The organism is Carnobacterium gallinarum DSM 4847, assembly GCF_000744375.1.
Lineage (GTDB): Bacteria > Bacillota > Bacilli > Lactobacillales > Carnobacteriaceae > Carnobacterium > Carnobacterium gallinarum.
On the sequence record NZ_JQLU01000004.1, the window covers coordinates 403,699 to 447,546 of the forward strand.

Consider the following 43,848-nt stretch of genomic DNA (forward strand, 5'->3'; position numbering starts at 1 on the left):
ACAACAGACGTAACATTTTTGCAATTCGTGTTATATACTTTTTTCCATCAAAATTCATTTTTCTGGTTCCTTTCTATTCTAGTCCTATTTATATCATAACTTTTTTTTCGATAAATAAACAGAAAAATACTCTAAAAAAGCTAATTTTTCCTTTATTTTATTTCCCGTACCCTGCCCTATTTTAAAATAAGTCGATTTTATTGATAAATAAAAATTAATTTGGCTAATTTTTCCATTGATATCACACAATTCATTTTGAATAATTCATTTTTACAAAAACGGTACATTTCTCTTCAAAAACTTGGTATAATATAATTTAAGCATCGAATTACTAGGAGGAGTTAACTATGAGAAAAGTCTTAATCGTCGAAGATGATAATGATATTAATAAGCTGTTATCTGAATTTTTAATAGCTGAAGGTTATTTTGTAAGATCCGCATTTTCAGGAACAGAAGTTCAATTTTATACAGATCAAACACAATTTGATTTAATTCTTCTAGATTTAATGCTACCCGGAATAAATGGGGAAGAAATCATTCAAGTAATTAGAAGAAATGAACAAACCCCCATCATTGTGATTTCTGCTAAATCAGATAAAGAAACAAAAATTGAAGTATTAAAATCTGGAGCAGATGATTTTGTTACTAAACCATTTGATTTAGATATTCTTTTAGCAAGAATTGAAGCTACATTAAGACGTAGTGTTGCTCAGTCTTCTGAAACAATTTCTGAATTTACTCATAAAGGAATTCTTTTACAAACAGAAAGTCGCAAAGTTTACTTAAATAAACAACCATTAAAGCTAACAAATTTTGAATTTGATATTTTAGCTTTACTTCTTTCAAATCCTAAAAAAGTTTTCACGAAAAGCAATATTTTTGAAAGTGTTTGGCAAGAAGAATCTTTGGTCGGTGATGATGGCACAGTTAGTGTTCATATCAGTCATTTACGAACTAAATTTTCTAAAATCAGTCCCGATAATGCCTATATTGATACTGTCTGGGGAATTGGGTTCAAAATGAATGATGACTAGTTAGATAAAATCATTTATACTACTATCTAAACAGGAGGACTTTCTTTGGATGAATTAGTTTTAGCAACTTATGATTTAGCAAAATACTTTAAAAATGAATTAGTTGTAGATCATGTTTCTTTGACAATTAAACGTGGTGATATTTATGGTTTTGTTGGTCAAAATGGAGCTGGAAAAACAACGACTTTAGAAATGATTGCTGATTTAATTAAGCCAGATTTCGGTAACATTCAGCTATTTAATAGTTTGAACGAATCACAAAAAAGACGTGAAATGAAACGAATGGCGGTTCTAATTGGTGAACCCGTCTACTTTCCAAATCTAACAGCTAAGGAAAACTTAACTTTTTTTTGCTATCAACATGGAATTGCTGAAACCAATATGGTTGATCGAGCGTTGATAAAAATGGGGTTGGATCCATTTGATAAGAAAAAAGCATCCTCCTTTTCTTTAGGTATGAAACAACGGCTTGGCTTAGCTTATATCTTTATGCACCCGGCAGATTTCATTATTTTAGATGAACCAACAAATGGTCTAGATTCTTCAACTATTATTAGTTTACGTAATTTAATCTTGGAATTAAATCAAAAATATCAAGTTACTTTTTTGATTACTAGCCATCTGTTAGCTGAGCTTGAAACAATTGCAACTAAATATGGTTTTATTTATCGTGGGCGTCTAATTGAAGAAATTAATCAGCAAACACTAGTAGAAAAACTGCAACCACGAATTCACATTGTTCCTGCAGACATCGAAAAAGTGATTGTTTTACTAGAAACTTTGGTAGATTCAGCTGATTTTGAAGTTCTATCCTTGGGGAAAATCGTTGTAAAATCTGATAAAACCAACTTGGAGGAATTAAGTTTATTATTCTATAATGAACAGTTATATATTAAAGAAATCTATGAAGAAAAACCAACTTTGGAACATTATTTTAATCATCTTATGCAAGAAGAACAGAGAAAGGAGGAGTAACTTGTGTGGCTCCTAATTAAGTCTGATTTTTATCGTTATACACGAGGGAAAAAATGGATTGGATTATTAATTACTCTCTTTGTTATTTCATTAATCAGTATTATCAGTTACTATTACATGCCCGTTTTACTTGATTCTATATCTGATCCAAATGATCCTGCTTTAGATTCCCAAACCCTTGAAGAAAGTCAAGAAATTCGCCGTGAAATCAGAGAAGGTACGGTTCCAGTTTATTTGAAAGTTGCTGGTGGCAATACACTTTGGGTAGTCTTAGTTATTATTTTAGTTAGCGTAAACTTTTTAGTCACTGATTTCAAATCGTCTATCTTTAAGATTAGCTTTTCTTTTGGAATTTCTCGATGGCAAATTTATCTAGCTAAATATTTATTTGGTGTTTTAAGCATTCTCTTAATTTTAAGCTTTTATCATCTAACTTCATTAGTTCTTAGTTGCCTTCTTTTTAAAATTAAAGAATCTTTTTTCTATTATTTATTTAGAACTATCCAAGTGATCATCATTCAACTCCCCTTACTTTTAGCAGTTTTTGCAGTGTGTATGGGCTGGGTTTACTTGTTGAAAAGCAAGTTGAAAATCTATGGTGTTATTTTCATTGGTGCTCTGCTTTTACTACCCATTCAAATGAAGTTAGCAGAATACTTTCCAAAATCTATTAATGTTCTGGACCGGTTTAAAATCCTTTCAAATATTGGGAAAATTGGGAATTGGGAAAATCATTCTTTCGATTATTTTGCTTCAAATCTAATCGTATTTGTTTTCTACAGTTTAATTTTCTTAACAATTGGTTGGATTAGCTTTAAAAAATATGATGTTAGTTCTTAAAACTTCTAAAAGAAAGGTATACTAATGAATTATATTGTTATTTTTATTTTAGGAATAGTTATAGGTTCCGTAGTTTTTAGTTATTTTATGAGAAAACAAATCAATCAATTAAGCCTCTCTCTAAAAACAATTGCAACCCGCAGCACGAATGAACGTTTGCGCTTAACTTCTGGACAGAAAGAATTAGCCGAGTTGATTCGCCAAATTAATCAACAATTGGATAAAGAACAAGAGGCTCGTTTATTAATCGATGAAGAGGCGCTTTTATTGAAGCAAGCTATGACGAATATGTCCCATGATCTCAGAACCCCACTTACTTCAATTTTAGGTTATTTAAAATTAGCTGAAAAAAAAAATACCAGTTTGGAAGAACAACAACGTTATTTAGATGTTGTAAAAAGTAAAACCATTAATTTACAATATCTAATCGAGCAATTCTTTGAGCTATCACGGATTGAATCAAAGATTTTAGAAGTATCTACTGTACAGATTGAAGTTACAACGATTCTTCAAGATGTTTTAGCAAGCTATTATGAAGACTTTATCCAAAAACAGATTGTACCCAACATTAAGATTCCAGAGCATTTAGTCTGGGCTATTGGTGATACTGAAGCATTGCGACGTATCTTCAATAACCTTTTACAAAATATGTTAAAGCACAACGCATCTAGTGTTTTCATTTCTATAGAAGAAAATTTCAGTAAAGAAAAAGTTACGTTTATTCTTAAAAATCATGCAGATAATTTAAAACAAGAAGATATTTCGCAACTATTTAATCGCTTTTATACTGCAGATCGTATGCGCAGTGGACAAAATACCGGTTTAGGCCTAACGATTGTTAAAGAATTAGTTACAAAAATGAATGGTGAAATCTTCGCTAGTTTAGAGGAACAAAATTTAGTTATTCAAATTGATCTTTTAATGAAAAATAGTTATCCAATTCTAAAATAAAAAATCGTTCATGTAAAGGAACTAGGTTTGAATCACCTAGCCTTACCGAACGATTTTTATTTACTTAAAAAGCACCGCCGCCAGAACCACCACCAAAGCCACCTGATGAGCCACCACTAAAGCCGCCACCTGTTCCATCAGTGCTACTAGCATTAGATACTGCGCTACCCATTGCGTTGTTAAAGCTACTTTCAAAGCTAGTACTAATACTACTTCCCAAATTTGTTCCAAAAAATGGATTGTATAGATAATAAGAACCAACATACATTGTTGTCAACTCTTCTTGTGGAAATTGAAGAGCCAAAGCATTAATAACTTCTGTAGAAACATCCAAAGAAATAGCATAAACTAAAAAATGATCCCATAAAACTAATGATCCAACGTCTGCCATTTTTAAATTACTGACATCTTGAAGCATGGATTTAAACGCTTCCCACTCTCTAACTGCAGTTTCTCCTTTTAATGTTCGGATTGGAAAGAATCCAATCCATTGCACACCACTCATTATCAAAAGAATAAACATCGCCACAATTGCCCATGGATAGACGCCATTCATAATGTTCATTGCAATATTTCCACATACAAATAAGGCAAGCAATACTCCGTGATAAAAGAGTACGAAGTTTTTAGCTTTTTGATCAGTTTGTGAATAATAGCCTTTTTGATCAGCTGAAATTTTAACCATATCTTGCCATTTTTGATAGTTTTTCATAAATTTTTTAGCTTTTTTTTGATCTTTTTTTCCAAAATTTTCGATTTCATTTAAAGTAACCGATTCACCATTTCCTATATCATCAATTAGCCATTTTATTAAATAGGCTTCATGAGTGAGTAATATAATTTCTTTAGGATTTTTTATTTTCTGAATAAGATACGTTGTTTTAGATTTTGTTTTCCCTAATGTAGTTGTCAATGACATTTCAATTTCCTTAAGGGTTAGTTGTTTTTTACGTACTAAATCCATCAAAGTCGATGTAATCTCAACCGTTCTTGGTTTCTTATGTTTAGTTGCGCTATACATGACTGCTGGTGTGATGTCTTCGGGAATATCATAGAGATGTTCTGGAATGTGCAACTCCTTAAACAAATTTTTTGCTGCTACTTTACGACCATGGTAGGATCCCCAAATGGCCACTACTGCAAAAACCACTGTTAGAACAATTGCAAACCACATTGCATTTTGGCGTCTTTGATTCGCTTTTTCAGCTTCAACTTTTTCAGCCGCCATGATTTTTGCTAGTCTCTTTTCAGATTTTATATTAGAATTATTTTGAGTGATACTTATAGGAAAAACTAATCGTGCTTCTACAAAAGTATTACTTGGATTACTATCCATAGTAAGCAGTACCTTTTGATTGTCTTCCAAACTAATTTTCCCATTTAAACTTCCATGGGCCCACGCTCTTAATTTTCCATCCTCTACTTTTTTAGGGAGTTTAATAGTAACGCTGATATTGCGCAACACATCTTCCCATCCTGCTCCAATTATGCGTCTATTAAATTCAGCAGTATCCGCGTAGTTGGTGACTACATCTGGAATGGTATAACGATAAACTACAGTTTTTTTCTCATTATTTGCCTTTTGAAAGACTTTAATCTTTAGATAGTTGCCTTCCCTAGTCAGTTGGTAACTTCCTGTTTTGCCAGAATTATTTTCACTAAAAGGCTTGGATTCTTTACCTGTTGCATCTTTTATACTTACTTCTAAATTCGTAACATCTTTAATTCCCTTTAAATCTAGATTATAAAATACACCATTAAAATCCCCATCAAAATCATAAGTAATTGCTTCTTGAAAACGTCCGCTACCATCTTCTTGTAAATCAACATTGGCTTTATAGTCATCAATAACATAATCCCCCGCGGCAAATGCTATTGGCACCTTAAAAATAATCATTCCCAAAACAAGCACCAATAAACTCACTAAATATTTTTTCATTTTCCTTCCCCTCCTAATTTAGTTACTATAAACAAACAGTAGACAAAACCACTAACGTTTTGCCTACATTATTAATGATTTAAAAGCCAACCTGATTTAAAATATCTTCAATTAAGTTAGGATTAAATTTTTGCTCATTGAACATTTTAATCTCATAACCATAAGGAGCCTTTTTATCTTTTTTGTCCTCTCCAACATAAGGTGTTTCTAAAATCTTAGCTAGATCAGTTAACTTAGAATGATGAACAACACCATTTAGCGCATCAAATCCAATTGTACCAAAGCCAATATTAGCATGACGATCTTTGTGACTTCCTTGAGGGTTTTTAGAATCATTTACATGGATAACTTTTAAACGATCCAAACCAATAATTTTATCAAATTCTTCTAAAACACCATCAAAATCTTCACGAACATTATAGCCAGCATCATTGATATGACAAGTATCTAAAGTGACAGATAACTTTTCATTTAAGGTTACTCCTTCAATAATTTGAGCTAGTTCTTCAAATGTACGACCAATCTCTGTTCCTTTGCCAGCCATTGTTTCTAGGGCAATCTGAGCCGTTTGATCTTTAGTCAAAACTTCATTCAAACCTTTTATAATCTGAGCAATACCAGCGTCTGCTCCTGCTCCAACATGGGCTCCAGGATGCATTGTAATTTGTTTTGCTCCTAATGCTTGAGAACGAACAATCTCTTCACGTAAAAATTGCGTTGCAAAACCAAAATTCTCAGGCTTGATTGTATTTCCTAAGTTAATAATATACGGTGCATGAACAACAATATTTCCTAAATTGTGTTCCTGCATAAAAGCTTCACCTTCAGGAATATTCATGTCCTCAATTGCTTTACGACGTGTATTTTGTGGTGCTCCTGTATAAATCATAAATGTATTTGCTTGATAGCTAGCTGCTTCCTCTGCTGCTCCTAACAGCATTTTTTTCCCACTCATTGAAACGTGACTTCCGATTAAAACCATTCTCATTCGCCTCTTTCTCTTTTAACATGTTCCCTTCTAATTGTATGTGAAATTACCTAAAAGTACAAATAAATTATTGGCAAATTCAAAAATTAGCGCTACAATAAAGAAAATAATGGAAATGAGGTCTTCATTTGAATCAAACTATCGATACTATTTTAAACCATCGCAGTATTCGTAAATTTAAAGATACGGCTTTAGAAAAGGAACAAATTGAACTTTTAGTTCAAGCTGCGCAACACACATCTTCTAGTAATTTTTTACAAAATTATTCGATTATAGGTATAACTGATCAAAAAAAGAAAGCACAATTAGCAAAGATTGGCAATCAACCATATATTGCTGAGTCTGGGCATTTATTTGTAATGGTTGCAGATTTACATCGAAATGAAGCCATTGCTAAAGAATTCGAGAAGGATACCTCTGTTCTGCAATCTGCTGATCGCTATTTAGTTGCTCATACAGATGCAGTATTGGCCGCTCAAACCATTCTAATTGCGGCTGAAAGTATGGGATTAGGTGGCGTTTTTCTTGGAAGTTTGTTAAATAATGCCGCTGAAGTAATCTCAATTTTAGAATTGCCTACACATACCTTCCCAGTATTAGGTATCGCTGTTGGGTATCCTGATCAAGAACCACAATTAAAACCACGATTGCCTATGGAACAAATTTATCATGAAAATACCTATAACATTCAACCACAACCTGTTGATAGTTTAAAAGAATATGATGCAACTGTTAGTGAGTACTATGACTTACGAAATGCTAACACACGAATTGATACATTTACTAATCAAGCAGCTAAAAGTATGGATGCTAAAAATCCAACTCGCATGAGACTATTAGAATTTCTTCATCAACAAGATTTATTCAAATCCTAAAAAAATAACCCCTGCATCGCTTAATTATTGGCGATGTGAGGGTTATTTTTTATGCTGCTTCTAACTTACTTGCTTTTACTAGATTTTCTGAAACAACAGAAGTATCTGATAATAAATCACCGACATGTTGTTTTTGAGGTGTAAATAATAACACTAAATACAAGCCTTGAAATAAATTAAATCCTGCTATATTCACGCTTAATATATAACGACAAAAGCCTTCGCGAATAATAACTGTTCCCCAGCTTAATTTTTCCTCTTTAAAGCAAACTACTCGTAAGCCGAAAATCATTTTCCCAACTGTTTGTCCGTTGGTTAACTTTGTTATTAAGATAAAATACAGCAGATATACACCTAAGTGAGCTAATGAATAGTAACTAAAACTCCCAGTATCTTTTGGGAGCTGAAAAGCTGTGAACATATTGTTAACGGCCATTCTTCCGATACTTTGAATTACAACTAAATCCACTAAATACGCAAATAAACGCAACCAAAAACCCGCATAAAAATAATTAGGATAGCGATGAAATGGTCGCTTTTCCAAATCATCATTCACTTGCTTTTCTTGCCAATACTGACGTCTCATTTCAGGCGTAAGATGCTCAGGAGCAATTTTTTCTGTATTCTGAATAGGAACTTCTTCTACTTGAGTTTCAGTCTCAACCTTTTCATTTTCTTGATTGAGGAGTTGAAGCTCTAACTCATCTTTCGCCAATTCTTCTTTAAATTCATCCACTTGAAATTGACGAGTTTCAGAATAAGTCTCATCTTCCTCAGCTGGGCTTGGAATTTTGATTCTTCCTGATTGTGTATTTTCGGTAAAATCGATCTTTTTATTTAAAAAGTCTTTAGACATTTACTCACCTCCATACAAGTACATCATTTTAGGTGAATCCACCGTACCAAATTTTTCTAGTAAATTGCTTAATTCTGAAACTGTATTTTTTTCTGGTGCCAAAACTTGGCTTGCTTTCGAGAAAAATAGATTAGATAATGAAGAACTTGTTGTTTGATACTCAAAAACTTGTCCATCTTCTAATTTATAATCTTTTTGAATCGCTTTGATGACATCTTCTTTATAACCAATCTCATCTACTAAGCCAACTGATTTAGCTTGAGCTCCATCATAAATTCGACCATCCGCCAGTTCTCTTGCTCGTTTTTCATCCATATTTCGACCAGTAGCTACTACGTTTACAAAACGACCATAAGAATCATCAATCATTGTTTGTAATATAGCACGATCTCCATCTGTCATTGCTCTTGATTGAGACATAATATCTTTATATTGACCACTTTTAATTGTTGTATCGCTAATTCCAAGTTTTTCATACAAGCCACTGTAATTTAACCCTGACATGATTACTCCAATTGAACCTGTTAAAGTTTCTTCCGTTGCAAAAATCTTATCAGCATTGGCTGAAATATAGTATCCACCGCTTGCTGCCATATTTTGCATTGAAACATATAATGGTTTTTTCGTTTTTGTTTTGATTTCAACTAATTTATCTTTAATCTCAGCACTTTCAAAGGTTCCACCACCAGGTGAATTGACGACTAAAACAATTCCTTTGACGTCATCATCATCTTCTACTAATTGTAGTTGGTTCATAAAATCAGCATGATTGTATCCACCACTTGAAAAAATTCCACTTGTGCCTCCATCTAAAATAGCTCCATCTACTGTCAAAACAACCACACTTTTATTAGCAGCTCCTGCTTGGCTAATATTTTTAGAAACAGCTTGTTCACCAAGCAACATACTATAAGTATCTCCAAGAGTTGTTGATTCCTTATCCTCTTTTTTAGCCAAATTCACTGCATAACTAGATGCTAAAGATACAACTAACAACCCCACTGCAATTCCAACTGCAGCCCATCTTTTTTTATTCATTTAAACTTCCTCCTTTTACCTTATTGCTTCTATTTCTTTACGATAAATTTCAATTAAAAATGAATTTATCTTTTGTTTCCTCTATATTATTTATATAAGAAAAGTATACCTGTTATCGAACTCTTTTTGCAACTAATTACTTAATTTTCCATGAATTTTAAATTTATAAAAAAAACTTACAAGCAAAATCTCTTTACTTGTAAGTTTTAATTGTTAAAATTTAGTCTTCTTCACTGTCAATTTCTTCTTCAACTCGAGTTGTTTCAATTGATAGTTCGTCCAATTGTGCAGGGCTCACTAAACTTGGTGCTGCTGTTAACGGATCAGATGCACGACCATTTTTAGGGAAAGCAATGACTTCACGAATATTTTCTTTACCTGCTAATAACATAGCAAAACGATCTAGTCCTAAGGCAATTCCACCATGTGGTGGGAAGCCATATTCTAATGCTTCCAATAAGAAACCAAATTGTTCTTCTGCCGATTCTTTTGTAAACCCTAATGCTTCAAACATTTTTTCTTGTAACTCACGAGTATGAATTCTAAGTGACCCGCCACCTAATTCGTAACCATTCAATACAATATCATAGGCCTGTGCATAAACATTGCCAGGGTCTGTTGTCAATAATTCAATATCTGATTCTTTTGGCATAGTAAAAGGATGATGGGCCGATGTATAACGACCATTTTCTTCATCATATTCTAGTAAAGGCCAATTAACTACCCATAAAAAGGCAAATTTTGATTCATCAATTAATTCTAATTCTTTTCCTAATTTCATTCTTAAAGCACCTAAAGCATCTGCAACTACAGATTTTTTATCTGCTACAAATAGTAATAGATCGCCTGGTTCAGCAGCTAAACGGTCAATTAAGGCTTCACTATCCTCTGCAAAGAATTTAGCAATTGGTCCTTTTAGTCCATCTTCTTCAACTTTTAACCAGGCTAATCCTTTGGCACCATATACGCCAACAAATTCACCTAAGGCATCAATTTCCTTACGAGAATAACGACTTGCTGCACCTTTAGCGTTGATAGCTTTCACTTCACCACCACTAGCGACTGCTCCACTGAATACTTTAAAACTTGAATCTGCAACAATATCGCTTAATTGAGTTAATTCTAAACCAAAACGTACATCTGGCTTGTCACTTCCATAACGGCTGATTGCTTCATCATAATCCATACGTGGTAATGGCAATTGAAGCTCAACATTCTTCACTTCTTTCATAACTTTTGCCAATAAGCCTTCTGTCATTGTTTGAATTTCTTCAGCATCAATAAAACTTGTTTCAATATCGACTTGAGTAAACTCAGGCTGACGGTCACCACGTAAATCTTCATCACGGAAACAACGAACGATTTGGTAATAACGATCAAATCCAGCGCCCATTAATAACTGTTTAAATAATTGTGGCGATTGTGGCAATGCATAAAAATGACCTGGATGAACACGTGAAGGAACTAAATAATCACGAGCCCCTTCTGGCGTTGATTTGGTCATATATGGCGTTTCAATATCAATAAAGCCATCATTATCTAAATAATTACGGATTGATTTTGTAATTCCATGACGCATCATTAAACTTTTTGCCATTTCAGGACGTCTTAAGTCTAAATAACGATACTCTAAACGTTTTTCATCAGATACATTGACACCATCTTCAATGTAAAAGGGTGTTGTTTTTGCTTTATTTAAAATAGTTAGTTTAGTTGCTTCGATTTCGACTTTACCTGTAGCAATATTTTGATTGATTACTGCAGCATCACGTAAAACAACCTTCCCAGTTACTTCAATCACATATTCACTACGAACTGTTTCCGCAATTTCTAATGCTTCTTTTGAAAAAGTTGGATTAAACACAACTTGAACAATTCCTTCACGGTCACGTAAATCAATAAAGATTAAGCCCCCTAAATCTCGTCTTTTTTGTACCCATCCTTTTAATGTCACTTCTTGTTCTAATAACGCTTCTGATACTTGACCAGCGTAACTTGTACGTTTTCCCATAGTTATTCCAACCCCTTTAGTTTAATCTTCTTTATTGAAAAAATCGTTAAATGCAGTCATATCCGTTGTTTGCAAATTGTAGACTTTATCGAAGTTTTTATATAATTCTTTCATAGAAATTGTTTCTTGTTTCCCAGTTTTCATCACTTTAAAATTAGCCGTTTGACTCTCTAACTCAGCTTCACCAATTGTAATAACTACTTTAGCGTTTAATTTTGTTGCTGATTTAAATTGTCCTTTGGCTTTACGATTCAAATAATCACGTTCTGCAGAAAAACCAAATTCACGAATCGCTTGAACTAATTTTAACGTTTCAATATTTGATTCTTCTCCTAGACCAACTACATAAACATCTAATTCGTTGATGTTTGGAATTTCAACATTTTCCGCATCTAATGCAATCAAAACACGTTCTAATCCCATACCGAAGCCGAAACCAGGTGTTTCAGGACCGCCTACTTCTTCAACTAAACCATTGTATCGTCCACCAGCACAAAGAGTCGTAATCGCACCAAAACCTTCGGCATCACTCATAATTTCAAAAATAGTGTGATTGTAATAATCTAAACCACGTACCATCGTTGAATCAACTTCATAGGGAATCTCTAAGGCTTCCAACATTGTTTTAACCATCTCAAAATGTTGTAATGATTCCTCATTTAAGAAGTCTAAAATAGATGGAGCATCTTTCACAATCTCACGATCACCTTTATCTTTACTATCTAACACTCGTAATGGATTTTTATGCAAACGAGCTTTTGAATCTGTACTTAATTGTTCTGTAAATGGTTCTAAATAGGCGATTAAAGCTGAACGATAGGTATCACGACTAGTTATATCTCCAAGTGAATTAATCACCAATTTAAATTCTTTTAAACCATATTGATGAAATAAATCCATTGCTAATGCCATTGTTTCTACATCTGTTGCTGGATTATTGCTACCGAAGACTTCTACGCCTAATTGATGAAATTGACGTTGACGTCCGCCTTGTGGGCGTTCATAGCGAAACATTGGTCCCATGTAGTACACTTTGTAAGGTGCATTAAATTCTGGTCCAAATAGTTTATTTTCAACATAAGCACGGACGATAGACGCTGTACCTTCTGGGCGCAAAGCCATACGGCGATTTTTTTTATCTAAGAAATCATACATTTCTTTAGAAACGATATCGCTTGTTTCTCCAACCCCACGAGAAAATAAATCGTAGCTTTCAAATATTGGTGTTCGCATTTCATGGAATTGATAATCTGACATCACCATTCTTGAAATTTCCTCTATATATTGCCATTTTTCTGATTGGCCTGGAAGAATATCGATTGTTCCTTTTGGTTTTTGAATTGCCATTCTGTTGAACACTCCTTTATTTTTGGTTTATCCGCTAGTTTTAAAGTTAAAAATAAAAAAACTCGTCCCTATTCTGTTAAGAATAAGGACGAGTATAAGTTATTAGACCGTGGTACCACCTTTGTTTGAAAGCAATAAAAGCTTTCCTCAACGATTAACGCTCGTAACGTAACAGCTTTGCACTGTTAATCCTCCAGAGTGTCCTTCACTATTTTTAATGGGAATCACTCTCAGCCACGATGATTCTCTCTAGTCTACATTAAAACAATACCTACTATCTCTTTCATTGGATATTACTATTAGATTATCTACAAGATTACAAGAAATTCTACACAAAGTCAATAGCTTGTGCTAGAATTCCCAAATAAATCACATCACTGATTATCCCTAAAAGTAATTAATTTCAGGATTTAGCTCTATATTAAATAACATTTCCTAAGCTAAAGAGAACTTTTTTTAAGAAAAATAACAAATTTATGATTCTATAATTGCTAAATCTAACTAATTATTGCTATAATTGAAGGGAGACTGATTTTAAATTAAGTCTAGATAAAATTTACCTAAGCTTCTTGTTGGTAAATTCTATAATATCTTTGATAATAGAAAGTAGTGAATTACTAGATGATCCCAAAAACCCTACCTGATAAACACAAAAAATCCTTTTTAATTTTCTTTATTGTTTTACTTGGCTTAACTATTTTCGCCACAGTTGCATTAGCTAATTTTAGTACAATTAAAGTGGATGCTGCTGTTGTAAATGTTCGGACCGGTCCAGGACTTTCCTATGACGTCATGAGTCAAGTTGGAGCGGGCGACACAGTCAATGTATTAGAAACCAAGAACGAATGGTATAAAGTTCGTTTAAGCAATGATAAAATCGGCTGGGTGGCGAGCTGGTTAGTCAATAATACTGAAATCAGTGCTGCTACAAATACAGTTGGAACTATCACAGGTGAACAAATTAACGTACGTAGTGAAAACAATGAAAATGCTGCTATTCTTGGCGCTGTGGTAAAAGGAACTGAATTAACTGTGCTTTTCCAAGAAAATGGTTGGACTCAAGTTCAATACAACCAACAAGTAGCTTGGGTAAGCTCTAAATTCATTGAAGTAAAAGCTGCTTCTGTTCAACAAGCACCGACTACTGTTGCTACTGCAAATGATAAGAATGCTAATATTCAAACAATTTCAATCAGAACTGAATGGACACGCATTCGTAATGGTCCATCTACAAATAACCAAGTTGTCATGACGGCTAGTCAAGGTCAGAATTTTAGTTATATTGGCACTGAAGGTGATTGGTATCATGTCCGTTCTACTAATGGAACCGAAGGCTATGTAGCCAATTGGTTAGTCGATTTATCTGCTAGTGCAAAAACAGCACCTGCTGCTCAAGTAACTTCTTTATCTGAAGCAACTATTGTCATTGATCCTGGACATGGTGGAAGTGACCCTGGGGCTGAAGGTTCTAATTACTATGAAAGCGAGATTACCTTAAGCACTGCGAAAATATTAGCACAACAACTGGAACAATCTGGTGCCAACGTAATTTTAACTCGTACATCTGATGCAGATGTTAGTCTTTCTAATCGAGCTTACATGAGCAATCAAGCAAAAGCGGATGTCTTTATAAGTATTCATTATGATTCAACACCTAGCCCTAATCAAGGTAGTGGGACAACAACTTATTACTACAGTGATAAAAATAAAGACTTAGCTAAATCAATAAATAACGCTTTAGCAAAAGGTCCTTTACCAAATAATGGGTATCGGTTTGGTGATCATCAAGTAACTCGTGAAAACACACAACCTGCTGTTTTATTGGAAATGGGTTACGTAAATAATTCAACAGATAGTTCATTAATTACAACAAAAGGCTATCAACAAACAATGGCAACCAACATTGTCAACGCATTAAATAACTACTTTAGCAAATAAAAAAAAATCCCATTCTACTTGATTCCGTAGAATGGGATTTTTTAATGATCCAATTTAAATTAGTTAACTAGCAAGATTCCTTCAACTTCCTCTGGAGAAATTCCTTTTGCCCGAATCATTTGTATTACTAAAAGTGGCAGTCTCTATTCTTTTAGCAGTTAAATTGGCTCCAAATAGTTTTGCTTCAGTAAATTCCGCATACGCTATATCAGCATTTTTAAAATTTTCATTTTCTAAATCTGCCATTTTAAAAGTGGCTTCGCTTCTTCAAAATTAGTTCCTGTTGAATTTGCATAACTAAAAGAAGCTGCTATTACAGCAGCTTGATAAAAAACACTGAATTTAATTGGTAAAATCAAGTTCACTAAATCATTGATTTGTACACTTTGTTTTAAATTTCCATATGTTATTTTCATTATTTACAGCCATCTACTTTATCTCCAAATATACTAACTAGAAACTCATCCCAACACTAAAAAATAGTCGCATGTCTTCAAACTAAATAATTAACGATTCTGACTATCTAAAATAACCGTCACGGGTCCGTCATTTATTAGGGAAACTTGCATATCACCACCGAATTCTCCAGTCGCAACCGTAAAGCCTAAGTCACGAAAACCTTGATTTAATGCTTCATATAATGGAATGGCTAGTTCTGGTCTGGCTGCTTTGATAAAACTTGGGCGATTGCCTTTTTTAGTGTCTGCAAATAAAGTGAATTGAGAAATCGATAATATCTGACCTTGTACTTGTTCTAAAGACAGATTCATTTTTCCATCCTTATCATCAAATATACGCATCTTACTGACTTTTCCAAGGATGTAATCCACGTCTTCTTGAGTATCTGCCTCATTAATTCCAACTAATAAGACAAAACCATGACTAATTTCACCAATTACTTGATTTTCAACTGAGACACTTGCTTTTTTACTTTTTTGAATAACAACTTTCATTTTTGAAACTCCTTTACTTTTTCTAGTCTATAGAAAAACAGGCAGTTCCTAAATTCACTGCCTGTTTTGTTTACAATTCTTATGAAGTCATTCGACGAACGCTATAAACTTCTGGAATAGTTTTGATTTTATCGACAATTTTTTCTAATTGATTCAGATTTTGAATTCCAATAGTTAAGGTGATCGTCGCCATTTTATTATTGTCAACTTTCCCATTTACACTGGTTAAATTGCGTGTCATGCTATTCACAACTTGCAAGACTTCGTTTAACAACCCTGTTCGATTGTATCCCTCAACTTGAAGTTCTGCATCATATTCTTGACCTTTAGAAGCTGCGTCTTCCCACTCTACATCAATTAAACGATTCTCAATATCATCGGCACCTTTAATATTCGGACAGTCTTCACGATGAATTGAAATTCCCCGCCCTTTGGTAATATACCCAACAATTTTATCCCCTGGAACTGGGCTACAACAGCGACTAATCCGAACCAACAGATTATCTACCCCTTGAATGACAATACCGCCTTCATGACGAACTTTCATTTTCTCAGGCTTTTTATCATTTTTCTTTTCAATGGTTTCCATTGTTTGAGTTTCTTTTTCTCGTTCACGACGCGCTTTTTCAGTTAAGCGATTGGCAATAATTAAAGCCGTCAATTCACCATAGCCAACAGCTGCAAATAAATCATCTTCCGTCGTAAAATTAAACCGTTCTAACAATTCTTTGATTGCTGTTTTTGTTATGAAATCTTTAGGAGCAAATTGCATCTCTTGTAATTGTTTTTCAATCATATCTTTGCCTTTTTCAATATTTATATCACGATCTTGCAATTTGAAAAAGCGTTTAATTTTATTTTTTGCTTTACTTGTTGAAACGAGATTAATCCAGTCACGGCTTGGTCCAAATGAATTTGGTGAAGTCATTACGTCAACAATATCACCATTTTTCAGTTTGTAATTCAAAGGAACTATCTTTCCATTGACTTTAGCTCCAATCGTTTTATTACCGATTTCAGTATGAATATTAAAAGCAAAATCTAAAGGTCCTGCTCCAGATGGTAATTCACTAACGTCCCCTTTTGGAGTAAATACATAAACTTTATCTTTAAAAATATCTTCTTTGACACTTTCCATAAAATCACTAGCATCATTCGATTCATCTTGTAATTCGATAATATCTCTAAACCAGCTTAATTTCGTTCCAACGGCATCATTATTTTCAACTTTTTTAGTAATGCCCTCCTTATATGCCCAGTGAGCAGCAACCCCAAATTCGGCAACTTCATGCATTTCAAACGTTCGGATTTGAACTTCAACAGGATTTCCTCTTGGTCCAATTACAGTTGTGTGAATCGATTGATACATATTGGCTTTTGGCATGGCAATGTAATCTTTAAACCGTCCCGGCATTGGTTTCCATCTAGTATGGATTGCCCCTAAAACTGCATAACAATCTTTGATAGAATCGACCATTACCCGAATCGCTAAAAGATCATAAATTTCATTAAACTGCTTTTTTTGATCCTTCATTTTACGATAAATGGAATAAATATGTTTTGGACGTCCATAAATTTCTGCTTTTAATTTTAATTCATCTACTGATTGTTGAATTTTATCAATTGAATCAGCGATATAAGCTTCACGTTCCTCGCGTTTAGAATTCATTAAATGAACTATGCGATAATATTGTTGTGGATTTAAATAACGAAGAGAAGTATCCTCTAGTTCCCATTTAATCCGGCTCATCCCTAAACGATGTGCTAACGGCGCATAAATTTCTAACGTTTCATTCGCGATCCGACGTTGCTTGTCTGCTCGATGATGTTTTAATGTCCGTAAGTTATGCAAACGGTCAGCTAGCTTCACCATAATTACACGTAAATCTTGCGCCATCGCTAATAACATTTTCCGATGATTCTCTGCTTGTTGTTCTTCGTGGGATTTGTATTTAATCTTCCCTAACTTTGTTACGCCATCTACTAACATCGCCACTTCTGGTGAAAACTCTTTAGCAATATCAGCTAATGTACGATCTGTATCTTCCACAACATCGTGAAGAAAACCTGTAGCAACTGTTGCAGGATCCATTTTTAACTCTGCTAAAATTGCTGCCACTTGAATAGGATGAATAATATATTCTTCTCCTGATTTACGGTATTGACCTTCGTGGGCCTTAGTTGCGTAATCACAGGCTTTTTTTATAAAGGCAACATGCTCGCTGTTCATATAAGTTGACGTTAATGCAACAACTTCTCCAGCAGAATAATTTTTATTTTTTGGCATAAGGTCACCTTCTTTCTATTAAAGTATAATTATTTTTTACGGTTTCAGCCTTTTAAGTAGTTTATTCACAGCACTTAAAAAGAAAAAATATTTAGTTCATTAAAATTGAAAAAATAAGCACCCAAAATCGAGTGCTTTTTCTTGATACACTTTGTTTTATTATAACTTTTCTAGTCTATAATTTCAAACAGAAAAATTAGCTACTCATATTCTATTCCTAATAATGGTGCCGGATCAACAACTGCACCCATACCACCCATTAACGTTGTTCGGACTTCAAAATGTAAGTGCGCACCATCTGATTGTCCTGTAGCGCCAACTTTCCCAATAACTTGACCTATTTCAACCTGTTCGCCGACTTTTACAAGTAATTCCGATTGATGGGCATACAGCGTCCATGTCCCATTAGTATGACGCAACAAAACAACTTTACCATAACCCTCAAAAGATGCGCCATCCTCTTGTGCGATAACTACTTCTCCAGCCATAGCTGCATGAATCTTTGTTCCTATTGCTGAGGCAAAATCAATACCTTTATGGAAACCATTGCTATCATATCCAGTTCGCACACCAAATTTTGATGAAACAGGATCCGTAACAGGTAACTTAAAACCAAATTGAAGAGCGGTTTGTTGTGTGTCCTCGGTTATCATGTCATTACTGCTGACTGCTTTTATTAACTGTTTTGTCAAATCTTCGTTGCGTTTATCCCACAATAAAATTTGTTGCTGATGCGCTGTTTTTACAGCTTCTAACTGCTCAGGAATGACTCCCGATTCTGGTTTTGAATCAGCTATTTCTTCAACTAACAATTCCTTAGCTAAATTTTGCCTTTTCAAATTAAATTGTTGCTGGAGCAATTCAGCAACAATGAGTTTTTTTTGTTCAGCTACTTCTTTAATTTGCGCCTCAATAATCGGAATTTCTTTTACTTCTAGAAAGACTAACGGTTTCTCTAATTCAACTTTTTGTAGCTTGTTTTCGTCAAATATTACCTTCTTATCTATTAAAGATGGTACATTTTGTTGAAGAAATTCAGTTAATTTATCATTTTGAACCTTTTGTTGTTGCTCGGTCACTTTCCTCTCAGCAATTTTCATTTCTAGACCTTTAATTTGTTCATTGAATGTTGAGATAGTTGCATCTGCTTGTAATAGAGAATCATTTAATTGAGTAATATGTTCTTCAATTTCTGCAAATTGAGTATGTATTTCAGTTAATTTTTGCTCATTTTCAGTTGCTTGCACATGACTTGAATGAAAACAAAATCCTATTGATAAAGTTAATCCAACAAAATAAATTAAGTACTGCTTCTTTGGCTTCACACTGACCTCTCCTTTACAGAGTATTCTTCTTGCTAAGTCAATAACCAGTGTAGCATAACCAGTATTTTTTAATCGCCTTTTTTCCTAACAATTTAATGACAAATATATGACGTATAGATGAACGTCTGTCATATTATTAATTTTAAAAAATAGCCTAGCTTAGAAGATTCTTCTTCCAAGCTAGGCTAAGGATTTTCTTAATAATCACTTGCAGCTGTTTGACCTTCCATAATTGCAACGCCACTAGAAGCACCTAAACGAGTTGCTCCAGCATCGATAAAGGCTTGGGCATCAGCTAAACTACGAACACCACCACTAGCTTTAACACCCATTTCTGGTCCAACTGTTCCACGCATTAATTTTACATCTTCTACCGTTGCTCCACCTGTTGAAAAACCAGTAGATGTTTTAACAAAATCAGCTCCTGCTTTTTTAGCTAATTCACAAGCTCTAACTTTTTCTTCTTCTGTTAGTAAAGACGTTTCAATAATTACTTTTGAAATCGCACGATCTTTAGCAACATCTACTACACCTTGGATATCTCTAATGACTAATTCATCATCATGATCCTTTAGTGCACCAATATTAATAACCATATCAACTTCATTTGCACCATTGGCAATGGCTTCATTGGCTTCATATGCTTTCACTTCTGATGTATTTGCTCCTAAAGGAAAACCAATAACCGTACAGACTTTTACATCACTTTCAGTTAAGAATGCTGCAGCTTTACTCACCCAAGTTGGGTTAATACAAACAGACATAAAATCATATTTTTTAGCTTCATCACAAAGAACTTTAATTTGTTCCTCAGTCGCTTCTGGCTTTAATAAAGTATGGTCAATATATTTATTTAAATTTTCAATCATGTTATTTCCTACTTTCTATTTACATTTTGTCTCTTCATTATACCTTACTTTTCTGTCTTCTGACAAAGAAAAATCTTCTCATTTACTGATTTAATTCCATTTGATAAGATAACGCCGACAATGCATAAAGCGGTGCCGTTTCAGTTCTTAAAATCCGTGGTCCTAATGCACAACATGTGAAACCAGCAGCTACTAGCGAATCAATCTCCTGCTCTGATAAACCACCTTCTGGACCAAATAAAAAGAGTATCTTCTCACCAGAAGTTAACCTTTTCAATGCTTTTGCTAAATTTTGTTCTTCACCTAACTTAGCACTTTCTTCATAAGCAACAATTAATTGATCGTAATTTTTACTAATTGCAATAATCTGAGCCAGTGTATGAACTTCTTCTACAACTGGAATTTGGCGACGTTGAGCCTGTTCAGCAGCCTCTAAAGCAATTTTTTCTAGTCGCTGAATTTTTTTAGGCGCTTTTTTGGCATCCCATTTAGTAATTGAAAAAGTAGCAGCAAAAGGAATAAACGTCATTGCTCCTAATTCCGTTCCTTTTTGAACAATTAGTTCTAACTTGTCCCCTTTTGGCAATCCACTGACAATTGTGACGTCTACTGGAAGTTCTTTATCTTGGATTTCATCTTTAATCCATATCAATGTTAGGTTTTCTTCATTAATTTCTTGGATTTCAGCAATAAATGCTTGGCTATTGGGCATCACTAAATAAACTTTATGTCCCGGTTTCATTCGCATCACTCGGACCATATGATGATAGTGATCTTCTGTTAAATAGATTTTTTCTTTTTGATAATTTGGCAATGTTTCCTTTAAAAAATAACGTTGCATGTCATTATTCCTCCGCAGGTTTTCTCGCTATGATCGCAAACCAATCTTTCATTTGTAAAATTTGTTCAATATCAAATCCTTGTGAAAGTAAATTTTCAATGACTTCATCGCGTTTGCTTTCAATAATTCCAGAGGTGATAAATAGACCGTTTGGTTTTAATACACGCCATGCATCTTCTACTAATAATAAAATAATTTCTGCTAAAATATTCGCCATGACAATATCGGCTTCAATTGTAATTCCTTTTAAAAGATCATTAGCTGCAACTGGCACATCTTTAGCATACTCATTTAAAATCATGTTTTCCTTAGCTGCACGAACAGCAACTTCATCTAAATCATAGGCAAAAACGTCTCCTGCTCCTAGCGCCTTACTAGCAATACTTAACACACCAGAACCTGTTCCAACATCTAGTAAAGTTTCACCGCCAATAATTGTCGTTTCTAGAGCTTGCATCGATAAGCGCGTTGTTGGATGTGTTCCTGTCCCAAAGGCCAAACCTGGATCTAAACGAATTACTCGTTCATCGGCAAACTTTGGCGTATAGTCTTCCCAACTAGGAACAACCGTCATAAAGCGAGTAATTTGTAGTGGGTGATAGTATTTTTTCCAAGCAGTTGCCCAGCTTGTCTCATTTACTTCACTAGTTTCTAAACGATTTTCTCCAATATCTAAGCCAAATTCTTTCAATTCTAGAATACGTTGTTTAATAACAGGTAAAATTTCTGGTAAAAAGAGCGTTTCTGGGAAATACGCTTTAATAATTACCCCAGTTTCTGGAAAATCTGCTTGATCTAATGCCCAAATTTCACCAAAACCATCATCTGGCGTATCATTAAAATCAGCCATATCTTCAATAGATACGCCACTTGTTCCTGCTTCAACTAAAATATTTGATACTGCCTCAACGGCTTCGCTTGCTGTTAATACACTTACTTCTGTCCATTTCATTTATCGTCTCCTGCTTTCCTTTATTAATATTTAGGATAGGATACAAGAGTTGCATCGTATCTTCCGGTTTCTTTTAATGTTTCAATCGTTCCAAGAAAAGCTTGTTGATCCCAGTTCATTTCAAAACTTTCAATTGTTGGATCTGTTGCAAAATCCATTAAATCAGCATGACCTTCTGTAACAACAATTCGTAAATATTTGGCTACTGCTTCTATTAATCCTTTTTCAATCCCTTTTTTACTATCAAAGGGAATCCCAATAAGGTAATCCTCTAATTCAATTTTTGATTTTGTCGGATCATAGAATACAATTCCGTCTTCAAATTCAATAATATCATTTTCACTAACAGTTCCTTCAACATCTTCAATCACTTCACTGCTATCTGTTTCAACAAATAAAGTAAAATAAATTTCAATTCCATGTTGACGTTTGTTCCATTGAATCAACCAATCAAATTCTAAATTGGCTTCCTCCAACACAGTAGTAATATACTCAATTAAATCTTCTTTTGCCATTTTATTACCCTCACTTTTTTAATTTTCTATCCAACCATGATCTAGTTCTTTCTTACCTTTTATCCTTGAAACATAGGGATTCCCTTTCACACTATAACGCAATAAAGCGTCTGTCCACTCCCCTTTATTCGGAATTCCAATTCTTTTAGAACTATCAATTTTTTTAGGATAACGCCGTTCATCCATTGTAATAACTAATGGCGGCGTACACGCCCAAGTACCATCATCAGTTTTATCAATAGCAAAGGCTTTAGTTAATTTCCCTGGTCCATCCGTCAGTGAAATGCCTGTTTGTTGTCGGCGTTCTTCCATTAATGAAATTCCTTCATAAGGTTCCAAAGCTCGAATTAAAATAGCTTCTGGAATATCCTTTTTTTGAACAACTAAATTCAACATTTGGTGGGTATGCATACTATATACATAGATTGTCCCTGCTTTTTCATACATAGATTCCAAGCGTGGAGTTCTTTTTCCAGCAAAACTATGAGCAGCAGCATCCAATTCACCTAAGTAGGCTTCTGTTTCAACAATCCAACCAGAAGTTCGTCCATTTGGCGTTTCTTTGACTACAAGCATTCCTAATAACTCTTTAGCGATTTCTTCCGTTGTTTTGGTAGAATCTAGCCAACTAATCATACTACGCCTCCTTACTTTTACAAGTAATTGCCTTCCTTAGTATACAATAAAATTTGATTTTTCGTTATAAAAATCCGTTTATTTTAACAAATAGATTAATTCTTAGGAACTTTTTTGATAGCTACTATGTTATCTAATCATTTTTTTGGATTGACAGCCTATTTTTTATTCTATAAACTAGTTAAAATGATTGGGAGGGCTTAACATGGAAAAGTACTTATATTTATTATTTAGTCATCAAGAAATAATGGGTGATCGCATTTTATTACGCCCTGTTCAATTAAGTGATGCTGAAGATATGTTTGACTATGCTAGCGACGAAGAAACCACTCAGTTTGTCTTTCCATGTAACAAAACTATTGAGGATGCAGAAAAATCAATTGCGGCTTATTTTTTAAAGGAACCTGCTGGGAAATATGCAGTTGTTTTAAAAAAAAATAATAAGATGATTGGGACAATTGACTTACGTGTTGAAGCCACAAATAAAAGCGCCGAATTGGGCTATGTTTTAAATAAAGCGTATTGGGGAAAAGGCTATATGACTGAAAGCGGCAAACTTTTGCTTGATTTTGCCTTTACTATTCTTAATCTCGAAAAAGTTTATTCGCTTCACGACTCTGATAATACATCATCTGGCAAAGTTATGAAACGTTTAGGTATGACCTACGAAGGAACATTACGCAAAAATCGGCTACATAAAGAAAAATGGTCAGATGATTGTTATTATTCAATTCTAAAAGAAGAATACTTCATTTCTCAGTAAAAAAAGCTGAAATCTTAGTCCTTTAAGATTTCAGCTTTTTTTTAAACTTTTAATTGCTTAAAGGTTTCCCCAACAGCATCAATAATCGTTAAATCAGCTTCTGTTGCTTGTTGTAAACTCGTTTTATTGATAAGAATTAATTTTTTCCCTTTGAAATAGTGAATTAATCCGTTCGCTGGATATACCGATAATGATGTTCCAGCAATAATCATAACATCCGCTTCAGAAATTGCAGTAATGCTGGCTGTTAATACCGTTTCATCTAGGGCCTCACCATATAGGACAACATTGGGTCGCACGATACCGTTATCTAATGTACAGCGGGGAATTCCGTCTTTATCTAATTTTAGTTCCTCAAGAGCATAGTCTTTCTGACAAATTAAACAATGATTTTGATGAATCGCACCATGTAATTCTAAGACATACTGACTTCCTGCTAATTGATGCAAACCATCAATATTTTGTGTAACTACAGTAACGTTCTTACCACTTTTTTCTAAACTAGCTAAATAATCATGAGCTGGATTTGGTCTTGCCTGAGGATAAACTAAATGTTTAAAATAATAATCAAAAAATAACGCTGGATGTTCTGCTAAAAACCAGTCGCTAATAATTTCTTCTGCTAAATATCCAATTCCTGTTTTTTGATTATAAATACCATCCGCAGATCGGAAATCTGGAATTCCACTTTCTGTTGAGACCCCTGCTCCACCAAAAAAGACTATTTTTTTGCTATTATTCATATAATTTTGTAAGGTATCTAGTTCTTCCACTTTTTTGCACCATCCTGTTTCTGACAATTCTTACTGCTATGATACCATATCTTATTAAATTTAAACGGAATTTAACTATTCTTTTATCCAACTTTATATTACAATAAATAAGAACATAAAAATGAGTCGCTACTCAAATACAGGAGGAACTTATGGCCAATAGTTACTTATATCCCAGAAAACAAAAAAAATTCAAAAAAACTAAGATTACATTGTTCTTGATTTTGCTCATCTGCATACTTTTAGCTAGTTTTTATTTTTATAAAACAAAAGTAAAAAATGAAACAATGGTTTTGCAATCTCCAATTGTATTTATTCAAAAAACCGAAAGAACAAGTACTTCTCAACCTCGTAATCAAGATCAAACTAGCACATTTAAAAAGATTAAATTTGCAGTCACAAATAAACAACTTATTGAAAACCAAGTAAATGGAACATCCAATGTTTTAGTAACTTATGATGTTTCCATAACAAATAGTAGCAAAGAATCCATTAAATTTGCTGAAACAGATTTTACTCTTGTTCAAAATGGTACACGCTATACTGGCATGATAGATAACTCTTCAAAACAAGAAACTTTCAAATCTGAAGCAATCAAGCCAAGTAAAAATTTAACCCGTACGATTATTTTTTCAGTTAGTCCTGAGATTGCTAAATCGGCTGATTTCAATCTAATGATTTCTAATGATAGCTGGAATAATCAACAAACGACTATTCCGTTAAACAATTAAACCAATCGTTAGATCGTTAATTTTAACTTTCTAACGTTTTTTTATGTATTTTTTATATGAATTTATCCAATCATCTACAACTAATTTCTTAGAAAGATGACCGGACAAGTAAATTTTAATGGAGGTTTCACTATGTTAACAACCGCAACACATTTATGGACCATTGAGATTGAGAGCCTTCCTTTCGGTGCAGAAGGAGCAGTTTCAGAAGCAATCTATGATTATCCTAAAGGAAAGACTATTTTATTGCCGCCCAATGATTGGGATGGGGAGGCGGAAGAAGAATTTTTCTTCGATCCAATTGGATTTAAAAATAAACTAATTGAGGCCTTTTATGTAACTGCACATGAAGCACAACAGGTTTTTGACTCTCAAGAAGAATTCCAAGAAAAGGCAAACAAACTAATTTGTTTAGATGCTCGATTGTACGTTATTTTATATTATTATTTAAATGAAAAACATGATGCCTCCACGTTAGATTCATCTGAAATTGTGAATCAACTTAATGATACACACCTTTACTTTAATCCCCTTGAAAGTAATATGTTTCACTGGACATGGCTTGAGGAACTGACTCAGTTAAAGTTTTTAAAATTAGATTTCGGCAAATAAAAAAAGGCTGTTAAAATAAGGACTTATACACCTGATTTAGCAGCTTTGGTTTATTTAAGCTAGACTGACAATCAGATTCTAGCATTATTTAATATCTTTATAATTGTCTGTTTATTTTTGGGTAGTGTAATAACTGAAAAGCAATCTTCTTTTTTGATGATTAGGCTATTCTCTGCCACAAAAACATTTTCAATTTCATGTAATTTTATATAGTCTCTAATAAAATTATCATTATAATTATACTCATATTTATCAAGCATAGTATCCTTCCCTCCTCAGTTATTTAATATAACATATAAATACTTTTACACCTAACAAAAACACTTTATAAAGAAGATAAATAGTGAAAAAAATTATTTAACACATTTTTTAAAATAACAAAAAACACAAGATATAAATAACAATTATATCTTGTGTTTTTATTTATTTTTCTACCTTCAAATCTTGATATAGAACATACTCTATTTCAGATTGATTCATAAAAATATCAACTTTTTCATTTGAAAAAAAAGCATATTTCATTATAAAATAACCCAATAGTTGAGTTCCAATAAATTATAAAATTTGAGCATTTTTCCAATTAATCAACTGATTTTCTTTTTTTAAATGATCGAATACTAAAAACAATTGTTGAAATGTTTCTTTAGGAAGCTGAGTAAAAAAATAGTTTCTAAACTTTTGCTTATAGATTAACTCTGAAAATAAAATTCGGATAGTTGCTTAAAACTAATTGTTTGTTCCTCAAAAAGGAGCAATTGCCTCATTTGAATTCTTCTTGCAACCGTCGAGCAAACCTCCTTCCTTATTTTTTTGTCTTTAGATGATGTCTCCTCCTTTTTTACCTTAAAGCAATTCCAACGCCGCGTCGTTTTTCAAGATAGTTGCTTAAACTAGAGCGATATCCTTCAATCGCTCTTAATTCTGAATGCGTTGTTCTTTTGGAAACACCTCGTTTATTTGCAAAACATTCTACCGTTTGAAACTCATTTTGGTACATTAATAGTTGAACTAATTCTTTTTGTCTTTTAGTTAGCATAATCATTCACACTTCCTTAATTAAAAAACATTTACTTTAACCGCGGTATCGCAATTACCTCTTAATTATAGAATCAAAATTAAGGATTGACTCTAACAATTGATTGCAGCAAGCAAGCCTTTTTAAATAAAAAGTTATTGCAATTATATACAGCGATTTTCATTTTATTCATAAAAAAAACTTTTTATTCCTAGTTGGAATAAAAAGTTTTTATGAGCTAGTTTTTAATTTTTTACATTATCAATAATACGGTTTGTCCAAGAAAAATCAGTTTTTGTAATGGAGTCATCTCCATACTTTTTCCCATCACGATCAACTGCGTAAATAAACATTCCACCTTTTGGTCCGTCTTTAGGTTGCCATTTTGCATATAAATACGCATTGCTGGTTGCAAATGGTTCATAAGCATCATACCAACGATTTTGATCTTGTTCCTCTGGGAATGTAATTCCTGGAACAAATTTAGTTGATGGAATGACATTTTTATATGTGCTCCATGTTTTGTCTAAGCTTTGAGGGCTTCTTCCGTATGCTTGAATAAATAAATAATCAACATAGTTCGCAATTTTAGTAAATAATGTATGGTTGTCTTTATTTGTATCATAAATTAATAATTTAGACTCATCTTGTTTAAGTTTTTGATTCAAATATTTAAACATATTCGTCGCCTTTTCTTCTTGAGCTGCTGAAAGATACGATTCCATATCAATATCTAAGCCATCTAAGTTATATGGGGTCAAATGTTTATCAATTAATGCTTGAGCATATAAATCGTATTCCACTTGTGAAGGCATACTGCCAACGCTAGGTACATTATAAATTTCTGAAATGTCGACTGTTTTAATTACTTTTGTACCTCGTTGATGAAGCGTTGGAACATAAACATCTTTAACTGTTTGCCAAAATTTTGATTCATTTGTTCCAGGTTTTACATAATGAAATAACGATACAATGTCTAATCCATCTGGTAAATCCGTCATCGCGATTACGTTATTATCTGGTAAATTAGAATTTGCATCATGTGGCATTGTGACATCGCGCCATGTTCGATAATAGGCCATCGTAATCGGCTTATTGGTTGTTTCTTCTGCCTGTGCATTCTCTCCGAAAGCACCTACTGCCAAAGTCATCAAAATAATACTTACTAAAAAACCAAATTTTTTCACTTCATCCATCTCCTTTATCATTTTAATCTATTTCTAGTATATACGTTTTCTATTTATTTGTAAACGCTTTCTTTTTAGTCAAATATAACTATACTATTGTATGTCTAGATCCTTCTTTTTACAGGCTTCACTAAGTATATCATTTATGTAGATATGATAAAACAATTCTACTAAAAATAGACTCCCATTCTAAGTAGATGAATGGAAGCCTACACTTATTTTTAAAGCTATTCTTCTTGTATGCTTTTTTAGCTAAGTGGCATAAATTGGATTAATTTTTTATTGAAATGAACATATCCACATACAATACTTAGTACAATCAGAATCAATTCTAATTCAAAACCATTTACAAAACCACTACCTGACTTCAACATAAAGATGGCTGTACCTAAAATTGCAACAAAACCTAGACTAACTAAAGGAACTAATAATCCAATAACCATAAAGATTCCACCACCGATTTCAATCAAAGCAATCAAAATTGGCATGATACTTGGCAAACCTAATCCAACAAAGAATTCCGTTGTTTCTGATAAATTTGTTACTTTTTGAATGCCATGCAACGCCATTGTAATTCCTAACATGATTCGTATGGCTAATAAACCAATACTTGCTTTGTTTTTGTCTTCTAACATTTAGCTATCACTCCCGTTTTATAATTTTAAGATGACTCTGATTTCTAAAAAAAAATCAGTTACATACGTGTTTCCTTTTATCAAAAAATTCAACTTTAAATTGACATTTCAACATAAATTAATTATTATTTCTCATTAATTAATTTAATAGGAAGAATTAATTAACTGACTTACTAAAATAATTCCCTTTAATTATTTATACTAAAATATAGTTTGTATTTCTTCTTTAGCATGATAGTCTTTTCCCTATTTTTATCTAGCCTGCACTAGCTAGTTGTCTTTAAAAGAGATGAAAATCGAAATCCCCCTTGATACGCTTAAACATGCTATATAAAAATGATGAGATTTTTCTGCCCTCCCTACTGTAACTATTATAGTTACAAACAAAAAGTAAGTCAAGTACTTTTTCACTATTATTTTATTTGATTTTAATATATAACAAATAAAACGATAATACATTATCTGGATTATGAGAATTGATTTGATAACTATCGAAATAATTTACTTCTACCTTTTACATAGATGGTACGACACCTACTACAACAGATATCTTTAAAATTAAGCTTAACCTTGTAAGATTACTTCTGGCATTAAAAATATTTTTTTTAATAATTTAATTTTTTATGTCTCCTCCTAATTTCTGTTTTAGCAATCTTGTATTTATATAACACATCGCTAAATCAGAAATATCTTTTTTTATTTCTATTTTAGAAATTACTGCATTTCTAAAATGGAAACATGTTAAAATTATATTGCTATTATAGAAAGGAAGGTGATATTTTTGACTATAGGAGAACGAATCACTGAACTTAGAGAAAGTAAAAATATGACTCAAAAAGAACTTGCTGATAAAATAAAACTAAACAAAAGCGTTATGAATAGAATTGAATCCGGTGAAAGAGCTATACGTGAAAATGAATTATCCTCTATTGCAGATGCGCTTGAAATAAGTACAGATTATCTTTTAGATAGAGAACCGCAAATAAAACACTATACACTGATAGATACAGATGAAACAAGCATTGCAGAACGATTGCAAGTTATGATAGAAGATCTAGAAAATAGTGCTTATTGTTCAAAAGAAAATGGAGAAATGGAGGACAATATTAGAGAACTATTAATTATGTCTCTTGAAAATTCATTAAGAATCGCCAAACAAGAAGTCAAAAAGAACTTTACTCCTAAAAAAATAGCAAAATTAAGCAACTAAATGAATAGATATATTATTGATAGAAAATTAAATTTATTAGTTCATAATCATTAAACAAGAGACCTTTAACCAGCTATAAAAACTGTATGTAGAGTCTCAGTTATTGTAACAAGGAAGTACGAATTCCTTTCATTTAAACTCTAGTTTTCCCTTTCTTTTATCCCAATCATTAACTTCATCTTTAAAAATCGAAATAGGTACAAACTATTTCGATTCAACTTGTGAATAGGTGAACATTGTGGACAATTTTTTAGATAAGTAAAAAAGCTCTATCCAGTCATGGGGACTAGTTAGAGCAGATAATATTAGAGCAAATGTATTATATCACAAATATGTTCTTAAAATACAGTTAAAAGAGGAGAAATAATGGATATTTCAAAATTCAAAGAAGATTTAAAGATTTTAAGCACTAGAGTCACTAATTTAAAAGGTAACATTGGAACTGAAGAAGCAACTAAAACATCTTTAATAATGCCCTTTTTCCAGCTATTAGGATATGATGTATTTAATCCAACTGAATTTGTTCCAGAATTCACTGCTGATGTAGGTATAAAAAAAGGTGAAAAGGTAGATTATGCAGTTGTTCTTGAAACTATTCCAGTAATTTTAGTAGAAGCTAAATCTATTACTGAAAAACTGACAAAACATGATTCCCAACTATTTCGATATTTTGGCACAACAACTTCCAGATTTGGAATTTTAACAAATGGAGATGAATATAAATTTTTTACTGATCTTGATGAACCAAATAAAATGGATTCCACTCCTTTTTTAACAATTAATTTAACAGACTTAAAAGAAAATCAAATACCTGAAATTGCGAAGTTTCATAAAGACAATTTTAATATTGAAACAATTACTAGTAGTGCTTCTGAGCTGAAGTATTTGAACAATTTAAAATCTTTTTTAAATGAACAACTTGATTCTCCATCAGATGAATTTATTAAATATTTTGTTAGTGAAATATTTGACGGACTTAAAACTAAAGCAACTCTAGATAAGTTTACTCCTATTATAAAAAAAGGATTTAATCAATTTATTACTGAAAAAGTAAATGCTAAATTAAGTGCTGCATTAAATACCTCTACTTCTATTCAAGAAGATCCTTCTGAAACGAAAGAAGAAATTGAAGATGATGGAATTATTACTACTGCTGAAGAAATTGAAGCTTACACTATTGTTAAGCTTATGTTAAAAGACACAGTTACTTTAGAAAGAGTGACTTACCGAGACAACAGGAGTTACTTTAATATTTTATTAGATGATAGTATAAGAAAATGGATAGTTCGTGTATATGTTTACTCTACTACCACTAGAATTAAAATTGTTCTAAATGATTCAAACAAATCCACTTATGATTTAGAAGGTCCATTAGAAATTTCTTCCCACGAAAAAGAATTAATTGCTATTGTCAATAGTTTTATAAATAAAAATGAATCAAACTAACTTTTGGAGTGAACTATATAGTTAAAATTTATAATAAGATAGTTTTGAAATAAAAAAATTCCTAAGATTAAGTTGTTGGGATTGTATCAATCAAGTGTGGGGTCAGTAATCACAACAAGTAACGAAGTTTCACAGCATAACCCTGTTCATTCTATTGCTAATTTTGATTTATGATGATTTTAAAACAAAAGATGAGGTTGCTTCAAATAATTTTATTCTGACAGAGCTTAATCTTGGGAAAAATTATTCTGTTTAATCTAGATGAAGACACTCCATTTGAAGTATTCTTATACTGATCATTGAATAACGGTTCAATTAAGATTTGCCTTCGGGCTTTTCTTTTAAACAAAAAAATACGAACGTTCTTTTTAGGGAAAATCCAGATAATTAAAAAATAAGCCTTAATATGTAGTGACCCCAAAAAGTTAGACTTTTTGGGGTCACTACATTTGGAATTGTCAAGAAAAATTGGACACAACGTTAAGAGAAATTAAGAATGACTACTCTCAAAATCTTTTGGAGATTGATAACCTAAGCACTATAAATAATCAATACACTATTTGTGCATCTTTTATATATTATTTATGGAACGATATTTCCAATGCTTTCTAGCGAAAACAATAGGTGAGTTTTCCTAATCTCTCAGCTGTAATTTTTTTGAAAGGAGTTAAAAAATTACAATTAAACCTTTTCCCTCACTAATTACATAGTGATTTTTAAGAAAATCAACTTCTATATTTTAATTAATATCTCTCATCCATTTTATAAATTGGTGAGTTTTCCCCATTGTCTTTTTTAAATTTTTTTCTATTTTTTTCTATTAATTTTCTGTTCAAGTTTTCTATTTCTTTGATAGATTTTTCTAATTGTTCAGGAACTATGCTCGCAACATCTTCTAACTCTGTTCCTAAATGAATTGCTTCACCTAATTCTGGGTACTTATCTTCTAGTTTATCTATATTAAACGGCTGATATAAAAGCGACATTGCATCATCGTAATCAAGTACTCCATCTTCTATACATTTTAATATTCCAATAGACATAACAGATAAATATATCTCAGTTATATTTTTATTTTCTAAATTTATTACCATCCTGTACTCCACTGTCCTTTCACTTTTACGTTGAACACTTTACCTGACTTACTTTCAAAGTAATGAATAGATACTTTTTTTCCTGATTTATCATACCCATTCTTATAAACTTTTTTCCATTCACCAGGTTCCACCTTTCTTAATGCATCTAAAACAGAAGCATTATTTACTTTTACTTTTTTCGTACCATTCTTAACGCCTTCAAAACCTTCTGGGTATTGTGGTGAACCCTTTATACCATTATAGGTATCTTTTATTTCTGCATTATTATAGTTACTTCCACTCATGATATTCTGAATACTCATGCCGCCAACAGCCGCCGCATGACCCCAGATAGCTAATGCGCTTCCAGATATAGCTGGAATAGGAAACACTTGAACCTCCCGTTGCTGGGGCTAACGCTAAACTACCACTTGTACCGCCTAAGAGCCACAATCCGCCTCCAATAAACTCGGCACCCGATTGCAGTAAACTTAACAAATTACCAGTAAATACACCTTCATTATACCCTTTATGTTGTTTAACAGAATCCTCTAGTTCCCTTTCCCAAAAAACAAAATCTAAGAGAGCTTTCACACCATTATTTTCAAGTACCTGATAACCTGCACCTGCTAAAAAAACGTTCATTGATTTCAAATCAGCTTTTGCTATTTCTTTAGCTAATTCACTGGTTGCCTCTTTATCTAACTCACCATTTCTATAAACCATATACACAATTTCTGCACCTGGCAATTGTGTTTTTTTAACCTCTACCTTGTCTTCAGCTGTATGGCGTGCTTCATAATCTGCCCATTTTTCGTTGATTGTTTTACTCCAACTTAACGCTTCTTTACTGGGAATCATAAAAGTTCCAGTATCTGGATTAAAAGCAGTTGTTGTTTGTGCTAATCCTTGATCAATTGCATCTTCTAAAGCTTGAATTTCCTCAAATATTTTGGGTGAATTGTGATTAAACGTCATTAACTTATCTAATTTTTCTTCTAAAATTCGTTTAACTCCACTATAGGATTCTAATAATCTTAAATTAGCTGCTAACTGAGATGTTTTGATAATATCTGGCGTCAATGAAGATTCTAACATAGTGCGTATTCCTTCGGCTTGCCCGATCAACCCCTCCGCTTGTCTAATCTTTTCTTCTAAATCCGATTGTTTTAAATTGCCACTATCTACTTGAGATTGATAATCTTCTGGAAACTTAGTCACAGCTCTATCCACAGCCTCTGATAATAAAATACCACCTTGAGCCAAAGGATACAACACTGTTGAAAAAAAAGCTTTAGACGTATCATAAGCTTTACCTGTTAAAAAAGGACTATTTAAAGTGAAATCAGCAATAGCTTTTTGTAATTCTTCGTAACCCATTATCTGTTGCTTTGTCATATCACTCACACTTTTTGCTTGATTTTTTGAAGCTGAAACATACATATCAACGCTCATTTTTCACCTCTTTTTCTTCCGCAGATGCTAGCCTTTTATCATAGACCACTTCATCTAATTCCATTTGAATCTTTCGTTTATGTTTATTTAATTCCTCTGTACTCTCTTCTAAATCAGCTAGTACCTTGTTGGATTCATAAGTATATTAAGCTATCGTCATTTTCATAAAAGCTATCCTATAAATCAGACATAAAATGATGCCCTTCATTAAAATATTCCTAATAGGCTTCATTTATTCGTTGTACTTGACTTTTTCCATGAACTAACTGATCTTCTCGCTCCATCAATAAACGTTCTTTTTTATGTAGCTCATCCCACTTATCCATTTATATAATCTCCTAGTGGTTTAGGTAAATTTTGACCTATCTGTTCATCCAATGCTTCAAATTCTTTGGCAACACTTTGGATATTACTTGAAGCTTTTACAACCGCGTTGGCTATTTGTTTTGCTTTGTCCTGTGCCGATTTAATAGCTGCTTGTTTATTTGTATTTCCAGTAACCGTTGTTTGTGTATCCTCTGTTATAACAACTGGTTGAATTAGGGTATTTGTTGCATTTTTTAGAGCCGTTGCTTTTTGGCTAGCACCGCCTAAATCACTTTTTAATTGTTCCATTGTTCTCCTTTCTTTACCTGTAATTAAATTATTTTAATATTAATTTTAACATAACTGTATGTCTATTAATATATAAATTAGTTACATTAGTTCTTTATTTTTTGAAATTCATTACTCACCTATACCAAGATTTGCGAACTCACACACAACAAAAAAGCACCAACAAATCAGTGCTTTAAGCGTATCTACTTATTATAAATCTTCGGACCACCTTTATTCATAATAATTTCTTAGAAATATTTACCGAATTCATTCCAAAATCGCTCCAGCAATTAACGCTTAGAGAATTGACTAGCTTTACGGGCTTTCTTAAGACCTGGTTCTGTGTCAAAATTTTTCAAATAGTTTAAAAATCCTTTAACAGCAATAGATTAAGCAATATTTCAATAAGTACGATTTCAACGAATTTTAACACGTTTTTATACTCTCGTACCTAACAACGTACCCAAAAATACACGTGAATCAGAACAAGACTATATTTTTCAATAAGTTCAATTTATTTCATCTATTTGAACCCTATCACCTATTCTTCGTCCCACTCCCAAGGTTCTTTAATCACTTCCATAGTCTTAACCTCTTCCAAACTAATCACATTCGCTTCTTCATAACTCAACGCTTGGATATATACTAATAAAGTAGACAGCATTTTTAATGGTATACTGTTTACAAGTAGACACTAAAACGAAAAGAATGATTCAAATGTCCAATTACAAAAAATATGATGAAGAATTTAAGAAAAGCCTTGTTACTCTTTACCATGGAGGTAAAACACAAACTTCGTTGTGTAAAGACTATGGCGTTTCCTTTACAGCGTTATCCCGCTGGATAAAACAATATTCTGAAGTTCAAATTGAAGATGGTTCCATCCTTACCGCTAAACAGATTAAAGATTTACAGAAGAAAAACGCTTTATTAGAAGAGGAAAACCTCATCTTAAAAAAGCGATTGCCATCTTCACGCCACACTCAAACAACGATTAGATGCGGTTCATTTATTACGTTTTGATCATTCTATTGTGCGCCTTTGTAGAGTCTTAAACGTAAATAGACGTACCTACTATAAACACTTTGACCCAACTCCTGCTCCTAGAACTGTTGAAAATCAACAGCTTCGACAAACCATTTTTTTTCTATCTATATGGATTCTAAAAAACGATTAGGTGCTGCGAAAATAAAAGTTGTTCTTGAGCGTGATTTTGGAATTTTCATTAGTGTTGGACGAGTGTACCGATTAATGAAATCAATGGATTTGCCAAAAATGTCTACAACTAAGCCAAAATTTTTATATGCGAAACCAAAGGCTTCTTTAGCTTACTCAAACCACTTAAACCAACAACTCAATTCGACTGAACCGAATCGAGTTTGGACGAGCGATATTTCTTACATTCCTGTTAATAAAGGGTTTGTTTAACTCTGTGTCATTTTAGATTTATTTTCTAGAAAAATTATAGGATGGCGCGTTCGTCCAACTATGGAAGCTTCTTTAGTCCTTGAGACACTTGAAACAGCTGTGAATCAAAGAAACCCCAAAGATCCTGTTCTATTCCATACAGATCGTGGAAGCCAATACTGTGCAACTAATGTCCGTCAATTTTTAGATAATCATAACCTCGTTCCCTCTTATTCTAAAGCAGCCTATCCTTGAGATAATGCAGTAAACGAATCCTTTTTCTAATATATGAAAAAAGAAGAACTTAATCGTAGAACATTTAAAAAAATCCAAGAAGTGGAACAATCTTCTTTTGAATATATAGAGGGTTTTTACAATTCAAAACGCCCACATTCAGCAAACAATATGATGACACCAAATGAAAATGAAAAAATCTATTTTGGCTCTACCTAAATTGTATCTGTTTTTGTGTCTACTTTATTGACATCTGTCCACTCCTTGAACTACTTCATTTTCTCCACTCTGATATCTGGGTCGGATTATAAGTGATTTGACGGGAGAGGACGCAATCATTTCTTCCAAAAGTTTTTCTAAATCTTCTTGATATTCAGCCTGTACAATCACTGGAGAAAAAGCTTCAACGTCTTCCCCATCAGTTAACCATGATGCCGATACAGGTAATTTGTATCAATGAGTCCCGAAGCCCACCATACTTCCCCGTCTTCCTCTTTTCCAAGAGTGTACCATTTTCCAATAATTTTCTCATAAAAAGGAAAAGATATCTCATTAACTGCTTTATCTGCTTTATCTGATTTTTCAACATTCTTTTGTTCTTCTAACATATCTTCTTCTGTCCATTCGTATTGCTTCTCTGCACAAAATGAATTTGTTTTTTGATACTTTTCTTCTTCTTCCTGTCCGATAACAAATACATCCAATGAAAATCCCATTTAATTCCTCCTACGGTAATAGATACTAATCTAATTTTAAAAATGCGCCTTATATAAAACAAAGCTTACGTATATCAACGCAAGCTTTGTTTTATAATAAGATAATTATTACCATTCTGTTTTCACACTTACATTCCCAAGTTTTTCAGGTGAATATCTGCTTGGATAAACAGATACCCAATCTTTAAGAAACACTTTGTCCATTCCTTGATGATCCCACGCTGTCAATTGTTCATCTGTTACCTTGTAAGTCTTTAACGTATCCCTAACTTCTTTCTGGTCTGTAATCCTTTTGCCAGAATCTGCTTCTACAAAAGATATAACTTTTGTTAACTTTCTAGTTTTTACATTGTAAACATTATCAAAAAAAACAGCTACATTCTGCGTAACCATAAAGGAATAACTAATTCGTAATTCCTTTTTTGTACTATTATTTGTTATGCCTAAAGACTTCATCGGCGCTTTTAAGCTTTCATCTGTGTAGGCTTCCATGATTGCTCGTTCTCCTTCTGGAGCAGCTATTCCTGTCAAGTTTGTTGCATTGGAAGACATTCCCTTAATGTTACCTAATCTAGATCTTTTATCAAACCCATCTCCAGAAGCATTTCTACTATCATAATAAATTTCATCAAAAATATTTTGTATTTTAACTCTATTGTAGATACTTATTGAAATAAGTATAACAATTAAACTAGTTAGTAGAATGAATACTATTTTTATAGGCTTTCTCATCTGATTAACTTCCTTTGTCAGCATAATTTGTATACTCATTCTCATTATTCTTCAAGCTTTCAATGAAGTTATACGAAGCAGGATAATGCTCTTTCATGTAATTCAATTTCTCTTGTTCAGTAAGATTTCGTTTAGTATTTGCATGATACGCATCTGGTCGCTCTTCATATTTCGTTTGGTACTTTGTATCTCCAACAGTATATTCGTATTTAGGCGCTAAGTCATCCAGAATTTCATTCTTTACATAATCATAACCAGAGTTGTCTTTGAATTCCTTCGCACGATTCGTCTGACCATTAGCCAGCTCATTGTAATAGTCATTCGATGCTTGGGCATAACTTACATTTTTTTTAGTCATTCTTTGTGTAATATTTATTGCATCTAAGTCTGCTTTATAGTCATCGTTACCAATACTTGGCTTTTCTGCTGGAACTTTAGTTGTGTCTCCTCTCCAACCAGCGAGTTCATCTACAGCTTTTGAGTCGAATCGTCCCGTCACAACGCCGCTCATATTAGCTAAGCGTAAATTCTCATCAAGTATTGTTGCAGTCGTAATGGATTGGTGAGTAAAATCTCCCTTATTGTTAAAATCACTTAATTTTTGATTCCAAAATTGAGTAAACTTTTCAACACTAATTTTACCATATGCTATTTCATAATTTTTTTTAGCATTTGCATATGCTTCCGGATTTAATTTATCGGCTGTTACATTACCAGCTGATAATATATGCTGTAGTCCCAAGTTATAATACAATTCATTGTATTCCCTTTCAGAAAGGCCTAAATCAGATAATATGGCTTTTAAATCTTTAGGTGATTTTAGTATTTCTCCTGTATAGTGTTTAATTTCATCGTAGAAATATACACCTAATCCACCTGCTGTATTATTCCACATCAGCACATTTTTAATGCCGTCGCTATAACTAAATTCTCCAAGAATTCTTGTAAACAAATAATCTCTTTCTTTCTGAGATAATTCAGGAAACTTTTTATCTAACCCTTCCTTTATTTTATAAATTTGCTTAGCGGTCGTTTCGTCAAACCCAAATTGTTCTTGTAATGATTGAATATAAGTTTGCTTTTGTGTCATATTTTTCACTTTTGTTCCGTCTTGTAGCGTCGTAAACCAGCTTTTATCTGCCCCAATAGGCAATGTATATGTTCCATCATTATTTACGATTGTTCCATCTAATACTAGAATACCTTGCATCACTATCTTCATATCATTTAGACTGTTACTAAACAATCCATTTGTTTGCGAAGAAAAGTTATACAACTTTTCTAATTTCTTGTTCAATTGGTCAATATCATCTTGAATATTTTCAGACATATGAGTTAAATTACGTTGAAAGTCAAGCAACGCATCTAGTATGGCTGCCACAGGATTACTTCTGACTGCTGTTTTTGCCACATTTGAAGCAAAATTAACTGACGCCTTCATAGCTTTTTTTGTAGCAATTTGTTGCGTTAAAATATCTTCATCCAAATAACCTTCGCTCGAAATGCTTTGATCAGCTGAATTATATTGTTGGAGTTCTTGTTCTATTGATTCACAAGCAGTAGTTGCCCGTGTAATCGTTGGAATAATCAAATCACTAAACAGTCCTTTTCCAGCAGTATAGGCAGCTCCGGCTAATGTATGGCTATCTACTGCAGCGACCACTTGTTGGCTTCCTGCCTTTAATTGATTGGTCGCTTCTTTTCCACTTGCCAAATTACTTGTTAATACTTGAATTAATTCGGCGGACTCACTACTTGAATAAACTAATCCCAAGGAACCTCACCCCGTTTCTTATAAAGTGCCTCTCGCTCTTCACCTATTTTCTTCTTTCCCACATGATAGCCTATTTCAATCTGCTCGTTTGACTCTTGTAATAGCTGCCGAAATATTCTCGATTGTTCCTCATCATGGCGCTGTAGCCGATTATTTTCAACATTTCCAAATCGTGCTGCTTCATCATTTAACATAGCCACATTTTGAAAGCCTCTGTGAAGATCTTCCTCTAGAGTTTGAATAGCTTCGCCTATTTTTCTTTTTTCAATTGTAAGTTCATCCATTTGATCTTCTTTTTGTATTATCAATTGATTGTAACTAGCTCTATCTTGCTCGTTCTTTTTGTTTTCCAATGTTTTCACCCCTTAAAATTTAATCTGGCTATCTTGAAGGGCAATAAGCTCTGCAATCTTAGGAAATTTCTCACTTTGAGTTGAGACACATTCCACCAGTTGAGATAAATCTGATAACAGTTGGTTATTAACTTCTGTCCCTGTTTTCATACTCAAAACCGTGCTTTTTCTCAAAGTTACTTGTTGCCCTTTATTAAGTATTACTGACTTTACTCCTGCAACTGCTTTATTAGCTACGTCAATATTCGAAGCAATTTTCACCATAGATTCCTCCTTCAATCATCTCTAATATAGATCTTTTTAATTCATTATAAAACCAGTATATCAAAAAATATCTACATATTGTAAAAAATTGATAAATATTTTATTTCTCAGCATATAAAATTAATATATGGAGATTGTCAATATGGAAGAACAGTAGAGAAACGAAATAGGAAAATTGAGAAAAGTAAACATAGGCTATACTTTGCGCTGACAATACACAACGCTTGCAATATAGTATTGTCAACTACCTTTTTAAATGGTGTGATATTCCGAGCCTATTTATAAAAATAGCTATTTAATGTGCTTTAATCTTTTGACATGTCAAATAAATCGTAAAGAATTACGCTTTTTAAGCAAAAAATGACGTCAATAAAATGTGAAAGAGAAATATGCAAATAATTATTTTCAGGATGCTTATTTTCATACGTTTCAATTATTGAACTTTTACCTACACCATATGAACCCGTCAAAGCAACATTTGTTACATCTTCATTAGAAAAAGAAAAATTTAAAGCTTCTTCGTATGAAGAAATATCTACATCTTTATCGGGTGTTAGTTTTTCAAATTTTAAATCTACCATATATTCCTCCTAATCAAACCTATTTAATTATAATTTAATCAATAAAAATAGTACGAATTATCGATACTAACTACTTAAGTCTTAGAATCTTTGATATATCATCAATCTCCAGCGCATCCGCAATTCTTTCAATATGCTCCAAATAAATTCGTTCTCTTTTACCATTTGCAAGATTACTTAAATTAGATGGCTCAATTCCTGACAAACGTGCAAGTTCTCTCAAAGACATCTTACGTTCTGCCAATAAATTATTAATCAGTATTTCCACTTTTCTATCATGAGTATCTTCCAACATTAAGTTTCCTCCATTGACCCTATTTTTGTTGTCTATATGAACATGATATAGTATAATATTCCCAGAGTGTTGTTCGCATAGACATGGATTGTTCAAATAAATATATAGGAGGAACGACAATGACATTAGAAAAAGAATTACAACAAATTTTTAAAGAAAGTTATCTTGACTATTTATCTCACTTTATACAAGAAGATGAAGAATATCTGCTTATGAGACAAAAAATTAACTTTGCTGAAACTAAAGTACTAGAACATCCAACTGAAACTAATAAAAAGATTCTTAAAAAAATTAAATTTCAACTTGCTGAATATGTACACATAAATATATATAGAAAAGGATTTTCTGAAGGAGTAAATTATAGTCACTTAGAATCAGAAGATTCCTTAACGTAACAATCACTACATTAAAAAAAATAAGCCAACAGCAACACTAGTAAATATAGTTGCTGTTGGCTTATTCAATTGTTCATTATCTATCTTCATTTATTTTTCAAACCAGTCATAATAATCTTCGTAGGTTTTCTCTGCATATATCTTTAACAACTCTGGTCGTAAAGATTGAAAAGTACTTATTAACTCGTCTCCTCCAAAAGCATTCGAGAATTTTTTCCCTGTTAATTCGCCAGACAAACTTGAAATCAGTTGTTCTGTCTTATTACTATCTGCAAGGATATTGATTAATTTTCCAACGAGATAACCATCATCAAAAGAGAGATCCTCCCCCTTTAGATTACTCTCATAGAAATTCTGTATAGAAGCCATCATTTTATCTGTATCGCCATAGTCAAAATCTCTTGTTGCTTCATAATAACCCATCATTTCTGATGTAATAAAAATACTGGCATCCAATCTCTTTACTTCATCTAGTTCAGCATTCTTTTTAAGATACATTAAGGATAATTCTTGAATATGTTCTCTTAATAGCTTCTGGTGAATCTCCGCAAAACAATCATCCATAAATTCCTCAACTGGATAACCTACTTCATTTTCCCAACCAGGATTTTTGAAGCTACCCGTTAAAAATTCCTTTTTGATTTCCGCTGGTACATCTGGATGGTCATTAAGTAATACTTGATGTCCTTTTAATACTAAATAATCTTGGATATACTCTTCAAGTTCACCAAAATAAAACCATCCTACTGGTTTATTGCTAAGTTTAGAAACCTTCTTAACTACTTCCAATGGCGCTAGAGAATATCCTCGTACATATGAATTAATGGTTGGTTTAATCAAGCCTAATCTATTTCCATACTCTGTAAAAGACAAACCTAATTCATCTTTTACCATTCTTAAGCGATTTCCAACTTTTTCCTTATTTGGTTTCAGCAATTCAAACATGTTTAATCCCTCCTAAATACGTCTTCCATATGAGTATATCACAACGTATAAAAAATCGTATATTTTTTTCAATTTACTTGTTGACTTCGTGTATGCAATCGTATATAATTCAATTTGTAGAGGTACCCTACATTTTTTAAACTCATCGTATACAAAATCGTTTACACAAAAAGAAAGAAGGAATCTAATTTGGCAATTAAAATCAATGACTTAGTTTTACCAATAACAAAACTTGAAAGTGACTACCAAGTTGTACAAGTAACCAAGTGGCAAAAAGATGGAGAAGTCTTAGGCTGGAACTATGAATGCATTCTTCCAAAATTACGTTTTGAGAAAGTAAGCGTAAAAGTAGCCTCAGAATTTCCTGTTATCTCGAATGAAGATTTAGGAAAAGAAGGAATGGCAATCATTACATTTGAACAATTAACCATTACTCCATGGGGACGTGCAAATGGACATTTTATCAGCTATGGTCTAACCGCTTCTGCTAAATCTGCCACACTGGTTAATAAAAAATGAGCACTACTAATTACTTTACTGCTTACGAAGCCCTTGAAAAAATACAAGGGCTTCACTCTTTATCCACCTTAAATAGCTGGGCAAATTTCATTCAAAAAGAATGTCATTATACATTCCGCTATGATTACGCCACTTTTTACAAACTTTAATAAAGGTATCGAATCTAGCAATCGCCGAAAAATAAGAACTTTTTCGACATCTGAAAATTCAACTACTTCAAAAAGGTGTCCATTTAATGCCTACTCTTGGACGTGACAAAACACTACGTCAACTCTTTGATACGGATGATAAATACAACAATATGAATCATCATGAATTGATGGCTGTTATTTGGGAAAAGGTAGAAACTAACTTAAAGGAAATCAAAAATGATATAGACAAGTTGGCTATTCATTGCCAAGAATTAACTCATCAATATAAGGATATACATCAAAAAAAAGATGAAATATATGAGCAAGGACAATACTTCCAGCGGGTGGTTTCGGCGGAAGCGGTAGGACATAAGTCCAGACCGCATTCTGTCCGAAAATAGCCACACGATGGATGGGTTGTCTGGAAAGAAAAGCGAAGCGTTTCTTCCTACTTAACTTGATTTATAGAACACTATCTGGCGAAAAAAAAAGATTGTTTAAACTCGTTCTTTGACAACTGCATCATCAATAACAAAACTCAATTTCTTTAGTAGGAGTGATTAAGATTGCTACATGGATACAATCAAAAAATCATTGAAACACCTACGTATATTGAAATTTGGGAATATGAACAACCTATACTATCAAAAAGAAAAAAAGACAACGTTGAAAAGAAAGAAACGCCTGATTGGCTGAAAAATACCAAATACACATTTGATGAATTAACTGCACAAGGACAATATGATAGCCTAAAGAGAAAGCAAAAACACTATAAAAACCAACGCTTTGCCGTTGCCAGACTAATTGATACTAACTTTGATAACCAAACGAA

Annotated in this window: 49 protein-coding genes, 2 pseudogenes and 1 other annotated feature (1 of these 52 only partly in view); of the genes and pseudogenes, 16 read left to right on the forward strand and 35 right to left on the reverse strand. The window is 32.9% G+C overall.

The features are described from left to right. Positions 1 to 58 carry the start of a phosphate-starvation-inducible protein PsiE gene (psiE, locus tag BR43_RS04630; RefSeq protein WP_034559929.1) on the reverse strand. 356 nt of this gene lie to the left of the window's left edge, so only the first 58 of its 414 coding nucleotides appear in the window; its start codon is at positions 56 to 58; the stop codon falls past the left edge of the window. Positions 59 to 347: 289 nt separating this feature from the next. Here psiE and BR43_RS04635 point away from each other — a divergent pair, with 289 nt between their 5' ends. The 4 genes from BR43_RS04635 (at position 348) to BR43_RS04650 (ending at position 3,800) form a co-directional block, all read left to right on the forward strand. Continuing rightward, on the forward strand, positions 348 to 1,034 hold the full coding sequence (locus BR43_RS04635) for a response regulator transcription factor (RefSeq protein WP_034559932.1): 687 nt from the start codon (positions 348 to 350) through the stop codon (positions 1,032 to 1,034). Between the two features lie 45 nt (positions 1,035 to 1,079). Then, on the forward strand, positions 1,080 to 2,009 hold the full coding sequence (locus BR43_RS04640; RefSeq protein ID WP_034559933.1) for an ATP-binding cassette domain-containing protein: 930 nt from the start codon (positions 1,080 to 1,082) through the stop codon (positions 2,007 to 2,009). Between the two features lie 3 nt (positions 2,010 to 2,012). Next, on the forward strand, positions 2,013 to 2,849 hold the full coding sequence (locus BR43_RS04645) for an ABC transporter permease (protein ID WP_034559934.1): 837 nt from the start codon (positions 2,013 to 2,015) through the stop codon (positions 2,847 to 2,849). Positions 2,850 to 2,936: 87 nt separating this feature from the next. Further along, positions 2,937 to 3,800, forward strand: a complete 864-nt coding sequence (locus BR43_RS04650; RefSeq protein ID WP_245617818.1) for a sensor histidine kinase — start codon at positions 2,937 to 2,939, stop codon at positions 3,798 to 3,800. A gap of 64 nt (positions 3,801 to 3,864) precedes the next feature. Here the strand turns inward: BR43_RS04650 and BR43_RS04655 are convergent, their stop codons facing one another. After that, the gene (locus BR43_RS04655; RefSeq protein WP_034559937.1) at positions 3,865 to 5,739 is read right to left on the reverse strand and encodes a DUF2207 domain-containing protein; all 1,875 of its coding nucleotides are present in this window, start codon (positions 5,737 to 5,739) and stop codon (positions 3,865 to 3,867) included. Between the two features lie 79 nt (positions 5,740 to 5,818). Further along, a complete protein-coding gene (locus BR43_RS04660) occupies positions 5,819 to 6,721 on the reverse strand; it encodes a deoxyribonuclease IV (RefSeq protein ID WP_034559938.1) in 903 nt (300 codons plus the stop codon). Between the two features lie 134 nt (positions 6,722 to 6,855). Here BR43_RS04660 and nfsA point away from each other — a divergent pair, with 134 nt between their 5' ends. Beyond that, the gene (gene nfsA / locus BR43_RS04665) at positions 6,856 to 7,602 is read left to right on the forward strand and encodes an oxygen-insensitive NADPH nitroreductase (RefSeq protein WP_034559940.1); all 747 of its coding nucleotides are present in this window, start codon (positions 6,856 to 6,858) and stop codon (positions 7,600 to 7,602) included. A 49-nt stretch (positions 7,603 to 7,651) separates the two neighbouring features. On the opposite strand, the gene BR43_RS04670 is transcribed toward nfsA, so the two are convergent. The 4 genes from BR43_RS04670 to hisS all read right to left on the reverse strand — a co-directional run bounded on the left by BR43_RS04670 (position 7,652) and on the right by hisS (position 12,854). Then, positions 7,652 to 8,458, reverse strand: coding sequence for an RDD family protein (locus BR43_RS04670; protein WP_084679740.1), 807 nt, complete (start codon positions 8,456 to 8,458; stop codon positions 7,652 to 7,654). Then, positions 8,459 to 9,496 (reverse strand): signal peptide peptidase SppA, encoded by a 1,038-nt coding sequence (sppA, locus tag BR43_RS04675; protein ID WP_034559941.1) that lies wholly within the window; start codon positions 9,494 to 9,496, stop codon positions 8,459 to 8,461. It lies immediately after the preceding gene. Between the two features lie 220 nt (positions 9,497 to 9,716). Then, positions 9,717 to 11,507: an aspartate--tRNA ligase gene (aspS, locus tag BR43_RS04680; protein WP_034559942.1), complete on the reverse strand. Its 1,791-nt coding sequence runs from the start codon at positions 11,505 to 11,507 to the stop codon at positions 9,717 to 9,719. Positions 11,508 to 11,528: 21 nt separating this feature from the next. Further along, the gene (hisS, locus tag BR43_RS04685; protein WP_034559944.1) at positions 11,529 to 12,854 is read right to left on the reverse strand and encodes a histidine--tRNA ligase; all 1,326 of its coding nucleotides are present in this window, start codon (positions 12,852 to 12,854) and stop codon (positions 11,529 to 11,531) included. Positions 12,855 to 12,935: 81 nt separating this feature from the next. After that, positions 12,936 to 13,150: a binding site (T-box leader), on the reverse strand. Positions 13,151 to 13,475: 325 nt separating this feature from the next. On the opposite strand from hisS, the gene BR43_RS04690 reads away from it, so the two are divergent. Next, complete coding sequence (locus BR43_RS04690; protein WP_034559946.1) at positions 13,476 to 14,792, forward strand: N-acetylmuramoyl-L-alanine amidase family protein; 1,317 nt, start codon at positions 13,476 to 13,478, stop codon at positions 14,790 to 14,792. An 81-nt stretch (positions 14,793 to 14,873) separates the two neighbouring features. On the opposite strand, the gene BR43_RS19460 is transcribed toward BR43_RS04690, so the two are convergent. The 10 genes from BR43_RS19460 to BR43_RS04735 all read right to left on the reverse strand — a co-directional run bounded on the left by BR43_RS19460 (position 14,874) and on the right by BR43_RS04735 (position 23,170). After that, positions 14,874 to 15,038: a pentapeptide repeat-containing protein gene (locus tag BR43_RS19460; RefSeq protein WP_084679743.1), complete on the reverse strand. Its 165-nt coding sequence runs from the start codon at positions 15,036 to 15,038 to the stop codon at positions 14,874 to 14,876. Next, complete coding sequence (locus BR43_RS04695; RefSeq protein ID WP_034559948.1) at positions 15,026 to 15,208, reverse strand: hypothetical protein; 183 nt, start codon at positions 15,206 to 15,208, stop codon at positions 15,026 to 15,028. Before BR43_RS04695 ends, BR43_RS19460 begins: the two co-directional genes overlap by 13 nt. Positions 15,209 to 15,298: 90 nt before the next feature. Further along, entirely contained in the window at positions 15,299 to 15,745 is a 447-nt protein-coding gene (dtd, locus tag BR43_RS04700) for a D-aminoacyl-tRNA deacylase (protein WP_034559950.1), read from the reverse strand. Positions 15,746 to 15,824: 79 nt separating this feature from the next. Beyond that, on the reverse strand, positions 15,825 to 18,032 hold the full coding sequence (locus tag BR43_RS04705) for a RelA/SpoT family protein (RefSeq protein WP_034559951.1): 2,208 nt from the start codon (positions 18,030 to 18,032) through the stop codon (positions 15,825 to 15,827). A 200-nt stretch (positions 18,033 to 18,232) separates the two neighbouring features. After that, on the reverse strand, positions 18,233 to 19,357 hold the full coding sequence (locus BR43_RS04710; protein ID WP_034559953.1) for a peptidoglycan DD-metalloendopeptidase family protein: 1,125 nt from the start codon (positions 19,355 to 19,357) through the stop codon (positions 18,233 to 18,235). A 197-nt stretch (positions 19,358 to 19,554) separates the two neighbouring features. Continuing rightward, positions 19,555 to 20,226, reverse strand: a complete 672-nt coding sequence (gene deoC, locus BR43_RS04715; protein WP_034559954.1) for a deoxyribose-phosphate aldolase — start codon at positions 20,224 to 20,226, stop codon at positions 19,555 to 19,557. 82 nt (positions 20,227 to 20,308) lie between these two features. Beyond that, positions 20,309 to 21,067: a 16S rRNA (uracil(1498)-N(3))-methyltransferase gene (locus tag BR43_RS04720; protein ID WP_034559959.1), complete on the reverse strand. Its 759-nt coding sequence runs from the start codon at positions 21,065 to 21,067 to the stop codon at positions 20,309 to 20,311. A gap of 4 nt (positions 21,068 to 21,071) precedes the next feature. Further along, positions 21,072 to 22,019 (reverse strand): 50S ribosomal protein L11 methyltransferase, encoded by a 948-nt coding sequence (gene prmA / locus BR43_RS04725; protein ID WP_034559961.1) that lies wholly within the window; start codon positions 22,017 to 22,019, stop codon positions 21,072 to 21,074. 23 nt (positions 22,020 to 22,042) lie between these two features. Further along, positions 22,043 to 22,534: a DUF3013 family protein gene (locus BR43_RS04730; protein ID WP_034559963.1), complete on the reverse strand. Its 492-nt coding sequence runs from the start codon at positions 22,532 to 22,534 to the stop codon at positions 22,043 to 22,045. Positions 22,535 to 22,552: 18 nt separating this feature from the next. Continuing rightward, entirely contained in the window at positions 22,553 to 23,170 is a 618-nt protein-coding gene (locus BR43_RS04735; RefSeq protein WP_034559964.1) for a DNA-3-methyladenine glycosylase, read from the reverse strand. 205 nt (positions 23,171 to 23,375) lie between these two features. Between BR43_RS04735 and BR43_RS04740 the strand changes: the two genes are divergently transcribed. Continuing rightward, on the forward strand, positions 23,376 to 23,933 hold the full coding sequence (locus BR43_RS04740) for a GNAT family N-acetyltransferase (protein WP_034559966.1): 558 nt from the start codon (positions 23,376 to 23,378) through the stop codon (positions 23,931 to 23,933). A gap of 41 nt (positions 23,934 to 23,974) precedes the next feature. Here BR43_RS04740 and BR43_RS04745 read toward each other — a convergent pair whose 3' ends face one another. Further along, positions 23,975 to 24,706, reverse strand: coding sequence for an NAD-dependent protein deacylase (locus tag BR43_RS04745; RefSeq protein ID WP_084679746.1), 732 nt, complete (start codon positions 24,704 to 24,706; stop codon positions 23,975 to 23,977). 152 nt (positions 24,707 to 24,858) lie between these two features. Between BR43_RS04745 and BR43_RS04750 the strand changes: the two genes are divergently transcribed. Beyond that, positions 24,859 to 25,437, forward strand: coding sequence for a DUF4352 domain-containing protein (locus BR43_RS04750; RefSeq protein ID WP_034559968.1), 579 nt, complete (start codon positions 24,859 to 24,861; stop codon positions 25,435 to 25,437). 132 nt (positions 25,438 to 25,569) lie between these two features. Continuing rightward, positions 25,570 to 26,049, forward strand: coding sequence for a hypothetical protein (locus BR43_RS04755; protein ID WP_034559969.1), 480 nt, complete (start codon positions 25,570 to 25,572; stop codon positions 26,047 to 26,049). Positions 26,050 to 26,120: 71 nt separating this feature from the next. Here BR43_RS04755 and BR43_RS04760 read toward each other — a convergent pair whose 3' ends face one another. From BR43_RS04760 to BR43_RS04775, 4 genes are all read right to left on the reverse strand, one after another. Further along, entirely contained in the window at positions 26,121 to 26,309 is a 189-nt protein-coding gene (locus BR43_RS04760; RefSeq protein ID WP_034559972.1) for a hypothetical protein, read from the reverse strand. Positions 26,310 to 26,887: 578 nt separating this feature from the next. Next, complete coding sequence (locus BR43_RS04765) at positions 26,888 to 27,091, reverse strand: hypothetical protein (RefSeq protein ID WP_034559973.1); 204 nt, start codon at positions 27,089 to 27,091, stop codon at positions 26,888 to 26,890. A gap of 218 nt (positions 27,092 to 27,309) precedes the next feature. Beyond that, positions 27,310 to 28,251, reverse strand: a complete 942-nt coding sequence (locus BR43_RS04770) for an EndoS/ChiA family endoglycosidase (protein WP_034559974.1) — start codon at positions 28,249 to 28,251, stop codon at positions 27,310 to 27,312. A gap of 248 nt (positions 28,252 to 28,499) precedes the next feature. Beyond that, entirely contained in the window at positions 28,500 to 28,886 is a 387-nt protein-coding gene (locus tag BR43_RS04775) for a DoxX family protein (RefSeq protein WP_034559975.1), read from the reverse strand. Positions 28,887 to 29,667: 781 nt separating this feature from the next. On the opposite strand from BR43_RS04775, the gene BR43_RS04780 reads away from it, so the two are divergent. Both BR43_RS04780 and BR43_RS04785 read left to right on the forward strand, forming a co-directional pair. Next, positions 29,668 to 30,096 (forward strand): helix-turn-helix domain-containing protein, encoded by a 429-nt coding sequence (locus tag BR43_RS04780; RefSeq protein WP_034559977.1) that lies wholly within the window; start codon positions 29,668 to 29,670, stop codon positions 30,094 to 30,096. 366 nt (positions 30,097 to 30,462) lie between these two features. Beyond that, on the forward strand, positions 30,463 to 31,542 hold the full coding sequence (locus BR43_RS04785) for a type I restriction endonuclease (RefSeq protein ID WP_034559979.1): 1,080 nt from the start codon (positions 30,463 to 30,465) through the stop codon (positions 31,540 to 31,542). A 743-nt stretch (positions 31,543 to 32,285) separates the two neighbouring features. Here BR43_RS04785 and BR43_RS04790 read toward each other — a convergent pair. The 5 genes from BR43_RS04790 to BR43_RS20575 form a co-directional block, all read right to left on the reverse strand. Further along, the gene (locus tag BR43_RS04790) at positions 32,286 to 32,636 is read right to left on the reverse strand and encodes a DUF3969 family protein (protein ID WP_034559981.1); all 351 of its coding nucleotides are present in this window, start codon (positions 32,634 to 32,636) and stop codon (positions 32,286 to 32,288) included. Next, complete coding sequence (locus BR43_RS04795) at positions 32,630 to 32,941, reverse strand: hypothetical protein (RefSeq protein WP_169741018.1); 312 nt, start codon at positions 32,939 to 32,941, stop codon at positions 32,630 to 32,632. Before BR43_RS04795 ends, BR43_RS04790 begins: the two co-directional genes overlap by 7 nt. Next, the gene (locus tag BR43_RS18965) at positions 32,910 to 34,073 is read right to left on the reverse strand and encodes a T7SS effector LXG polymorphic toxin (RefSeq protein ID WP_051933810.1); all 1,164 of its coding nucleotides are present in this window, start codon (positions 34,071 to 34,073) and stop codon (positions 32,910 to 32,912) included. The genes BR43_RS04795 and BR43_RS18965 overlap by 32 nt, the downstream gene beginning before the upstream one ends. A gap of 318 nt (positions 34,074 to 34,391) precedes the next feature. Then, on the reverse strand, positions 34,392 to 34,688 hold the full coding sequence (locus BR43_RS04805; protein WP_034559985.1) for a TIGR04197 family type VII secretion effector: 297 nt from the start codon (positions 34,686 to 34,688) through the stop codon (positions 34,392 to 34,394). A gap of 523 nt (positions 34,689 to 35,211) precedes the next feature. Beyond that, positions 35,212 to 35,334, reverse strand: a complete 123-nt coding sequence (locus BR43_RS20575; RefSeq protein WP_281173950.1) for a hypothetical protein — start codon at positions 35,332 to 35,334, stop codon at positions 35,212 to 35,214. Positions 35,335 to 35,387: 53 nt separating this feature from the next. Here BR43_RS20575 and BR43_RS19465 point away from each other — a divergent pair. Further along, a pseudogene (locus tag BR43_RS19465) lies at positions 35,388 to 36,530 on the forward strand (IS3 family transposase). 203 nt (positions 36,531 to 36,733) lie between these two features. Here BR43_RS19465 and BR43_RS04820 read toward each other — a convergent pair. From BR43_RS04820 to BR43_RS04850, 7 genes are all read right to left on the reverse strand, one after another. Beyond that, positions 36,734 to 37,027, reverse strand: coding sequence for a hypothetical protein (locus BR43_RS04820; protein WP_034559987.1), 294 nt, complete (start codon positions 37,025 to 37,027; stop codon positions 36,734 to 36,736). Positions 37,028 to 37,135: 108 nt separating this feature from the next. Continuing rightward, a complete protein-coding gene (locus BR43_RS04825) occupies positions 37,136 to 37,759 on the reverse strand; it encodes a TipC family immunity protein (protein WP_169741019.1) in 624 nt (207 codons plus the stop codon). A 4-nt stretch (positions 37,760 to 37,763) separates the two neighbouring features. Further along, the gene (locus tag BR43_RS18970; RefSeq protein ID WP_051933811.1) at positions 37,764 to 39,533 is read right to left on the reverse strand and encodes a T7SS effector LXG polymorphic toxin; all 1,770 of its coding nucleotides are present in this window, start codon (positions 39,531 to 39,533) and stop codon (positions 37,764 to 37,766) included. Next, positions 39,524 to 39,886, reverse strand: coding sequence for a hypothetical protein (locus BR43_RS04835; RefSeq protein WP_034559990.1), 363 nt, complete (start codon positions 39,884 to 39,886; stop codon positions 39,524 to 39,526). The genes BR43_RS18970 and BR43_RS04835 overlap by 10 nt, the downstream gene beginning before the upstream one ends. A 12-nt stretch (positions 39,887 to 39,898) precedes the next feature. After that, on the reverse strand, positions 39,899 to 40,150 hold the full coding sequence (locus BR43_RS04840; RefSeq protein ID WP_034559991.1) for a hypothetical protein: 252 nt from the start codon (positions 40,148 to 40,150) through the stop codon (positions 39,899 to 39,901). Positions 40,151 to 40,455: 305 nt separating this feature from the next. After that, positions 40,456 to 40,731 carry a YobI family P-loop NTPase gene (locus BR43_RS04845; protein ID WP_034559992.1) on the reverse strand — a complete coding sequence of 92 codons (276 nt, stop codon included), beginning with the start codon at positions 40,729 to 40,731 and terminating at the stop codon, positions 40,456 to 40,458. 70 nt (positions 40,732 to 40,801) lie between these two features. After that, positions 40,802 to 41,026 (reverse strand): helix-turn-helix domain-containing protein, encoded by a 225-nt coding sequence (locus tag BR43_RS04850; RefSeq protein WP_034559993.1) that lies wholly within the window; start codon positions 41,024 to 41,026, stop codon positions 40,802 to 40,804. A 119-nt stretch (positions 41,027 to 41,145) separates the two neighbouring features. Here BR43_RS04850 and BR43_RS04855 point away from each other — a divergent pair, with 119 nt between their 5' ends. Further along, positions 41,146 to 41,421 carry a hypothetical protein gene (locus BR43_RS04855; protein WP_034559994.1) on the forward strand — a complete coding sequence of 92 codons (276 nt, stop codon included), beginning with the start codon at positions 41,146 to 41,148 and terminating at the stop codon, positions 41,419 to 41,421. A gap of 90 nt (positions 41,422 to 41,511) precedes the next feature. Here BR43_RS04855 and BR43_RS04860 read toward each other — a convergent pair whose 3' ends face one another. After that, on the reverse strand, positions 41,512 to 42,366 hold the full coding sequence (locus BR43_RS04860) for a helix-turn-helix domain-containing protein (RefSeq protein ID WP_034559995.1): 855 nt from the start codon (positions 42,364 to 42,366) through the stop codon (positions 41,512 to 41,514). Positions 42,367 to 42,555: 189 nt separating this feature from the next. Between BR43_RS04860 and BR43_RS04865 the strand changes: the two genes are divergently transcribed. From BR43_RS04865 to BR43_RS04875, 3 genes and pseudogenes are all read left to right on the forward strand, one after another. Continuing rightward, positions 42,556 to 42,885, forward strand: coding sequence for a hypothetical protein (locus BR43_RS04865; protein WP_034559996.1), 330 nt, complete (start codon positions 42,556 to 42,558; stop codon positions 42,883 to 42,885). Positions 42,886 to 43,120: 235 nt separating this feature from the next. Next, positions 43,121 to 43,417, forward strand: a complete 297-nt coding sequence (locus BR43_RS04870; RefSeq protein WP_034559997.1) for a hypothetical protein — start codon at positions 43,121 to 43,123, stop codon at positions 43,415 to 43,417. 165 nt (positions 43,418 to 43,582) lie between these two features. Continuing rightward, a pseudogene (locus BR43_RS04875) lies at positions 43,583 to 43,848 on the forward strand (rolling circle replication-associated protein); the annotation flags it as partial.

Bases quoted from the DNA above. Each gene is read 5' to 3' on its own strand.
- BR43_RS04635 (WP_034559932.1), top strand. From the start codon at position 348: ATGAGAAAAGTCTTAATCGTCGAAGATGATAATGATATTAATAAGCTG.
- BR43_RS04650 (WP_245617818.1), top strand. From the start codon at position 2,937: ATGAGAAAACAAATCAATCAATTAAGCCTCTCTCTAAAAACAATTGCA.
- BR43_RS04655 (WP_034559937.1), bottom strand. From the start codon at position 5,739: ATGAAAAAATATTTAGTGAGTTTATTGGTGCTTGTTTTGGGAATGATT.
- BR43_RS04660 (WP_034559938.1), bottom strand. From the start codon at position 6,721: ATGGTTTTAATCGGAAGTCACGTTTCAATGAGTGGGAAAAAAATGCTG.
- BR43_RS04670 (WP_084679740.1), bottom strand. From the start codon at position 8,458: ATGTCTAAAGACTTTTTAAATAAAAAGATCGATTTTACCGAAAATACA.
- sppA (WP_034559941.1), bottom strand. From the start codon at position 9,496: ATGAATAAAAAAAGATGGGCTGCAGTTGGAATTGCAGTGGGGTTGTTA.
- aspS (WP_034559942.1), bottom strand. From the start codon at position 11,507: ATGGGAAAACGTACAAGTTACGCTGGTCAAGTATCAGAAGCGTTATTA.
- hisS (WP_034559944.1), bottom strand. From the start codon at position 12,854: ATGGCAATTCAAAAACCAAAAGGAACAATCGATATTCTTCCAGGCCAA.
- BR43_RS04690 (WP_034559946.1), top strand. From the start codon at position 13,476: ATGATCCCAAAAACCCTACCTGATAAACACAAAAAATCCTTTTTAATT.
- BR43_RS19460 (WP_084679743.1), bottom strand. From the start codon at position 15,038: ATGGCAGATTTAGAAAATGAAAATTTTAAAAATGCTGATATAGCGTAT.
- BR43_RS04695 (WP_034559948.1), bottom strand. From the start codon at position 15,208: ATGAAAATAACATATGGAAATTTAAAACAAAGTGTACAAATCAATGAT.
- dtd (WP_034559950.1), bottom strand. From the start codon at position 15,745: ATGAAAGTTGTTATTCAAAAAAGTAAAAAAGCAAGTGTCTCAGTTGAA.
- BR43_RS04705 (WP_034559951.1), bottom strand. From the start codon at position 18,032: ATGCCAAAAAATAAAAATTATTCTGCTGGAGAAGTTGTTGCATTAACG.
- deoC (WP_034559954.1), bottom strand. From the start codon at position 20,226: ATGATTGAAAATTTAAATAAATATATTGACCATACTTTATTAAAGCCA.
- BR43_RS04720 (WP_034559959.1), bottom strand. From the start codon at position 21,067: ATGCAACGTTATTTTTTAAAGGAAACATTGCCAAATTATCAAAAAGAA.
- prmA (WP_034559961.1), bottom strand. From the start codon at position 22,019: ATGAAATGGACAGAAGTAAGTGTATTAACAGCAAGCGAAGCCGTTGAG.
- BR43_RS04730 (WP_034559963.1), bottom strand. From the start codon at position 22,534: ATGGCAAAAGAAGATTTAATTGAGTATATTACTACTGTGTTGGAGGAA.
- BR43_RS04735 (WP_034559964.1), bottom strand. From the start codon at position 23,170: ATGATTAGTTGGCTAGATTCTACCAAAACAACGGAAGAAATCGCTAAA.
- BR43_RS04740 (WP_034559966.1), top strand. From the start codon at position 23,376: ATGGAAAAGTACTTATATTTATTATTTAGTCATCAAGAAATAATGGGT.
- BR43_RS04750 (WP_034559968.1), top strand. From the start codon at position 24,859: ATGGCCAATAGTTACTTATATCCCAGAAAACAAAAAAAATTCAAAAAA.
- BR43_RS04755 (WP_034559969.1), top strand. From the start codon at position 25,570: ATGTTAACAACCGCAACACATTTATGGACCATTGAGATTGAGAGCCTT.
- BR43_RS04760 (WP_034559972.1), bottom strand. From the start codon at position 26,309: ATGCTTGATAAATATGAGTATAATTATAATGATAATTTTATTAGAGAC.
- BR43_RS04765 (WP_034559973.1), bottom strand. From the start codon at position 27,091: ATGATTATGCTAACTAAAAGACAAAAAGAATTAGTTCAACTATTAATG.
- BR43_RS04775 (WP_034559975.1), bottom strand. From the start codon at position 28,886: ATGTTAGAAGACAAAAACAAAGCAAGTATTGGTTTATTAGCCATACGA.
- BR43_RS04785 (WP_034559979.1), top strand. From the start codon at position 30,463: ATGGATATTTCAAAATTCAAAGAAGATTTAAAGATTTTAAGCACTAGA.
- BR43_RS04790 (WP_034559981.1), bottom strand. From the start codon at position 32,636: ATGGTAATAAATTTAGAAAATAAAAATATAACTGAGATATATTTATCT.
- BR43_RS04795 (WP_169741018.1), bottom strand. From the start codon at position 32,941: ATGAGTATTCAGAATATCATGAGTGGAAGTAACTATAATAATGCAGAA.
- BR43_RS18965 (WP_051933810.1), bottom strand. From the start codon at position 34,073: ATGAGCGTTGATATGTATGTTTCAGCTTCAAAAAATCAAGCAAAAAGT.
- BR43_RS04805 (WP_034559985.1), bottom strand. From the start codon at position 34,688: ATGGAACAATTAAAAAGTGATTTAGGCGGTGCTAGCCAAAAAGCAACG.
- BR43_RS20575 (WP_281173950.1), bottom strand. From the start codon at position 35,334: ATGCTGTCTACTTTATTAGTATATATCCAAGCGTTGAGTTATGAAGAA.
- BR43_RS04820 (WP_034559987.1), bottom strand. From the start codon at position 37,027: ATGGGATTTTCATTGGATGTATTTGTTATCGGACAGGAAGAAGAAGAA.
- BR43_RS04825 (WP_169741019.1), bottom strand. From the start codon at position 37,759: ATGAGAAAGCCTATAAAAATAGTATTCATTCTACTAACTAGTTTAATT.
- BR43_RS04840 (WP_034559991.1), bottom strand. From the start codon at position 40,150: ATGGTGAAAATTGCTTCGAATATTGACGTAGCTAATAAAGCAGTTGCA.
- BR43_RS04845 (WP_034559992.1), bottom strand. From the start codon at position 40,731: ATGGTAGATTTAAAATTTGAAAAACTAACACCCGATAAAGATGTAGAT.
- BR43_RS04850 (WP_034559993.1), bottom strand. From the start codon at position 41,026: ATGTTGGAAGATACTCATGATAGAAAAGTGGAAATACTGATTAATAAT.
- BR43_RS04855 (WP_034559994.1), top strand. From the start codon at position 41,146: ATGACATTAGAAAAAGAATTACAACAAATTTTTAAAGAAAGTTATCTT.
- BR43_RS04860 (WP_034559995.1), bottom strand. From the start codon at position 42,366: ATGTTTGAATTGCTGAAACCAAATAAGGAAAAAGTTGGAAATCGCTTA.
- BR43_RS04870 (WP_034559997.1), top strand. From the start codon at position 43,121: ATGCCTACTCTTGGACGTGACAAAACACTACGTCAACTCTTTGATACG.